Origin of the sequence: Pseudomonas thivervalensis, assembly GCF_001269655.1 — a bacterium.
Taxonomy (GTDB): Bacteria; Pseudomonadota; Gammaproteobacteria; order Pseudomonadales; family Pseudomonadaceae; genus Aquipseudomonas; species Aquipseudomonas thivervalensis.
Genome location: NZ_LHVE01000018.1, coordinates 55,939 through 113,609, shown reverse-complemented (window position 1 = coordinate 113,609; position 57,671 = coordinate 55,939). Strand labels below are relative to the sequence as shown.

The 57,671-nt window shown below is 62.0% G+C and carries 47 protein-coding genes (2 of these 47 only partly in view); 24 read left to right on the top strand and 23 right to left on the bottom strand.

Annotation, left to right across the window (positions count from 1 at the left end):
• Together AD659_RS24260 and AD659_RS24255 are read left to right on the top strand one after the other, a co-directional pair.
• Positions 1-64 carry the 3' end of an LrgB family protein gene (locus AD659_RS24260; RefSeq protein ID WP_053125679.1) on the top strand. 653 nt of this gene lie to the left of the window's left edge, so 64 of the gene's 717 nt are visible here — the last part of the coding sequence; its start codon lies beyond the left edge, outside the window; the stop codon is at positions 62-64.
• A gap of 10 nt (positions 65-74) precedes the next feature.
• A complete protein-coding gene (locus AD659_RS24255; protein ID WP_053125677.1) occupies positions 75-665 on the top strand; it encodes an LON peptidase substrate-binding domain-containing protein in 591 nt (196 codons plus the stop codon).
• Between the two features lie 145 nt (positions 666-810).
• Here AD659_RS24255 and AD659_RS24250 read toward each other — a convergent pair whose 3' ends face one another.
• Together AD659_RS24250 and AD659_RS24245 are read right to left on the bottom strand one after the other, a co-directional pair.
• Positions 811-2,127: a bifunctional DedA family/phosphatase PAP2 family protein gene (locus tag AD659_RS24250; protein WP_053125675.1), complete on the bottom strand. Its 1,317-nt coding sequence runs from the start codon at positions 2,125-2,127 to the stop codon at positions 811-813.
• Between the two features lie 211 nt (positions 2,128-2,338).
• The gene (locus AD659_RS24245) at positions 2,339-3,016 is read right to left on the bottom strand and encodes a DNA-3-methyladenine glycosylase (protein ID WP_053125673.1); all 678 of its coding nucleotides are present in this window, start codon (positions 3,014-3,016) and stop codon (positions 2,339-2,341) included.
• A gap of 404 nt (positions 3,017-3,420) precedes the next feature.
• Between AD659_RS24245 and AD659_RS24240 the strand changes: the two genes are divergently transcribed.
• The 13 genes from AD659_RS24240 to AD659_RS24180 all read left to right on the top strand — a co-directional run bounded on the left by AD659_RS24240 (position 3,421) and on the right by AD659_RS24180 (position 16,671).
• Positions 3,421-4,692 carry a glutamate-5-semialdehyde dehydrogenase gene (locus tag AD659_RS24240; RefSeq protein WP_053125671.1) on the top strand — a complete coding sequence of 424 codons (1,272 nt, stop codon included), beginning with the start codon at positions 3,421-3,423 and terminating at the stop codon, positions 4,690-4,692.
• A complete protein-coding gene (gene nadD / locus AD659_RS24235) occupies positions 4,661-5,380 on the top strand; it encodes a nicotinate-nucleotide adenylyltransferase (RefSeq protein ID WP_053125669.1) in 720 nt (239 codons plus the stop codon). The genes AD659_RS24240 and nadD overlap by 32 nt, the downstream gene beginning before the upstream one ends.
• 71 nt (positions 5,381-5,451) lie before the next feature.
• Positions 5,452-5,946, top strand: a complete 495-nt coding sequence (rsfS, locus tag AD659_RS24230; RefSeq protein WP_053125667.1) for a ribosome silencing factor — start codon at positions 5,452-5,454, stop codon at positions 5,944-5,946.
• 9 nt (positions 5,947-5,955) lie between these two features.
• Positions 5,956-6,423, top strand: coding sequence for a 23S rRNA (pseudouridine(1915)-N(3))-methyltransferase RlmH (gene rlmH, locus AD659_RS24225; RefSeq protein ID WP_047229490.1), 468 nt, complete (start codon positions 5,956-5,958; stop codon positions 6,421-6,423).
• A 9-nt stretch (positions 6,424-6,432) separates the two neighbouring features.
• The gene (mrdA, locus tag AD659_RS24220) at positions 6,433-8,328 is read left to right on the top strand and encodes a penicillin-binding protein 2 (RefSeq protein ID WP_053125665.1); all 1,896 of its coding nucleotides are present in this window, start codon (positions 6,433-6,435) and stop codon (positions 8,326-8,328) included.
• Between the two features lie 31 nt (positions 8,329-8,359).
• The gene (gene rodA, locus AD659_RS24215; RefSeq protein WP_053125746.1) at positions 8,360-9,463 is read left to right on the top strand and encodes a rod shape-determining protein RodA; all 1,104 of its coding nucleotides are present in this window, start codon (positions 8,360-8,362) and stop codon (positions 9,461-9,463) included.
• Positions 9,464-9,480: 17 nt separating this feature from the next.
• Positions 9,481-10,491, top strand: coding sequence for a lytic murein transglycosylase B (gene mltB / locus AD659_RS24210; protein ID WP_053125663.1), 1,011 nt, complete (start codon positions 9,481-9,483; stop codon positions 10,489-10,491).
• Positions 10,491-11,516: a septal ring lytic transglycosylase RlpA family protein gene (locus tag AD659_RS24205; RefSeq protein WP_053125661.1), complete on the top strand. Its 1,026-nt coding sequence runs from the start codon at positions 10,491-10,493 to the stop codon at positions 11,514-11,516. Before mltB ends, AD659_RS24205 begins: the two co-directional genes overlap by 1 nt.
• A gap of 168 nt (positions 11,517-11,684) precedes the next feature.
• Complete coding sequence (locus AD659_RS24200; RefSeq protein ID WP_053125659.1) at positions 11,685-12,842, top strand: D-alanyl-D-alanine carboxypeptidase family protein; 1,158 nt, start codon at positions 11,685-11,687, stop codon at positions 12,840-12,842.
• Between the two features lie 81 nt (positions 12,843-12,923).
• Complete coding sequence (locus AD659_RS24195) at positions 12,924-13,199, top strand: DUF493 domain-containing protein (protein ID WP_053125656.1); 276 nt, start codon at positions 12,924-12,926, stop codon at positions 13,197-13,199.
• Complete coding sequence (gene lipB, locus AD659_RS24190) at positions 13,199-13,846, top strand: lipoyl(octanoyl) transferase LipB (protein WP_053125654.1); 648 nt, start codon at positions 13,199-13,201, stop codon at positions 13,844-13,846. The genes AD659_RS24195 and lipB overlap by 1 nt, the downstream gene beginning before the upstream one ends.
• Before the next feature lies 1 nt (position 13,847).
• Positions 13,848-14,870 carry a lipoyl synthase gene (gene lipA, locus AD659_RS24185; RefSeq protein ID WP_014340371.1) on the top strand — a complete coding sequence of 341 codons (1,023 nt, stop codon included), beginning with the start codon at positions 13,848-13,850 and terminating at the stop codon, positions 14,868-14,870.
• Positions 14,871-15,738: 868 nt separating this feature from the next.
• A complete protein-coding gene (locus tag AD659_RS24180) occupies positions 15,739-16,671 on the top strand; it encodes a S66 peptidase family protein (RefSeq protein ID WP_053125652.1) in 933 nt (310 codons plus the stop codon).
• Between the two features lie 130 nt (positions 16,672-16,801).
• Here AD659_RS24180 and AD659_RS24175 read toward each other — a convergent pair whose 3' ends face one another.
• From AD659_RS24175 to leuS, 5 genes are all read right to left on the bottom strand, one after another.
• Entirely contained in the window at positions 16,802-18,124 is a 1,323-nt protein-coding gene (locus AD659_RS24175; RefSeq protein WP_053125650.1) for a lytic murein transglycosylase, read from the bottom strand.
• A 72-nt stretch (positions 18,125-18,196) separates the two neighbouring features.
• Complete coding sequence (gene arfA, locus AD659_RS24170; RefSeq protein WP_030140368.1) at positions 18,197-18,361, bottom strand: alternative ribosome rescue factor ArfA; 165 nt, start codon at positions 18,359-18,361, stop codon at positions 18,197-18,199.
• Between the two features lie 309 nt (positions 18,362-18,670).
• Complete coding sequence (holA, locus tag AD659_RS24165) at positions 18,671-19,708, bottom strand: DNA polymerase III subunit delta (protein ID WP_053125648.1); 1,038 nt, start codon at positions 19,706-19,708, stop codon at positions 18,671-18,673.
• Positions 19,709-19,748: 40 nt separating this feature from the next.
• Positions 19,749-20,354 carry an LPS-assembly lipoprotein LptE gene (locus tag AD659_RS24160; RefSeq protein WP_053125646.1) on the bottom strand — a complete coding sequence of 202 codons (606 nt, stop codon included), beginning with the start codon at positions 20,352-20,354 and terminating at the stop codon, positions 19,749-19,751.
• Between the two features lie 90 nt (positions 20,355-20,444).
• The gene (leuS, locus tag AD659_RS24155) at positions 20,445-23,051 is read right to left on the bottom strand and encodes a leucine--tRNA ligase (protein ID WP_053125644.1); all 2,607 of its coding nucleotides are present in this window, start codon (positions 23,049-23,051) and stop codon (positions 20,445-20,447) included.
• Between the two features lie 292 nt (positions 23,052-23,343).
• Here leuS and AD659_RS24150 point away from each other — a divergent pair, with 292 nt between their 5' ends.
• Together AD659_RS24150 and AD659_RS24145 are read left to right on the top strand one after the other, a co-directional pair.
• A complete protein-coding gene (locus AD659_RS24150) occupies positions 23,344-23,664 on the top strand; it encodes a hypothetical protein (RefSeq protein ID WP_053125642.1) in 321 nt (106 codons plus the stop codon).
• A 103-nt stretch (positions 23,665-23,767) separates the two neighbouring features.
• The gene (locus tag AD659_RS24145) at positions 23,768-24,529 is read left to right on the top strand and encodes a YdcF family protein (RefSeq protein ID WP_053125640.1); all 762 of its coding nucleotides are present in this window, start codon (positions 23,768-23,770) and stop codon (positions 24,527-24,529) included.
• A 183-nt stretch (positions 24,530-24,712) separates the two neighbouring features.
• On the opposite strand, the gene lnt is transcribed toward AD659_RS24145, so the two are convergent.
• The 5 genes from lnt to miaB form a co-directional block, all read right to left on the bottom strand.
• Positions 24,713-26,236, bottom strand: a complete 1,524-nt coding sequence (lnt, locus tag AD659_RS24140) for an apolipoprotein N-acyltransferase (RefSeq protein WP_053125638.1) — start codon at positions 26,234-26,236, stop codon at positions 24,713-24,715.
• 27 nt (positions 26,237-26,263) lie between these two features.
• Positions 26,264-27,103, bottom strand: coding sequence for a CorC family transporter (locus AD659_RS24135; protein WP_003205870.1), 840 nt, complete (start codon positions 27,101-27,103; stop codon positions 26,264-26,266).
• 40 nt (positions 27,104-27,143) lie between these two features.
• A complete protein-coding gene (gene ybeY, locus AD659_RS24130; RefSeq protein WP_053125636.1) occupies positions 27,144-27,602 on the bottom strand; it encodes an rRNA maturation RNase YbeY in 459 nt (152 codons plus the stop codon).
• A complete protein-coding gene (locus tag AD659_RS24125) occupies positions 27,595-28,605 on the bottom strand; it encodes a PhoH family protein (RefSeq protein ID WP_053125635.1) in 1,011 nt (336 codons plus the stop codon). Before AD659_RS24125 ends, ybeY begins: the two co-directional genes overlap by 8 nt.
• A 216-nt stretch (positions 28,606-28,821) precedes the next feature.
• Complete coding sequence (gene miaB, locus AD659_RS24120; protein ID WP_161951742.1) at positions 28,822-30,150, bottom strand: tRNA (N6-isopentenyl adenosine(37)-C2)-methylthiotransferase MiaB; 1,329 nt, start codon at positions 30,148-30,150, stop codon at positions 28,822-28,824.
• A 133-nt stretch (positions 30,151-30,283) separates the two neighbouring features.
• Here miaB and AD659_RS24115 point away from each other — a divergent pair, with 133 nt between their 5' ends.
• Entirely contained in the window at positions 30,284-30,613 is a 330-nt protein-coding gene (locus AD659_RS24115) for a DUF1820 family protein (protein ID WP_003185742.1), read from the top strand.
• Between the two features lie 153 nt (positions 30,614-30,766).
• Here AD659_RS24115 and AD659_RS24110 read toward each other — a convergent pair whose 3' ends face one another.
• The 4 genes from AD659_RS24110 to AD659_RS24095 form a co-directional block, all read right to left on the bottom strand.
• On the bottom strand, positions 30,767-31,321 hold the full coding sequence (locus tag AD659_RS24110) for a tetratricopeptide repeat protein (RefSeq protein ID WP_053125631.1): 555 nt from the start codon (positions 31,319-31,321) through the stop codon (positions 30,767-30,769).
• A gap of 217 nt (positions 31,322-31,538) precedes the next feature.
• The gene (gene hemL, locus AD659_RS24105; RefSeq protein WP_053125629.1) at positions 31,539-32,822 is read right to left on the bottom strand and encodes a glutamate-1-semialdehyde 2,1-aminomutase; all 1,284 of its coding nucleotides are present in this window, start codon (positions 32,820-32,822) and stop codon (positions 31,539-31,541) included.
• Between the two features lie 28 nt (positions 32,823-32,850).
• The gene (gene thiE / locus AD659_RS24100; RefSeq protein ID WP_053125628.1) at positions 32,851-33,477 is read right to left on the bottom strand and encodes a thiamine phosphate synthase; all 627 of its coding nucleotides are present in this window, start codon (positions 33,475-33,477) and stop codon (positions 32,851-32,853) included.
• Positions 33,478-33,494: 17 nt separating this feature from the next.
• Positions 33,495-34,292 carry a hydroxymethylpyrimidine/phosphomethylpyrimidine kinase gene (locus AD659_RS24095; RefSeq protein WP_053125627.1) on the bottom strand — a complete coding sequence of 266 codons (798 nt, stop codon included), beginning with the start codon at positions 34,290-34,292 and terminating at the stop codon, positions 33,495-33,497.
• Positions 34,293-34,698: 406 nt separating this feature from the next.
• Between AD659_RS24095 and AD659_RS24090 the strand changes: the two genes are divergently transcribed.
• Positions 34,699-37,083: a hybrid sensor histidine kinase/response regulator gene (locus AD659_RS24090; RefSeq protein WP_053125625.1), complete on the top strand. Its 2,385-nt coding sequence runs from the start codon at positions 34,699-34,701 to the stop codon at positions 37,081-37,083.
• 71 nt (positions 37,084-37,154) lie between these two features.
• On the top strand, positions 37,155-38,804 hold the full coding sequence (locus tag AD659_RS24085; protein WP_053125624.1) for an acyl-CoA dehydrogenase family protein: 1,650 nt from the start codon (positions 37,155-37,157) through the stop codon (positions 38,802-38,804).
• A 96-nt stretch (positions 38,805-38,900) separates the two neighbouring features.
• On the opposite strand, the gene AD659_RS24080 is transcribed toward AD659_RS24085, so the two are convergent.
• Complete coding sequence (locus tag AD659_RS24080) at positions 38,901-40,103, bottom strand: NHL repeat-containing protein (protein ID WP_082343606.1); 1,203 nt, start codon at positions 40,101-40,103, stop codon at positions 38,901-38,903.
• 142 nt (positions 40,104-40,245) lie between these two features.
• Between AD659_RS24080 and AD659_RS29875 the strand changes: the two genes are divergently transcribed.
• From AD659_RS29875 to AD659_RS24070, 3 genes are all read left to right on the top strand, one after another.
• Positions 40,246-40,401: a hypothetical protein gene (locus AD659_RS29875; RefSeq protein WP_156330598.1), complete on the top strand. Its 156-nt coding sequence runs from the start codon at positions 40,246-40,248 to the stop codon at positions 40,399-40,401.
• Positions 40,402-40,451: 50 nt separating this feature from the next.
• On the top strand, positions 40,452-41,951 hold the full coding sequence (gene amn, locus AD659_RS24075) for an AMP nucleosidase (protein ID WP_162277332.1): 1,500 nt from the start codon (positions 40,452-40,454) through the stop codon (positions 41,949-41,951).
• A gap of 150 nt (positions 41,952-42,101) precedes the next feature.
• The gene (locus tag AD659_RS24070) at positions 42,102-42,668 is read left to right on the top strand and encodes a pseudouridine synthase (protein WP_162277331.1); all 567 of its coding nucleotides are present in this window, start codon (positions 42,102-42,104) and stop codon (positions 42,666-42,668) included.
• On the opposite strand, the gene AD659_RS24065 is transcribed toward AD659_RS24070, so the two are convergent.
• From AD659_RS24065 to AD659_RS24045, 5 genes are all read right to left on the bottom strand, one after another.
• Positions 42,663-42,872, bottom strand: a complete 210-nt coding sequence (locus AD659_RS24065) for a DUF2788 domain-containing protein (RefSeq protein ID WP_003228500.1) — start codon at positions 42,870-42,872, stop codon at positions 42,663-42,665. The genes AD659_RS24070 and AD659_RS24065 overlap by 6 nt on opposite strands.
• A 250-nt stretch (positions 42,873-43,122) precedes the next feature.
• Positions 43,123-43,602, bottom strand: coding sequence for an Lrp/AsnC family transcriptional regulator (locus AD659_RS24060; RefSeq protein WP_003185723.1), 480 nt, complete (start codon positions 43,600-43,602; stop codon positions 43,123-43,125).
• 337 nt (positions 43,603-43,939) lie between these two features.
• Positions 43,940-44,722 carry a hypothetical protein gene (locus AD659_RS24055; protein ID WP_053125619.1) on the bottom strand — a complete coding sequence of 261 codons (783 nt, stop codon included), beginning with the start codon at positions 44,720-44,722 and terminating at the stop codon, positions 43,940-43,942.
• 20 nt (positions 44,723-44,742) lie between these two features.
• On the bottom strand, positions 44,743-54,381 hold the full coding sequence (locus tag AD659_RS24050) for a hemagglutinin repeat-containing protein (protein ID WP_053125617.1): 9,639 nt from the start codon (positions 54,379-54,381) through the stop codon (positions 44,743-44,745).
• A gap of 35 nt (positions 54,382-54,416) precedes the next feature.
• Entirely contained in the window at positions 54,417-56,108 is a 1,692-nt protein-coding gene (locus AD659_RS24045; protein WP_053125616.1) for a ShlB/FhaC/HecB family hemolysin secretion/activation protein, read from the bottom strand.
• A gap of 343 nt (positions 56,109-56,451) precedes the next feature.
• Here AD659_RS24045 and AD659_RS24040 point away from each other — a divergent pair, with 343 nt between their 5' ends.
• Complete coding sequence (locus AD659_RS24040; RefSeq protein WP_053125615.1) at positions 56,452-57,459, top strand: DUF6515 family protein; 1,008 nt, start codon at positions 56,452-56,454, stop codon at positions 57,457-57,459.
• Positions 57,460-57,597: 138 nt separating this feature from the next.
• Here AD659_RS24040 and AD659_RS24035 read toward each other — a convergent pair whose 3' ends face one another.
• Positions 57,598-57,671: the final stretch of a cation diffusion facilitator family transporter gene (locus tag AD659_RS24035; protein ID WP_053125614.1), read on the bottom strand. 820 nt of this gene lie beyond the right edge of the window; 74 of the gene's 894 nt are visible here — the last part of the coding sequence; its start codon lies off the right edge, out of view; the stop codon is at positions 57,598-57,600.

Sequence of the window (57,671 nt, the reverse complement as noted above, 5' to 3'; positions counted from 1 at the left end):
GATGAGTCTGATGGGCGTGGCCACGGCGGTGCTATTGCCGTTGGTGGTGTCGATGACGGTTTAAGGAATTGGTTATGAGCTTGCCGCTTTTCCCGTTGAACACCGTGCTGTTCCCCGGTTGCATCCTCGACTTGCAGATTTTCGAGGCGCGCTACCTCGACATGATCGGGCGCTGCATGAAAAAGGGCGAAGGCTTCGGGGTGGTGTGCATCCTCGATGGCGAGGAAGTCGGCATCGCGCCCGAAGGCTACGCGCGGGTTGGTTGTGAAGCGCTGATTACCGATTTTTCCCAGCAGGAGAACGGTCTGCTGGGGATTCGCGTACAGGGCGGCCGGCGTTTTCTGGTGCACAGCAGCAGCGCCCAGGCCGATCAACTCACCGTGGCCGAAGTCGAGTGGCTGGAAGACGAGCCGGAGCAACCGCTACAAGATGAAGATGCCGACCTGATGGCGCTGCTCAAGGCCTTGGCCGAGCACCCGATGGTCGAGGCCTTGAACATGGGCACCGAAGCCACCGGCCAGCAGTCGCTGGCCAATCAATTGGCTTACCTGCTGCCGTTTAATGAGCTGGACAAGATCGACCTGCTGCAACTCGACGACCCGCAACAGCGCCTGGACGCGATCCAGGCGCTGCTCGATGAGTTGCAGGGCGAACTCTTCGCCTGACACACTGATTTTGGTAGATCAAAGCGGACCTCTGTGGGAGCGAGCCTGCTCGCGAAAGCGGTGGGTCAGCTTGCATCAATGTTGAGTGTGCCGCCGTCTTCGCGAGCAGGCTCGCTCCCACAGGTGGAGTGCAGCGTCTCTGACATCAGTAGGCATACCGCAACATCGCATGGGGTAAGTGCCGCAGGGCGAAGAAACTGAACATCGCCACCAGCGCCGGCAGGACCAGCCACCAGACTTTCGGCGGCATGGCCGGCAGCGGGGTCTGGCGCTGGCTCAGCCACAGGGCGGCCGCACAGACGCTGGCGGCGAGCATCGCCCCGGCGACGATATCGCTTGGCCAGTGCGCGCCCAGGTAGACCCGCGACAGGGCGATGGTCAGCGCCGGTAGGCAGCCCAGCAGCAGCCAGGTCAGGCGCAGGCGTGGCGGTTGGCCGCGGCCGGCGAGGACGGCGAGGGTCAGGAACAGCGCGAAGGCCCCGGAGGAGTGGCCGCTGGGCATGCTGTAGCTGGTCAGCGGGTCGGTGAGGATTTCCGGGCGCACCCGGGCAAAGAAGTGTTTGCAGCCGGTATTGGCCAGGGCAGTGAACAGCATCGTGCCGCCGGCAAAGATCGCCTGGCGCCATTGCCGTGCCAACAGCAGCAACGCGGTCACCAGGCTGCAGACAATCAGCATGTAGCGGAATTCGCCGATCAGCGTGAAGGTCACGGCGATTTCATCCAGCGTCGCGCTGCGATGCTCCTGGACCAAGGCCATCAAGCCCTGGTCGAACGCCGTCAGGTAGCGAAACCCGATGAACAGGCCGATCAGGATCACCAGGCCGATGCCGGCGATCAGCGCCGTGGCATGGCGATGACGACGCAGGGTGCTGTTGACGCTCAGCCCGATCATCACCGCAATGCTGCCGATGACCACGCCGGCCTGCGGCCAGAAACCTTCGGGCAGCGGCAGGCGAAACGCTGCCCCGGTGGCCCAGCCCGGCAACAGGTAAGCCACGGTCCAGCCCGCCGCGGCCAACACGCTGACGGCGGCGAAGCGTGGGAACGGCATGTCGCACATCCCGGCCACCATCGGCAACATGGGCCGTAGTGGGCCAATGAATCGGCCCACCAGCAGGCTGGCGATGCCGTAGCGCTGGAAATAGCTTTCCGCCGCGCTCATCCATTCCGGGTGATGCCGCAGCCCCGGCAGGCGCCGGATGTTCTGGTGGAAATGCCGGCCGAGGAAATACGACACCAGGTCCCCCAGCAAGCCCCCGAGCAGGCCCAGCAGCAACGTCTCGCCCAACGACAACGCGCCGCTGCCGGCCAGCACGGCGATGGCAAACAACAGCACCGTACCCGGCACGATCAGGCCGGCAATGGCCAGGCACTCCACGCAGGCGACGATGAAGACCGCCACCGCCAGCCATTGCGGGTTGACGGTCAGCCAGCCGGTGATGCTATCGAGCCATGGGCCCATAAATACAACTCCATTGAATAGTGATTGGCATGCACCGAACCCCCAGTGGGATTCTGTTGTGAACACAAAACCTGTGGCCACTGAAGATCAACTGTGGGAGCGAGCTTGCTCGCGATTACGGTATGTCAGTCAGCCCCCATTCTGCTGACCGGACGCCATCGCGAGCAAGCTCGCTCCCACAGGGATCCACAGGATTCATTCAGTGTTGTGTTCATGAAAGTAAAAAGTAATCACGGCCTTCGACCTGTCCGCGCCGCAACGGGTTGCGGGTACACCAGGGGGCGTAGGCGGCGTCGACAAAGCGGTAGGGCAGGTGCTCGTCCCGTCCCAGGGGAATGCCCAGGCGGGTGGTCTGGATCGCATTGACCGTTGGCACGCCGACATCCTCCACCAGCAAGCGCTCGGGGTCGAAGCGCTTGGCGTCCCAGTCCGGCACTTTCAGCCCCAAAGCTTTGCACAACAGGGTCTGGCCGGCACAGAGTTTTTGCGGTGTGCGTGGTCGGCCTTGGGCGTCGGGGTTGTTCAACAACATCTGCGCCAGGCTCGCCGGCCCGGACAGGGCATCGACCCACGGGTAGGCCGATTTGATCAACACTGCATTGCCGGGGCCCTGGGCGCTGAAGTTCAGGGAATCGCCGCCCCGGGCGTAATACATATAGATGTGCCCGCCATCCAGAAACAAAGCCTTACGTTTTTCCGTGTAGCCCAGGGAGGCGTGGCTGCCTTTTTCGGCGAAGTAATACGCCTCGGTCTCGATGATTCGCGCGCTGAGCCACAGGTCGCCAACCTTGTGGCGGATGACTTTGCCCAGCAGGTCCTTGGCAAGCACCTGGGCGTCGCGGTCGAAAAAGGCGTGGGGCAGGGCGTTGGGCGATGGCAAATCGGTCATGGCGATAGACGAAGTGGGGCCAAAGGAAGCGCGATGATAGCAACGGAAAGCTTAATCACCGCTGAACACACGTTTCAACCGTAATGCCGTTCACTTAGGAAAAATGATGACCCTGTGGCGAGGGAGCTTGCTCCCGCTCGGCTGCGAAGCAGTCGTAAACCGGCGGGTGCGGTGTGTCTGATACGCCGCAATTGGCAGGTTTTGGGGCCGCTTCGCGGCCCAGCGGGAGCAAGCTCCCTCGCCACGGGTTTGTCGATTGCCTTAAGTGAACAGCATTGCGTTTCAACGGGCTGTTTATGGCTGTTTTGCTTCTCCGCCGGTCACCACTGCGAGTCCATGCTGTTAGTCGAGGGTTACGACAGCTATAATCTGCCGCTTTCCCCATCGCCAAGACCACACAGACCATGACTGAGTCCGTTCTTGACTACATGACCCGCCTGGGTCGCGCCGCTCGTGAAGCGTCGCGCATCATCGGCCGGGCCAGCACCGCGCAGAAAAACCGCGCGCTGCAGGCCGCCGCGAATGCGCTGGACGCTGCGCGCGCCGAGTTGTCCGCCGCCAACGAGCTGGACCTGGCCGCCGGCCGCGCCAACGGTCTGGAGCCGGCCATGCTCGAGCGCCTGGCGCTGACCCCGGCCCGCATCGACGGCATGATCGTCGGTCTGCGCCAGGTCGCGGCCCTGCCGGACCCGGTCGGGGCGATTCGCGACATGAGCTACCGCCCGTCGGGCATCCAGGTTGGCAAGATGCGCGTGCCCCTGGGCGTGGTCGGGATCATCTACGAGTCGCGGCCGAACGTGACCATTGACGCCGCGAGCCTGTGCCTGAAGTCGGGTAACGCGACCATCCTGCGGGGCGGCTCCGAGGCCATCCATTCCAACCGCGCCATTGCCGCCTGCATCCAGCGCGGCCTGGCCGAGGCCGACCTGCCGGCGGCCGTGGTGCAAGTGGTGGAAACCACCGATCGCGCCGCGGTCGGCGCGCTGATCACCATGCCCGAGTTCGTCGATGTCATCGTGCCCCGTGGCGGCAAGGGCCTGATCGAACGGGTCAGCCGCGACGCCCGCGTGCCGGTGATCAAGCACCTGGACGGCATCTGCCACGTCTACGTCAGTGCCCACGCCGAGTTGCCGAAGGCCCAGCGCATCGCCTTCAACGCCAAGACCTACCGCTACGGGATCTGTGGCGCGATGGAAACCCTGCTGGTAGACCAGGCCGTTGCCCAGGGCTTCCTGCCGTCGATGGCCGCCCAGTTCCGCGAAAAAGGCGTCGAGCTGCGCGGTTGCGAGCGTACCCGGGGAATCATCGAGGCCGTTGTTGCCACCGAAGAAGACTGGGACACCGAATACCTGGCGCCGATTTTGTCGATCCGCGTGGTCGACGGGCTGGACCAGGCCATCGAACACATCAACCGCCACGGCTCGCACCACACCGATTCCATCGTCAGTGAGCACCAGGGCGAAACCCGGCGTTTCGTGGCCGAAGTGGATTCGGCGTCGGTGATGATCAACACCCCGACCTGCTTTGCCGATGGCTTTGAATACGGATTGGGTGCCGAGATCGGCATTTCTACTGATAAGCTGCACGCCCGCGGCCCGGTGGGCCTCGAAGGCCTGACCTGCGAGAAGTACATCGTGGTCGGTGATGGCCAGTTGCGCGGACAGGAGCCGGTCTGACTTGGGCGACCTTGAACCGCCGGCCACTGTGACGACGACAACCCCGCCCCGGCGCATCGGTATCCTGGGCGGCACGTTCGACCCGGTGCACATCGGCCATTTGCGCGGTGCGCTGGAAGTCGCCGACGCCCTGGCCCTCGATGAGCTACGCCTGACGCCCAGCGCCCGGCCGCCTCACCGGGATACGCCGCAGGTGTCGGCGCAGGACCGCCTGGCGATGGTCGAGTGCGCGGTGGCCGGTGTGGCACCGCTGGTGGTGGATGCCCGCGAATTGCAGCGGGACAAACCGTCCTACACCATTGATACCCTGGAGCTGATGCGCGCCGAGCTGGCCGTTGATGCCCAGGTTTTCCTGCTTCTGGGCTGGGACGCATTTTGCGGCCTGCCCACTTGGCATCGCTGGGAAGAGTTGCTCCAGCATTGCCACATCCTGGTGTTGCAACGCCCGGATGCCGACAGCGAGCCGCCGGATGCCTTGCGCAACCTGCTGGCGGCCCGCTCGGTGAGCGACCCGCTGGCCCTGAAAGGGCCGAGCGGACAGATTGCATTCGTCTGGCAGACGCCGCTCGCGGTATCCGCCACCCAGATCCGTCAACTGCTGGCCAGCGGTAAGTCGGTACGTTTCCTGGTGCCCGACGCGGTCCTGGCCTACATCGATGCGCACGGGCTTTACCGTGCGTCGAACTGAAAAAGGCGCGCTTCAAGGCACGTGAATGCGTGTAGCGAAGCGCCCGAACATACGAGCAAAACGAGTTTTATATGACTGACAAAGACGTAAACAAAGTAAAGCGCAAGGGCACGTTCAAGAGCGCCCCGCTGCCTGTAGAGGCCCACACCGGCGTGGCGCTGGTTGGCGAAGAGCTGGTCAAGGTGGCCGTGGCGGCCCTGGAAGACGTCAAGGCCCAGGACATCCAGGTGATCGACGTTCGTGACAAGCAGAGCATCACGGACTACATGATCATCGCCACCGGTACCTCCAACCGCCAGATCGGCGCGATGCTGGACAAGGTCCGCGAAGCGGTCAAGGCCCAGGGCGTCAAGCCGCTGGGTGAAGAAGGCAAGGGCGACAGCGACTGGGTGTTGCTGGACATGGACGATGTCATCGTGCACATGATGACCGCCTCGGCGCGCCAGTTCTACGACCTGGAGCGCCTGTGGGCCGGTGCCGAGCAGAGCCGTTCGGCCAGCGCCGCGCACCACAGCCCGGAAAATCCCCATGAGCACTTCACCAAGCTCAACAAAGACCAGCAATAAGGGACCGCTGTGCGACTGCGCCTGATCGCCGTCGGTTCTCGCATGCCCAAGTGGGTGGAAGAAGGCTGGCATGAATATGCCAAGCGTCTTCCGTCCGAGCTGGCCCTGGAACTGGTGGAAATTCCGCTCAACACCCGTGGCAAGAACGCCGACGTGGCGCGCTTCATCCGCCAGGAAGGCGAAGCCATGCTGGCCAAGGTCGGGCCGAACGAGCGCATCGTCACCCTCGAAGTCCACGGCAAGCCCTGGAGCACCGAGCAACTGGCGGTGGAACTCGATCGCTGGCGGCTGGACGCGCGCACGGTCAATTTCATGGTCGGTGGCCCGGAAGGGCTGGCGCCGGAAGTCTGTGCCCGGGCCGACCAGCGCTGGTCGTTGTCACCGTTGACGTTGCCGCACCCGCTGGTGCGGATCCTGATCGGCGAACAGCTGTATCGTGCCTGGACAGTCCTGTCCGGGCACCCTTACCACAAGTAATCCTGCCCCATGCCTCAGCCGATCCGCATCAAGGACCACGAAAAAGACGCCCGCCTGGTGCGGGGTCGCGTCGTGTTCGGCGCTATTGCGGTGGTGACGCTGATCGGCGTGCTGATCGCACGGTTGTATTTCCTCCAGGTGATCCAGTACGAGTACCACTCGACCTTGTCGGAGAGTAACCGGGTACACGTACAGCCGATTCCGCCGACTCGCGGGCTGATTTTCGACCGCAATGGCGTGGTGGTGGCGGATAACCGGCCCAGCTTCAGCCTGAGCATGACCCGCGAGCGTTCCGGCGACTGGCAGAAAGTCCTCGACGTGATCGTCGAAGTGCTGCAGTTGACACCCGAGGACCGGGCGATCTTCGAGAAACGCATGCGCCAGGGGCGGCGTCCCTTCGAACCGGTGCCGATCATGTTCGAGCTGACCGAAGAGCAGATCGCCCTGATCGCGGTGAACCAGTTCCGCCTGCCGGGCGTCGAGGTGGTGGCGCAACTGGTGCGGCATTATCCCCAGGGGCCGCATTTTGCCCACTCGGTCGGCTACATGGGGCGGATCAACGAGAAGGAGCTCAAGACCCTCGACCCGGTCAACTACAGCGGCACCCACCACATCGGCAAGACCGGCATCGAGCGTTTCTACGAGGCCGAATTGCATGGCCAGGTGGGTTACGAGGAAGTCGAGACCAATGCCCGCGGCCGCGTGTTGCGAGTGCTCAAGCGCACCGACCCGATTCCCGGCAAGGACATTGTCCTGAGCCTGGACATCAAGTTGCAGGAAGCCGCCGAAGCCGCGCTCGGCGGCCGGCGTGGCGCGGTGGTGGCGCTGGACCCGAACACCGGTGAAGTACTGGCGATGGTCAGCCAGCCGAGTTTCGACCCGAACCTGTTCGTCACCGGTATCAGCTTCAAGGCCTACGCCGAGCTGCGCGATTCCATCGACCGGCCGCTGTTCAACCGCGTGTTGCGCGGCCTCTATCCGCCGGGCTCGACCATCAAGCCGGCCGTGGCGATTGCCGGGTTGGATGCTGGCGTGGTCACCGCGTCGAGCCGGGTCTACGACCCGGGCTATTACCAGTTGCCGAACTACGACCACAAGTACCGTAACTGGAACCGCACCGGTGACGGCTACGTGGACCTGGAAACGGCGATCATGCGTTCCAACGACACCTATTTCTACGACTTGGCCCATAAGCTGGGGATTGATCGGTTGTCGTCCTACATGAACAAGTTTGGCCTCGGTCAGAAAGTCTCCCTGGACATGTTCGAAGAATCCCCTGGCCTGATGCCGTCCCGGGAGTGGAAGCGAGCGACCCGGCGCCAGGCGTGGTTCCCTGGCGAAACCCTGATCCTGGGGATCGGCCAGGGCTACATGCAGGCCACGCCCCTGCAACTGGCCCAGGCCACGGCACTGGTGGCGAGCAAGGGCAAGTGGTATCGCCCGCACCTGGCCAAGACCATCGAAGGCCAGAAGCCGGTGGACCCGGACCCGATGCCGGACATCATCCTGCGCAACCCGTCGGACTGGCAAAAGGTCAATATCGGCATGCAGCAGGTCATGCACGGCGCCCGGGGTACCGCGCGCAAGGCGGCCCTCGGCGCGCAATACCGTATTGCCGGCAAGAGCGGTACCGCCCAGGTGGTGGCGATCAAGCAAGGTGAGAAGTACGACCGCTCCAAGGTCCAGGAGCGCCACCGTGACCACGCCTTGTTCGTCGGTTTTGCGCCGGCCGAGAACCCGAAGATTGTCGTGTCGGTGATGGTCGAGAACGGTGAGTCCGGTTCCGGCGTCGCCGCGCCGGTGGTGCGCCAGATCATGGACGCCTGGCTGCTGGATGAGCACGGCCAGCTCAAGCCTGAATACGCAAGCCCCATCACTGCGGAGGCTACGGCCCGTGAAGAATAATTTCGACCGGATCCTGTCCAGCGAAGACGTGATGCGCCGCCGTGCCACCTTGTTGCAGCGCATGCACATCGACGGCCCGTTGCTGATCCTGTTGCTGACCCTGGCCGCCGGCAGCCTGTTCGTGCTGTATTCGGCCAGCGGCAAGAGCTGGGACTTGCTGGCCAAACAGGCCACCTCGTTCGGCATCGGCCTGGTGTCGATGATCGTCATCGCCCAGCTCGAGCCGCGGTTCATGGCGCGCTGGGTGCCGGTGGCCTACATCGTCGGCGTCGGTTTGCTGGTGGTGGTGGACATCATGGGCCACAACGCCATGGGCGCCACCCGCTGGATCAACATTCCCGGGGTGATCCGCTTCCAGCCTTCGGAATTCCTCAAGATCATCATGCCGGCGACCATTGCCTGGTACCTGTCCAAGCGCTCCTTGCCGCCACAGCTCAAGCATGTGTGCATCAGCCTGTTGCTGATCGGCATCCCGTTCATCCTGATCGTGCGCCAGCCGGACCTCGGCACTTCGCTGCTGATCCTGGCCGGTGGTGCCTTCGTGCTGTTCATGGGCGGGTTGCGCTGGCGCTGGATCCTCAGCGTGATCGCCGCCGCCGTGCCGGTGTCGGTGGCCATGTGGTATTTCGTGATGCACGACTACCAGAAGCAGCGCGTCCTGACGTTCCTCGACCCGGAGAGCGATCCGCTGGGCACCGGCTGGAACATCATCCAGTCCAAGGCCGCCATCGGTTCCGGCGGGGTGTTCGGCAAGGGCTGGCTGATGGGCACCCAGTCGCACCTGGACTTTTTGCCGGAAAGCCACACCGACTTCATCATCGCCGTGATGGGCGAAGAGTTCGGCCTGGTGGGCATCTGCGTGCTGCTGCTGATCTATTTATTGCTGATCGGCCGGGGGCTGGTGATCACCGCCCAGGCCCAGACGTTGTTCGGCAAGTTGCTCGCGGGCAGCCTGACCATGACGTTTTTTGTTTATGTTTTCGTCAACATAGGTATGGTCAGTGGCCTGTTGCCGGTGGTGGGGGTGCCGTTGCCTTTCATTAGCTACGGAGGAACTTCGCTGGTGACACTACTGTCAGCGTTTGGGGTTTTGATGTCGATTCATACGCATCGCAAGTGGATCGCGCAGGTTTGAATAAGGTGAAGAGTTCAATGCAAGCAATGCGTGGCTGGTCGACGCGATATGCGCCGTGGATCGGCCTGGTCGGCTTCCTGGGCAGTGCGTCGCAGGCCTTGGCCGGTGAATACGAAGGCTCGCCACAGGTGGCCGAATTCGTCGGCGAGATGACCCGTGACTACGGTTTCGCCGGTGAACAACTGATGGGCGTGTTTCGCGAGGCCGAGCGCAAGCAGTCGATCCTCGACGCGATCTCCCGGCCCGCCGAGCGGGTCAAGCAATGGAGCGAGTACCGGCCGATGTTCATCACCGAGGCGCGTATCGCCCGGGGCGTGGATTTCTGGCGCCAGCACGAGGCGGCCCTGGCCCGTGCCGAGCAGGAGTACGGCGTACCAGCCCAGTTCATTGTGTCGATCATTGGCGTCGAGACCTTCTTTGGCCGCAACACCGGGAATTTCCGGGTGATCGACGCGCTGTCGACCCTGGGCTTCGATTACCCGCCGCGTGCCGAGTTCTTCCGCAAGGAGCTGCGCGAGTTCCTGCTGCTGGCCCGCGAAGAGCAGGTCGATCCGCTGACCCTCAAGGGCTCCTACGCCGGAGCCATGGGGCTGCCGCAATTCATGCCCAGCAGTTTCCGCGCCTACGCGGTGGACTTCGACGGCGACGGCCACATCAATATCTGGACCAACCCGACCGATGCCATCGGCAGTGTTGCGAGCTATTTCAAGCGCCACGGCTGGGAAGCCGGCCAGCCGGTGGTCAGCCGTGCCGACGTGCGTGGCGAGCAAGTGGACGAGGGCCTGACCGAGGGCATCGAGCCGACGAAAACCGTCGGGGAGTTGCGGGCGTTGGGCTGGTCGAGTCATGATGCGCTGCGTGACGACATGCCGGTCACCGCGATGCGCCTGGAAGGCGAACAAGGTCCCGAATACTGGATGGGCCTGAAGAATTTCTACGCGATTACGCGTTATAACCGCAGCGTGATGTACGCCATGGCCGTATATCAACTGTCTGAAGAGCTGGTCAAAGCACGGGGCGTCAAATAATGCGGGCATTGCCTACCCATCTACCCCTGAAGGCCAAACCCCTCAAGCTCGTGGCGTTGGCTGCGCTGTCGCTGTTGGTCGTCAGTTGTTCGACCAGCCGCGCGCCGGCCCAGAAAAACACTTCCGCCGTGCGCGCGACGCCCGGCCTGGATATCAACCGGGCCCACAAGGACGGCGCGCCGTGGTGGGACGTGGATGTCTCGCGTATTCCCGACGCCACGCCGACCCTGCACACCGGCCCCTACAAGGCCAACCCCTATACGGTGCTGGGCAAGACCTATTTCCCGATGGCCGATTCCAAGCGCTACGTGGCCTCGGGCACGGCGTCCTGGTACGGCACCAAGTTCCACGGCCAGAACACCGCCAACGGCGAAGTGTACGACCTGTATGGCATGAGCGCGGCCCACAAGACCTTGCCGCTGCCCAGCTATGTGCGGGTGACCAACCTGGACAATAACAAGACGGTAATCCTGCGGGTCAATGACCGTGGGCCGTTCTATTCCGACCGTATCATCGACCTGTCGTATGCGGCGGCGAAAAAACTCGGTTACGCTGAAACCGGCACCGCCCGGGTCAAGGTCGAGGGCATCGACCCGCAGGAATGGTGGGCCCAACGCGGCCGTCCGGCGCCTTTGATGCTCAACGAGCCGAAAGTGGCGCAAAATGCCGCGCCCACCGTGACGGCGTCCACCGGTACGGTCGAGCAGTGGACACCACCGCCGCAGCAACACGCCGCGGCCGTGCTGCCGGTGCAGATCGGTGCAAAAAAAAACGCTTCTGCAACAGCGTCTGGCCAGTTTCTGCAAGTGGGCGCGTTCGCCAACCCGGACGCTGCCGAGCTGCTGAGGTCGAAGCTCAGTTCGATGGTGAGCGCCCCGGTGTTCATCAGCTCGATCGTGCGCAACCAGCAGACACTGCATCGGGTGCGCCTGGGGCCGATCGGTTCTCCGGGTGAAGTCCAGCAGGTGCAGAACAGTGTGCGCCTGGCCAATCTCGGCTCGCCGAGCCTGGTCACCGCTGAATAATTGAATGAGGCCCGCTTGCGGTTGGAGCGGGTCAGGTTGTTGGCTCCATGAATAATAAAAGCCCGGCAAGGGCAGTGAGTGAGCAACTTAAATACGCGGCGACCCGTTAGAAGGTTGCCTGTTTTAGTTTTGCCTTCGGGCAGTCCCATTAGCGATTTCGAGAGACGGATGAACATCACCACCTTTGCCAAACGCCTTTGCCTGCTAGTCCCGCTGCTTCTCTCACCGACCGCGTTCGCGGTCGAGATGATGCCGGCGCCCCCTCAATTGGCCGCCAAATCCTTTGTGCTGATGGATGCCAGCAGCGGCGAGGTGCTGGTAGAGAACAACGGTGACCAGCGCCTGCCACCGGCCAGCCTGACCAAGCTGATGACCGCCTACATCGCTACGCTGGAAATCCGTCGTGGCCAGATCGGTGAAAACGATCCGGTGACCGTCAGCGAAAACGCCTGGCGCACCGGCGGTTCGCGGATGTTCATCAAGGTCGGTTCGCAAGTGACCGTCAGCGACCTGCTGCACGGCATCATCATCCAGTCCGGCAACGACGCCAGCGTCGCCCTGGCCGAGCACATCGCCGGCAGCGAAGATGCGTTCGCCGACATGATGAACAAAACCGTGGCCGACCTGCGCATGACCAACAGCCACTTCATGAACCCCACCGGCCTGCCGAACCCTGAGCATTATTCGTCGGCTCACGACATGGCGCTGCTGGCCCGGGCGATCATTCACGAAGACCCGGCGCACTACGCCATCTACTCCCAGAAGGAGTTCTTCTGGAACGGCATCAAGCAGCCTAACCGCAACCTGCTGCTGTGGCGCGACAAGACCGTCGATGGCCTGAAGACCGGTCACACCGACGAAGCCGGCTACTGCATGGTGTCTTCGGCCGTACGTGACGGCATGCGCCTGATCGCCGTCGTCTTCGGCACCAGCAGTGAAGTGGCCCGTGCCGCCGAGACCCAGAAACTGCTGACCTACGGCTTCCGTTTCTTCGAAACCCAGACCTTCTACCAGAAGGGCACCGAACTGGCCCAGGCCCAGGTCTGGAAAGGTTCGACCAACCAGGTCAAGGCCGGCCTGGCCCAAGACCTGACCATGACCCTGCCTAAAGGCCAGCTCAAGAAGCTCGCTGCCAGCATGACCATGAACCCGCAACTGACCGCTCCCATCGCCAAGGGCGACGTGATCGGTAAAGTCGAAGTCAAACTGGACGACAAAGTGGTGCACAGCGCTGACCTGATCGCTCTGGACGCGGTCGAGGAAGGTGGTATCTTCCGCCGCATCTGGGATAGCATCCGTCTATTCTTCTACGGCTTGTTCAACTGATTGAAGTGTTGACCTGCATGGCCTCGTTCCTCTCCGGAGCGGGGCCATGTGCGTTACCACGGCTTACGAGGCCGTTACGCCATGACAGACTCCGAAGTAAAGGCGCCAAAAATCGAATTTCCCTGCGCGGATTACCCCATCAAGGTAATCGGCGACACCGGCGTGGGTTTCAAGGACAAGATCATCGCGATCCTTGAAAAACATGCCACCGTTGACCACAAGACCCTGGCCGAGCGCCAGAGCACCAACGGCAAGTACACGACGATCCAGTTGCACATCATCGCCACCGGTCAGGAACAGCTCTACGACATCAACAGTGAGCTGCGGGCGACCGGTTTCGTGCACATGGTGTTGTGATGCCGGGCACGCTAGGCTTTCGCGAACTGGGCACGATGGCTTACGAGCCGGTCTGGCATGCCATGCAACGCTTCACCAACGAACGGGGCACCAGCGCCGACGATGAAGTCTGGCTGGTGGAACACCCGCAGGTATTCACCCAGGGCCAGGCCGGCAAGGCCGAGCACCTGTTGCTGCCGGGGGATATTCCGGTGGTGAAGGTCGACCGGGGCGGGCAGGTGACCTACCATGGCCCTGGTCAACTGGTCGCCTATTTGTTGCTGGATGTGCGCAAGCTGGGGTTTGGCGTGCGCGAACTGGTCACCCGCATGGAGACGTGCCTCATCGAGCTGCTGGCCAGCTACGGTGTGACGGCGGCGGCCAAGCCGGATGCGCCGGGTGTCTACGTCGATGGGGCGAAAATCGCGTCCCTGGGGTTGCGGATCCGCCACGGCTGTTCGTTTCATGGCCTGGCGTTGAACGTGGACATGGACCTGGCGCCATTCCGACGGATTAATCCCTGTGGCTACGCGGGACTGGCGATGACCCAGTTGAGCGAGCACGCAGGAACGATTGAATTTGCCGAGGTAAGTGCCCGGCTGCGCGCGCAGCTCGTCAAACACCTCGACTATGCTGAGCAGACGACCCTCACGGGCGGAATCGACTGATATGACTACTGATGCAGTGCAAACCATGATCCCGACGCTGGACGTCACCGAGCGTCCGGCCCCGCGTGCCAAGGTAGAGGCCGGCGTCAAGCTGCGCGGCGCCGAGAAGGTTGCACGCATCCCGGTCAAGATCATCCCCACCACCGAACTGCCGAAGAAACCTGACTGGATCCGCGTGCGCATCCCGGTTTCCCCGGAAGTCGACCGCATCAAGGCCCTGCTGCGCAAGCACAAGCTGCACAGCGTCTGCGAAGAGGCCTCCTGCCCGAACCTGGGTGAATGCTTCTCCGGCGGCACCGCCACGTTCATGATCATGGGCGACATCTGCACCCGTCGTTGCCCGTTCTGCGACGTTGGTCACGGCCGTCCGAAGCCCTTGGACACCAACGAGCCGGAAAGCCTGGCCATCGCCATCGCCGACCTGAAGCTCAAGTACGTGGTGATCACCTCGGTGGACCGTGACGACCTGCGTGACGGCGGTGCCCAGCACTTTGCCGACTGCATCCGCGAGATCCGCAAGCTGTCGCCGAACGTCCAGTTGGAAACCCTGGTGCCCGATTACCGTGGCCGCATGGACATCGCCCTGGAAATCACCGCCGCCGAGCCGCCGGATGTGTTCAACCACAACCTGGAAACCGTGCCGCGCCTGTACAAGGCCGCGCGCCCGGGTTCGGACTACCAGTGGTCGTTGACCTTGCTGCAGCGCTTCAAGCAGATGATGCCGCACATTCCGACCAAGTCTGGCTTGATGCTGGGCCTGGGTGAGACTGATGAGGAAGTCATCGAGGTCATGAAGCGCATGCGTGAGCATGACATCGATATGCTGACCTTGGGCCAGTACCTGCAGCCTTCGCGTAGTCACCTGCCGGTGCAGCGTTTTGTGCACCCGGATACCTTTGCCTGGTTTGCCGAGGAAGGGTACAAGATGGGATTCAAGAACGTGGCTTCGGGGCCGTTGGTGCGGTCTTCGTATCATGCGGATGAGCAGGCTAAGTTGGTCAAGGCTGAGCTTCTGGGTTCCTGAGTTTTTGGGTGGTGTGTATATCCGTTTCTTCGGTAACGGCGACTTAAGGTTCCGCCCTTACGGCGGGTCACTTTTGGAAGAGCGCCAAAAGTAACCAAAAGCGCTTTGCCCCACCACTCGGTGCCTCGCCTAGGCTCGGCATGCCTGAACGAAGGCATCGCTCCGTGGGCCGCCGCGAAGGGCCATCCATGGCCCAGCGCGGCTAACCCGGCATCCATGCCGGGTTGCCCACTGCGCAATACCTTCGTTCAGCCAGCGTGGTTAACGGGGCGCCCCAGATCAAGATCAAAAGCCAAGCGAGGCGGCCTTATAGCCGACCTGGCTCTGGCAGTCGTACTTCGATTCAATTGTGGGAGCGAGCCTGCTCGCGATGGCGGTGGGACAGTTTGCGGTGATGTTGGATGTGCTGGCCCCTTCGCGAGCAGGCTCGCTCCCACAGGTTTTTGCGGTGTATATGGATTTTGTGTCTGCTGCAGCTCCAATGTGGGAGCGAGCTTGCTCGCGATAGCAGTGGTGCAGCCACATAAATGCCAGCTCCGACCGCTTTTGCTTTTGCTTTTGCTTTTGCTTTTGATCTTGATCTGAGACGCCCCGTTAAACCACGCTGGCCGAACGCAGGCATTGCGCAGTGGGCATCCCGGCATGGATGCCGGGATAGCCGCGCTGGGCCATGGATGGCCCTTCGCGGCGGGCCCACGGAGCAATGCCGGAGTGAGGGCACACCGAGCCTAGGCGAGGTGCCGAGTGGTGGGGCAAGAGCGTTTTGGTTACTTTTGCGCTTTTCAAAAGTGACCCGCTGTAAGAGCGGAACCCTAAGCCGCCGTTACACAAAAAACGGATATACACACGATCAAAAGCCGGGAACCCCATGGCCCTAACCCCACACCACCCCGTCCCAGCACTCCCAAAAGAAGGCCTGATCGGACTAATCGCCCCCGCCGGCCCCGCCCCCCTGGACACGGAAAAAGCCATCCAATGGATGCGCGCAAGGGGCCATGAGCTGCGAATATTCCCAGGCGTCTACGAAAAGGACACCTACCTGGCCGGCAGCGACGAAGTACGCCTGAACGACCTCCACGCCGCCTTCGCCGACCCCGAAATCAAAGCCATCATCTGCCTACGCGGCGGCTACGGCACCCCCAGGCTGCTGGACCGCATCGACTTCGACCTCCTGAAACGCAACCCCAAACCATTCGTCGGCTACAGCGACATCACCGCCCTGCACCTGGCCATCAGCCGCTACGCAGGCTTCGTGACCTTCCATGGCCCGCTGCTCAACGCCGACCTCCTGGGCGACAAGGAGCCCCCAACCGTCACCTCGTTCTTCAGCCTGCTACGTGGGCAAGTAAAGGCCGGCAGCGCGCTGAACCATCCCGCGGCCTACCCATTGACCACCGTCGAGCCAGGCATCGCCCACGGACGTCTGCTGGGTGGCAACCTGTCGATCATCGCCGCGACCATGGGCACGCCTTATCAGATCGACCCCGAAGGGGTGATCCTGTTCATCGAAGACATCAACGAACCGCTGTATCGCATCGATCGACTGCTGACTCAGCTTCGGTTGGCCGGCACGTTGCACAAACTAGGCGGCGTGTTGGTGGGCGATGTGGCCGGGGTCGATGTCGAGGCGTTGAACCGATTGCTCGAACAGACCTTCGCGCCGTTGCGTATCCCGGTGTTGTCCGGCTGGCGCAGCGGGCATTGCGATCCGAACCTGACCTTGCCCATGGGCGCATTGGTGACGCTGGATGCGGGGGAGAAGCGGTTGGTGTTGGAGCAGGATGTGGTGATCAGCCGCTAAAATAGTTGTCGCTTGGAAGTTAGCCATCGCGAGCAGGCTCGCTCCCACAATTCGACCGTGTTTCCCTGACGGAACTCGGCCACTGTGGGAGCGAGCCTGCTCGCGAAAGCGGTAGTAGCCATACCGCAATTCAGCGGTTGCGCAACGCCTCAAGCAACTGGTGCGTCGGATACCCGTCGGCCGGCCAGCCAAACGACTGCTGGGCGCTGCGGATCGCCTTGCGGGTGTTGGCGCCGATGATGCCGTCGGGGTTGCCCGCGTCGTAGTTGTGCTTGCCCAGCAGGGTTTGCAGTTCCATGCGTTCGCTGCGGCTCAGGGGCAGGTCTTCCTTTGGCCATTGACCGTAGACCAACCCTGCACCGGTGAAGCGCTTCGACAACAACCCAACCGCCAAGGCATAGGACGAGGAGTTGTTGTACTTGAGGATGGCGCGGAAGTTATCGAATATCAGGAACGCCGGGCCACGATGGCCGGCGGGCAGGAGCAGGGACGCCGAGAGCTGTTTGTCATCCGGAGTGATCGGCAGGCCACCATATTCTGAAACACCCAGTCGCTCCCATTCAGCGACAGGCTTGCGGATCGTGCCATCGGCCAATGTGTAGTCGAAGCCCTCATTGAGCGAGACCTCGAACCCCCACGGCTGGCCGCGCTGCCAGCCGGAGCTTTGCAGGTAATGCGCAGTCGAGGCCAGGGCGTCGGTGGAGCTGCCCCAGATGTCGCGGCGGCCTTCGCCGTCGAAGTCCACCGCATGGGTGTTGTACGTGGTGGGAATGAACTGGGTCTGGCCCATGGCGCCGGCCCAGGAACCGAGCATTTTTTCCGGTGTGATATCGCCCTGTTGCAGGATTTGCAGCGCAGCGATCAATTGCGCGTGGGCAAAGCCCGGACGCCGTCCTTCGTAGGCCAGGGTCGCCAGGGAGTTGATCACTGACTTGCTGCCCTGGAACTGGCCGAAGTTGCTCTCCATGCCCCACACCGCCACCAGCGCCTCGCGATCGACGCCGTAGCGCTGCTCGATGCTTTGCAGGACCTGGGCGTTCTGCTGGATCAGGCTCTTGCCTTTGTTGACCCGCAGCGGCGACAACGCGCCATCGAGGTATTCCCACACGGGGCGAGTGAATTCCGGCTGGCTGCGGTCGGCCTTGATCACGCTCATGTCCGGGCTGACACCGATAAACGCGCGGTCGAACAAATCGGCACGGATCCCGGCGGCCAAGGCCTCTTTGCGAAACCCGGCCTGCCATTCAGCAAAGGTCTGGGTCGGCGCAATGGCCAGGTCATCACCGGCGGGCACCACAGGCGGCACGATGGCCGGCGCGGTCACGGCGGGAACGGTCTGGAGCGGTTGGGCGTCGGCGGCGGTAGGTTTTTCGGCGCAGGCGACAAGCAGGACAACGCTGGCGGCAACAATCATTTGGCGCAGTGGCCAACGATGGGAAAGACAGAAGGGCATGCACGGGTCCAGAAATACAAATCAGGTGCTGACCTTAACATGCGAAAGGGGCGTAGGGCTTGTCCGAGTGTTTCAAGCAGCCAGAAAGCAAGAAGCCTCCCAGTTGTCAGACTGGAAGGCTTCGCGGCGGTAGCTGCCTTTGCCCTTGGCGGGTCGTTCCTGGCGGCTGCGGAACAGGGGCTGGGCGACGATGGACTTGGCTTTGTTGGGGCCATGCCTGGATGGCTTTTTGCTCATGATGGGATCTCTCGTGGGGGTGGTTTTGCGGGGCAAATCATGGGACAGAGTGGGATGGTTGTCCAGTCCCTGCATTGCGCAGGAAGTTTCAAGGATGGTAAGGGACATTGTGGCTGGAGCGCTTTTGTGGCGAGGGAGCTTGCTCCCGCTGGGCTGCGCCTGTAGGAGCGTAGGAGCTGTCGAGTGCAACGAGGCTGCGACCTTGTCCCAGGCAATTGAGTCGCAAGCGAAAAATCAAGATCAAAAGATCGCAGCCTTCGGCAGCTCCTACCCCCAGCGGGAGCAAGCTCCCTCGCCACAGATATTGTGTTATTCAGCGGGCAAAGGGAGTCGCTGCCCAGCCATCAACAACGACAACCGACTGAGGCTCATCCACGGCGAGCCGGCGGCCTGGCCCTTGATCTGCGCATCGATGCGCTGGGCTTCGAGCAGCAATTGCGCCCAGCGCGATGCGGAATAACGTTGCAGGGCCTTGCTCATCAGGGGTTTGCGTTTATCCCAGACGGGCGGGCGGGCCTGGCTGAAGGCTTTGTCCAGCGGGACGCCCTGGCTGTACTGCAGGGACAGGTTAGCCAACAAGCGCAGTTCCCGAGCCAGGGCCCAGAGGATCACCGGCGGCTCGACGCCTTCGCCCCGCAGGCCCTCGAGCATGCGCAAGGCGTGGGCGGCTTCACCGTTGAGGATCGCATCGGTCAGCCCGAAGACATCGAAGCGCGCACTGTCGGCCACGGCGGCCTGCACCGTTTCCACGGTGATCTGTCCGCCCTCGGCCATCAGCTTGAGCTTTTCGATTTCCTGGGCCGCGGCCAGCAGGTTGCCTTCGACTCGGGCGGCAATCAGCTCCACCGCGTCCTGGCTGGCCGAGAGACCGGCCTGGGACAGGCGCTGGCGGATCCAGCTGGGCAACTGGCTGACGTCCACTGGCCAGATCTGCACGAACTGGGTCTGCTGACCTTCGACCAGGGCCTTGCCCCATTTGGTCTTCTGCGCGCTGCCGTCGAGTTTCGGCAGGCTGATGAGCAGTACGGTGTCCTCGGCCGGCCGCGAGCAATATTCGATCAGGGCCGCAGCGCCCTTGTCACCGGGTTTGCCGGACGGCAAACGCAGTTCCAGCAGGCGTTTTTCAGCGAACAGCGACATGCTCGCCCCAGCCTGCAGCAGGGTACCCCAGTCGAAACTGGCGTCGGCGGCGAAGACCTGGCGTTCGTCGAAGCCCTGCTGGCGGGCAGCAGAGCGGATGGCGTCGGCGGCTTCCTGGCACAGCAGCGGGTCATCGCCGCTGATGATATAGACCGGCGCGAGGGCGCCTTGCAGGTGTTTGCCGAGTTGGGCGGGAGCGAGCTTCATAAAGAGAAGGCGAGCGGGGCGCCGGAGCGCCCCGCAAGGCTTATTCGGCCGGGATCTGCATCGGCGACTGTTGCGGCGTTTCCGCTTCAGCCTTGCGCGCTGCTTCCAGGGCTTCGGCTTCCGCTTTGGCGCGGGCGTCGGCGGTCTGTTGCAACTGTTCCAGTTGGGCCGGGTTCAGCTGTTGCAGACGCAGTATCATGCGCTGTACGAGTTCACGACGCATTTCGTTGCGTACTTCGATGGACTCCTGGTCGGAGCCGGCGATGTTGTTGCCGTCGTGCAGGTAGACCTTTTGCACTTGCAGCTTGTCGTCCAGCAGCGACAGGTCGTTGTGGCCACGGATCTCATAGCTCAGCACGTTGGTCAGCTCGTATTCGGCCGAACGACCGGCACCGGCATAGCTCAGGCTGCGCTGGCTTTGTTGTTCACCGGCCAGCACCAGCTTGTACGGCGCGCCGCTGTAGACCTTGACGCCGCTGTTTTCCAGGGTCTGGCGCAGCATTTTCACGGTTTCGCCATAGGCGTCCCGTGCGCTGAGGTCCAGTTCCTTGATCGCCAGCTCGGTGGTGCCGGTGCCGCGCAGTTGGAAGCCGCAGGCGCTCAACAGGACCGCCAGGCCCACTACCAGCAGATTACGTTTGATCATCTTGTTGCTCCCCTTGAACCCTATGGGGGTCGACCATGCGACCCCGCAGGTTGTATTCGGCGCCAGGCTTGAGCCTGGCGCCCGATCCAATTAGCTTGCGACGATGTTGACCAGTTTGCCGGGCACGACGATCACTTTGCGAATCGTCAGGCCATCGACAAAGCGCAGCACGTTTTCATTGGCCCGCGCCGCGGCTTCGACTTCTTCGCGTGTGGCGGCGGCCGGCATCTCGATCTGGCCGCGCAGCTTGCCATTGACCTGGATGACCAGGGTCAGGCTGTCCTGCACCAGTGCGGTTTCATCCACCAGCGGCCAGCGGGCGTCGATCACCGGGTCAGCGTGACCCAGTTGATTCCATAGCTCGTGGCTGATGTGCGGTGTGATCGGTGCCAGCAACAACGTCACGGCTTCCAGGCCTTCGTGAACCAGAGCGCGATCCTGCTCGGTGCCTTGGGCGGCTTTTTCCAGCACGTTCATCAGCGTCATCACCTGAGCGATGGCGGTGTTGAATTTGTGGTTCTGGCCGACGTCATGGCTGGCCTGCTTGATGGCCAGGTGGATCGAACGACGAACGGCTTTCTGCTCGTCGTTCAGGCTGGCGACGTCCAGTTTGCCCGGCAGGCCCTGGGTGACGTGCGCCTGCGCCAAGCGCCAGACGCGCTTGAGGAAGCGGTGCGAGCCTTCGACGCCCGAGTCGGACCATTCCGCGCTCATGTCGGGTGGCGAGGCGAACATCATGAACAGGCGGCAGGTGTCCGCGCCGAACTGGTCGATCATCGACTGCGGGTCGACGCCGTTGTTCTTCGACTTGGCCATTTTCTCGGTGCCGCCGATTTCCACCGGCAGGCCGTCGGCGATCAGCTTGGCGCTGATGACCTTGGCCTTGCTGTCGCGCTCGAGCTCGACGTCGCTCGGGTTGAACCAGGTGTAGGCACCGTTGGCTTCGCGACGATAGTAAGTCTCGGCGATCACCATGCCTTGGGTCAGCAGGTTCTTGAACGGCTCGTTGGAGCTCACCAGGCCTTCGTCGCGCATCAGCTTGTGGAAGAAACGCGCATAGAGCAGGTGGAGGATGGCGTGTTCGATGCCACCGATGTACTGGTCCACCGGCAACCAGTGGTCAGCCGCGGATTTTTCCACCAGGCCGCCTTCATAGTGCGGCGAGGCGTAGCGGGCGTAGTACCAGGAGGACTCGACGAAGGTGTCCATGGTGTCGGTTTCACGCTTGGCCGGTGCGCCGCATTTCGGGCAGCTGCACTCGTAGAACTCGGGCATGCGCGCCAGGGGCGAGCCGGCGCCGTCGGGTACGACGTCTTCCGGCAGGACCACGGGCAGTTGATCTTCCGGCACCGGTACGTCACCGCAGGTGTCGCAGTGCACGATCGGGATCGGGCAGCCCCAGTAGCGCTGGCGGCTGATGCCCCAGTCGCGCAGGCGGAACTGGGTGCGCGAGGCACCGAGGTTCTTCTTGATCAGGGCGACTTCGATGGCATCGAACGCACCGACGAAATCCAGGCCGTTGAACTCGCCGGAGTTGATCAGCTCGCCGTGCTCGCCATAGGCGTCAAGCCAAGGTGCCGGGGTCTGGTCGCCGGCGCTGGTGCGCACGACTGGTTTGACCGGCAGGTTGTACTTGTGGGCGAATTCGAAATCACGCTCGTCGTGGGCCGGGACGGCCATGACCGCGCCGTCGCCGTAGTGCATCAGCACGTAGTTGGCGACCCACACCGGCAGTTTCTCGCCGGTGAGCGGGTGCTCGACGAACAACGACGTCGGCAGGCCTTTCTTCTCTTGGGTGGCGACGTCGGCTTCGGCAACGCTGCCGCCCTTGCATTCGGCGATGAACGCCTGCAGCTCGGGGTTGTTCTGTGCCGCCAGGGTGGCCAGCGGATGCTCGGCGGCCACGGCCACGTAGGTGGCGCCCATCAGGGTGTCCGGACGGGTGGTGAAGACTTTCAGCGTGCCGGCTTCGCCAATGGAGGCGACGTCATACGGGAACTGCACTTCCATGCCCCGGGACTTGCCGATCCAGTTGCGCTGCATGGTCTTGACCTGCTCGGGCCAGCCGGTCAGCTCGTCGAGACTCTCCAGGAGCTCATCCGCGTAGGCAGTGATCTTGAAGTAGTACATCGGGATCTCGCGCTTTTCGATCAGCGCGCCGGAGCGCCAGCCGCGACCGTCGATCACTTGCTCGTTGGCCAGTACGGTCTGGTCCACCGGGTCCCAGTTCACGGTGCCGTTCTTGCGGTAGATCACGCCTTTTTCGAACAGGCGGGTGAACAGCCATTGTTCCCAGCGGTAGTAGTCGGGCTTGCAGGTGGTCACTTCGCGGGACCAGTCCACCGCCAGGCCCAGGCTGCGCAGCTGGGTCTTCATGTAGGCGATGTTTTCGTAGGTCCACTTGGCGGGCGCCACGTTGTTCTTCATCGCGGCGTTTTCCGCCGGCATGCCGAAGGCGTCCCAACCCATGGGTTGCAGGACGTTCTTGCCTTGCATGCGCTGGTAGCGGGAGATCACGTCGCCGATGGTGTAGTTGCGCACATGCCCCATGTGTAGCTTGCCGCTGGGGTAAGGGAACATCGACAGGCAGTAGTAAGTTTCCTTGCCTGGCTGTTCACTGACTTCAAAGGACTTTTGCTCGTCCCAGAACGACTGGGCGGCGGCTTCGATTTCACGGGGCTGGTAGTGTTCGTGCATGGCTACTTTTGTACTGAATGGGGTGGCCCAATCCTCTTCGTGGCGATGCTGGACGCAGACGACGCCGAATGCGGCGTTTTCGATGCCCAGCCAAGCTGGAAGTGGAGTTACAGGAAGCGCCGTAGCATACATGACCGCGCTCTACCGAGGGAAACCCTGATTGCGTGCTGGCCATCGACGACCGCTGGCGAGGACCCGTGTTCAGGGCCGTTGGTCGCGGCGCCCTGCCGGTTTGCCCAGCGAAGCTAAGCTTCTCAATGGGGAGTGAGTCTTATCTTCAATGAGGTGAGGGATGGTTGAATCACAACGAAAAGTCGCTACACCTGAGTTGTATGAAAAACTGATCGATCGTCTCGGGGTGGCCCTGGACGCTGCAAGAACCGCCGGTCGCTTGCGTGATGAACGTCCGGCAGAGCTGGAACTGCGCGGCTTGAGCCCCGCAGAGTTCGAACTGGTCAAGGCTTACCTCGAGCAGGTCGGACATCAACCCCCCACCAGTGGGGCCCAGGTACTCAAGCGTCTCGATGCGCCCCGTTCGGCCAAGGTTGTATGGCTCAAGGACCGGACGCCCGACAAGGATGCTGTAAAGGTCCGGTCACTGCAGTTCAAGTAACGCCGGATTCACGCGTGTCGCTTTTTTCGATTCAAGGTTTTTTCGAATCTGTTGTCGCTTTGCGTCAACCCACCTAGGCTTCGGGCATCTATGGAGATGCCCGATGCCGTTTCGCTATTTCATCAAACAACTTTTATTGCCGCCCGGCATTCTCTTGCTGCTGTTGGCGCTCGCCTGGTGGTGGCGCAACTCACGGCCGCGCCTGGCCCGCTTGTGTTTCGCCGTGGGCCTGGGCGGCTTCTGGCTGATGAGCCTGCCGGTGGTGGTGCAGTGGAGCGCCAAGGCCTTGGAACGCGAACCGCCGTTGCTGCGCAATGAATGGGCGACCCTGGCCCAGCGTGCCGACGCCATCGTGATATTGGGTTCCGGTCGCGAGCGCGGCGACCCGGCCTGGGGCGCCGACCAGCCCACCGGTGTCGGTCTCGAACGCCAGCGTTATGCGGCGCGACTGGCCAAGGCTTCGGGCTTGCCCGTGCTGACAACCGGCGGCTTGCACTACGGCACCCCGCCCAGCGAGGCCATGCTGATGGCCGACTCGATGCGTGAGGATTTCGGTGTCGATGTGCGCTGGCAGGAGGGGCGTAGCCGCACGACCTGGGAAAACGCTCAAATGAGCGCCGAGATCCTGTTGCCGGAAGGTATCAAGCGAGTCGTGGTGGTCACCCAGGCCTGGCACATGCCGCGGGCGGTCTGGAGTTTCGAACGCTCGGGGTTTGAAGTGGTGCCGGCGCCGGTCGGTTTCCTGGGGCAGGACAATGCCCGGCCACTGGGCGGCTGGATGCCGGAGTTCAAGGCGATCTGGCAGTCCGGGCAGTTGATGAACGAGGCGGTGGGGTTGGTGGGGTATTGGTTGTTCTACCGCTGAGTGGTATTGCGGCAAGTGCAATTATCCCGCGGGAACGCACCTGTAGGAGCTGTCGAGCGGAGCGAGGCTGCGATCTTGTCCCAGACAATTGAGTCGGGAGTGAAAGATCAAGATCAAGATCAAAAGATCGCAGCCTTCGGCAGCTCCTACAGAGTCCAGCAGGAGCAAGGATTATCGAAAACCTTAAAGGGTCTTGGCCATCCGTCCTGCCATCAACGCCCAGCCCAGCAGCAACACGCACAAAATGATCAACGGCCACGAGCGCCATTGCAGGTATGGGGTCAGCTCGTGCATCGGCACCACTTCGCCGTACAGGATGCCGCGCTCGAATTGCGGGATCTGTGCGGTGATCTGGCCGAAGGGGTTGATCAGGCCGGTCACGCCGTTGTTGGTGGCGCGGATCATCCAGCGGCCGGCTTCCAGGGCGCGCATCTGGGCCATTTGCAGGTGTTGCAGCGGGCCGATCGAGGTGCCGAACCAGGTGTCGTTGCTGATGGTCAACAGCAGGTCGCTGCGCGCCGACAGGCTGGCGGCAAATTCCGGGTAGACCACTTCATAGCAGATGAACGGCGCGATCTGGTAACCCTTGGCTTGCAGCAGCGGCTGGTCGGCCGGGCCCCGGGCGAAGTCCGACATCGGCAGGTCGAAGAAGGCGATCAGGCCGCGCAGGAGGTCCTGTAGCGGCACGTATTCGCCAAACGGCACGAGTTTCTGCTTGAGGTAGGTACCGTCACCTTCGCCGGTCACGGTGATGCCGTTGTAGTAACGCTTCTCGTGACGCACCAGTTGCCGGATCGGCACGCCTGTGATCAACGCCGACTGCCGCTCGGCGGCGAAGCTGCCCATCATGTCCAGGTAGCCCTGGGCGGAATCCTTGAGCACTGGCACCGCGGTTTCCGGCCAGATCAGCAGGTCGACGCGCTTGGAAGCAAAACTCATGTCGCGGTATAGCGCCAGTTGCGCGTTGAGCTGCTCGGGGTCCCACTTCATGCTCTGTTCGATGTTGCCCTGGATCGCCGCGACGCTCAGCGGGTCGCCCGAAGGGCTGGTCCAGGCGTGGCCCTTGAGTGCCATGCCGGCCACCCATGGGCCGATCAACAGCAACACGCCTGCGGCAATGAAGCCTTTGCGGGCGCCGCGGATCATCCGGGGCGCGTTGTACAGCAGCGCGGCGGTCAGGGCCAGGGTGAAGGAAATCAGCCACATCCCGCCCAGCGGCGCGAGACCGGCCAGGGGGCCGTCGAGCTGGCTGTAACCGGAATACAGCCATGGGAACCCGGTGAGGAACCAGCCACGAAACGCTTCCTGGCCCAACCACAGTGCAGCGAACGCCAGGGCATCGGCCAGTGGCGCCTCGTTGCGGCGCAACCAGCGCGCCCACAGCCAGGCGGGCAGGGCGAAGAACCAGGCGATGGCGGCGATAAACAGCAGCATCAACAACCCGGCGAGCAGCACCGAGGCGCCGCCGAAGTTATGGATGCTGACGTAGATCCAACTGGTGCCGGCGCCAAACAGGCCAAAACCGAAACACCAGCCGCGGCCCAGGGCCTGGCGCGGCGAGAGTTCGCGCAGCCCGGCATAGAACAAGCCGACCGCCAGCAATGCCAGCGGCCAGAGGTCGAACGGCGCCAGGGCCAGGGTGGTGATCGCACCGGCCACCACGGCCAGCAGGTTACCGGGCCAGCCGGGGCGGGTTATCCAGCGCATTTTTGTCCTTAGCGGGTCTTGAAAGGGTTATCGGCCAATGGGTGACAGGCGCAGCAGGTGAATCCGGCGGCTGTCGGCATTCAGGATGCGGAAGCGCCAGGAGCCGATTTCCGTGGTTTCGTTGCGCTTGGGCAGGTGCCCGAAAGCACTCATCACCAGGCCGCCGACGGTGTCGAACTCATCGTCGGAGAATTGGCTGTCGAAGAATTCGTTGAAGTTCTCGATCGGCGTCAGGGCCTTGATCAGGAAATCGCCGCTGGGCAGTGGCTTGATGTAGCTGTCTTCCTCGACGTCGTGCTCGTCCTCGATGTCGCCGACGATCTGCTCGAGCACGTCTTCGATGGTGACCAGGCCGGCCACGCCGCCGTATTCGTCGATGACGATGGCCATGTGGTTGTGGTTGGCGCGGAATTCACGCAGCAGCACGTTCAGGCGCTTGGACTCGGGCACGAAGGTGGCCGGGCGCAGCAGGTCTTTGATGTTGAAGCTGTCGCCGTTCTCCTGGAGGATCAACGGCAGCAGGTCCTTGGCCAGCAGCACGCCCATGACGTCATCATGGCTCTCGCCAACAACCGGATAGCGCGAGTGAGCGGAGTCGACCACGGCGGGCAGGAATTCACGCGGGGTCTGGGTCGCCTTGATGCTGACCATTTGCGAGCGCGGGACCATGATGTCCCGGACTTGCAGGTCAGCGACCTGGATGGCGCCCTCGACGATGGCCAGCGCTTCGCTGTCCAGCAGTTTGTTCTGGTGTGCATCGCGCAGCAGCTCCAGCAGCTCCTGGCGGTTTTTCGGCTCATGGGCAAAAGCCTGGGTGAGCTTGCCCAGCCATGACTTCTGCCCGTTGCTCGATCGATCTTCGCTCATAGCGATTACTCTGAATCCTTTATCGTTACAGGTTGATGTATCAGTGTTCGTCGCCGGCGTAGGGGTCGGGATGACCCAGCTCTGCAAGCAACGTTCGTTCCAGAGCTTCCATTTCTTCGGCTTCGTCATCTTCTATATGGTCGTAACCCAGCAGATGCAAGCAGCCGTGAATCACCAGATGAGCCCAGTGGGCTTCAGGGGGCTTGTCTTGTTCCGCCGCTTCACGCTCCACCACCGGGACGCAGATCACCAGGTCGCCCAGCAGCGGGATGTCGAGCAGTTCGTCGGGAACGTCGGCGGGGAACGACAGCACGTTGGTGGCGTAGTCTTTCTGCCGCCAGGTGTGGTTCAGTTCGCGGCCTTCGGGCTCATCCACCAGGCGGATCGTCAGCTCCGAGTCGGCGCTGCGCTGGCGCAGGGCCAGTTCGCACCATTGGCGGAACTGGGCTTCGCTGGGGGCGGCGTGTTCACAGGCCACTTGCAGGTCGAGTTCAAGCATTGCGGCCAGTGCCTTTGCTGTCGGCCGATGCTTCCTCGGTGCGATTCTCGAAACGCTCGTAGGCTTCGACAATGCGCTGTACCAATGGATGGCGCACGACGTCCTTGGGCATGAAGTGCGTGAAGCTGATGCCCGGCACGTCCTTGAGGACCTGGATCACGTGGTTCAGCCCGGACTTGGTGCCACGGGGCAGGTCGACCTGGGTGATGTCCCCGGTGATGACGGCGGTGGAGCCGAAGCCGATCCGGGTCAGGAACATTTTCATTTGCTCGACCGTGGTGTTCTGGCTTTCGTCGAGAATGATGAAGCTGTTGTTCAAGGTCCGGCCGCGCATGTAGGCCAGCGGTGCGACCTCGATGACCTGGCGCTCGATCAGCTTGGCGACGTATTCGAAGCCGAGCATTTCATACAGCGCGTCATAGAGCGGACGCAGGTACGGGTCGATCTTCTGGGCCAGGTCGCCGGGCAGGAAGCCGAGTTTTTCACCCGCTTCGACCGCCGGTCGCACCAGCAGGATGCGCCGCACCTGTTCGCGTTCCAGCGCATCGACGGCGCAGGCCACGGCCAGGTAGGTCTTGCCGGTACCGGCCGGGCCGATGCCGAAGTTGATGTCGTTGCCGAGGATTTCCTTCACGTAGCGCTGCTGATTCAAGCCGCGCGGGCGAATCATGCCTTTTTTCGTGCGCAGGGCCACGGCAGGTTCCGACGGGGCGTGGTTGTCGAGTTCTTCGACAGCCGACTCCTGGAGGAACAGGTGGACCGTATCCGGCGACAGCTCGCTCCCCTTGGTTTCCCGGTAGAGACGGCGCAGCAGGTTTTCCGCGGAGGTGGTGTGCTTGGGTTCGCCGATCAGTTCGAACTGGTTTCCGCGGTTGCGGATCTCGATGGCCAGGCGCTGTTCGATCAAGCGCAGATGCTCGTCGAATTGCCCGCACAGATTGGCGAAGCGGCGAGCCTCAAAGGGCTCGAGAATAAAGCGATGTGGTTCGATGGGTGCGTTCAAGGTCGTTTTTAGCCGCCCAGGGGCAATTAAGGTGAAATCAAGGATAACGCCAGTAGGCTGGGTGCGAAAGCTCTTAAACAGGCGAATCTGATCACAGGGCTTGGCACGGCCACTGTGGGAGCGAGCTTGTCGCGATGGGGGCCCCACATTCAACATAAGTATTGACTGTCATGCCGCTATCGCGAGCAAGCTCGCTCCCACAGGGGGGTTGTGTAGCTATTGGATCAGCGAACCACGCAGGGAGTGCGGTTGCGCGGCGTCGATGTGCACGTCGGCGAACTGGCCGATCAGGGCCGGGGTGTCGCAGCGGAAGTTGACGATGCGGTTGTTTTCGGTACGCCCTTGCAGCTCGCCCGGGTCTTTTTTCGAATAATCGGTCACCAGAATCCGCTGCACGGAGCCGACCATTTGTCGGCTGATTTCGAAACCTTGCTGGTTGAGACGGTGTTGCAAGGCGTTGAGCCGTTCTTTTTTCAGTTCTTCCGGGGTGTCGTCCGCCAGGTCGGCCGCCGGGGTGCCAGGGCGCTGGCTGTAGACGAAGGAATAGGAAAAGTCGAAGCCCACGTCTTCGATCAGCTTCATGGTCTGCTGGAAGTCTTTCTCGGTTTCGCCAGGGAAGCCGACGATAAAGTCCGAGCTGATGCAGATGCCCGGCACTGCCGCGCGCAACTTGCGCAGCTTGGATTTGTACTCCAGCGCCGTGTGGTTGCGCTTCATGGCCGCGAGGATCCGGTCGGAGCCCGACTGCACCGGCAGGTGCAGGTGCTTGACCAGCTCGGGAACCTCGGCGTGGGCCTGGATCAGGCTGTCGGAGAACTCCAGCGGATGGGAGGTGGTGTAGCGGATGCGGTCGATGCCGTCCACCGCCGCCACCACACGGATGAGTTCGGCGAGGTCCGCCAGGCGCCCGTCATGGGTCAGGCCGCGATAGCCGTTGACGTTCTGCCCCAGCAGGGTCACTTCGCGCACGCCGTTTTCCGCCAGGTGGATGATTTCGGCGATCACGTCGTCGAACGGCCGGCTGACTTCTTCGCCGCGGGTATAGGGCACCACGCAGAACGTGCAGTACTTGCTACAGCCCTCCATCACCGACACGTAGGCGCTGGGGCCGTCGATGCGCGGTTCGGGCAGGTGGTCGAATTTTTCGATTTCCGGGAACGAGACGTCCACTTGCGGCAATTTGGTGCTGCGGGCGGCGTCGATCATCTCTGGCAGGCGGTGCAAGGTCTGCGGGCCGAAGACCACGTCCACGTACGGTGCGCGATCACGAATGGCCGCGCCTTCCTGGCTGGCCACGCAACCGCCCACGGCGATGACCATTTCCGGGTTGGCCAGCTTCAGCTCGCGCCAGCGGCCGAGCTGGGAGTACACCCGGTCCTGGGCGCGTTCGCGAATCGAGCAGGTGTTGAGCAGGATCACGTCCGCGTCTTCGGCGCGGGCGGTGACTTCCAGGGCCTGGTGTTCACCCAGCAGGTCGACCATGCGCGAGCTGTCGTACTCGTTCATCTGGCAACCGTGGGTTTCGATGTAAAGCTTCTTGGCCATGGACAGAGTCATCACGTGATTCAAAGAACCGCGCATTATAGGGAACAAGTCCCCCGGTTCCTACCGCTGCGCGAGCAGTGGCTATGCTATAGTTCGCGCCCTCATTTTTACCCGCCGATGTGTTTCGCCAGCCATGACCAAACGTGAAGCTCCAATCTACAAGGTGATTTTCCTCAACCAGGGCCAGGTGTTCGAAATGTACGCCAAGCAGATCTATCAAAGTGATCTGTGGGGCTTCCTGGAAGTGGAAGAGTTCGTCTTTGGCGAGCGCACGCAAGTGGTCGTCGATCCGAGCGAAGAAAAGCTCAAGGCGCAGTTCGAAGGCGTGGTGCGCAGCTTCGTGCCGATGCACTCGATCGTGCGCATCGACGAAGTCGAACGCCTGGGCACCCCGAAAATCAGCGAAGCCCGCGGCGCGGTCGGCAATGTAATGCCGTTTCCGATGCCGATGCCTGAGAAGTAAGACTGTCGATAAGTTGAGCGCAGTCTTTTGTGGCGAGGGAGCTTGCTCCCGCTGGGCTGCGCAGCGGCCCCAAGATCTTGCGGTCGCTGCGCAACCGAGCGGGAGCAAGCTCCCTCGCCACAATAAGCTCCCAGCCACAAGGCTGCGGTGGATTCAGGGCAGTGGCGAAAAAGGCGTACGCCCATCGGCGTTCTGCAATTCCATCAGGTATTTGCGAAAGATCTGACCCAGCACCTGGGTGGCCACTTCCAACTCGTCGCGGGGCATCTGCTCGGCGACTTCGTCGGCAGTGTCCAGGGCTTCTTCGGCGCCGTTGACCGCGGCCATCTTCAGGACGATGTAGGCCTGGACGTTGTTGGCCGGCACGCCTTCGCCGTGGAAGAACATGCCACCCAGCTTGAATTGCGCCTGGGCATGGCCTTGCAGCGAGGCTTTTTCGAAGTAGCTGAGGGCTTGCTTGAGGTCGCGCGGTGCAGCCTTGCCTTCGTAGTAGAACTCGCCCAACTCGTATTGCGCTTGTGCATCACCTGCGTCCGCCGCTTTTTGACAGGCGTCGAGTGCCGGTGCGAGATCTTGTGGCTGGGTGTTGAGCGTGCAACGGCCCAGCGCCGGGATCAACAACGAGTTGCCGCCTGCCTGTGCATTCGCCAGCAGGGGCTGAAGGAGCAACAGGCAGCCCAAGGCAAGGGTGCGGCCGGTGCGGTTCATGGGAATCGACTTACCTCTGAGGGGCGCGCGGACCCTACGGGGGATCCAATAAGCGCGCATTATGAAATAAGCGGGGCCATCCTTACAAAGTCTTTACTCGTTTTTCTGCTGCGAGGGAATGCTAATAGCAGCTTCGGGCATAAATACGTAGGAAAAGGGCGGGAGGTTGTCAGCAATCACTGACGCCGGCTTCAGCCAGCGTCAGTTATCCACAGGCTTACTTCAGCGCCGCGAAGGCCCGCTCGGCTGCGTCGAGGGTGATCTTCAGCTCGGTCTCGCCATGGGCGATGGAGGTGAAGCCCGCTTCGAACGCACTCGGAGCCAGGTATACGCCGCCGTCGAGCATCAGGTGGAAGAAGCGCTTGAACCGATCGGCATCGCTGGCCATGACGTCTTCGAAGGTGACGATGTCATCGGCGCCGCTGAAATACAGGCCGAACATGCCGCCGGCCTGGGTGGTCACGAAGGGAATGCCAGCCGCGTCGGCGCGGATCTGCAGGCCGTCGAGCAGGCGGGTGGTGTAGTCGGTCAGCTCGGCGTGGAAGCCCGGGCGGCTGATCAGGCGCAGGGTGGTCAGGCCGGCGGCCATGGCCAACGGGTTGCCCGACAGCGTGCCAGCCTGGTAGACCGGGCCCAGCGGTGCGATGCACTCCATGATCTTGCGCTTGCCGCCGAAGCAGCCCACCGGCATGCCGCCGCCGATGATCTTGCCGAAGGTGCTCAGGTCCGGGGTGACGCCGTAATGGGCCTGGGCGCCGCCGAGGGCCACGCGGAAACCGGTCATCACTTCGTCGAAAATCAACACCACGCCATGCTGGTCGCACAGGCTGCGCAGGCCTTCGAGGAAACCCGGCGCCGGCGGCACGCAGTTCATGTTGCCAGCCACCGGCTCGACGATGATGCACGCCACTTCCTGGCCGACTTCACCGAGCATCTTCTCGACTTCTTCGAGGTCGTTGAACGGCAGGGTCAGGGTGTGCTTGGCGAATGCCGCCGGTACGCCGGCCGAACTCGGCACGCCTTGGGTCAGCGCGCCGGAGCCGGCCTTGACCAGCAGGCTGTCGGAGTGGCCGTGGTAGCAGCCTTCGAACTTGATGATGCTGTCGCGACCCGTGAAACCCCGCGCCAGGCGGATGGCACTCATGGTCGCCTCGGTGCCGGAGCTGACCATGCGCACCATTTCCATCGACGGCACGATCGAGCAGACCAGGTCGGCCATCTCGGTTTCCATCGCGGTCGGGGCGCCGTAGGACAGGCCGTGGACCAATTGCTTGCGCACCGCATCCAGTACGTCCGGATGGCTGTGGCCGAGGATCATCGGGCCCCAGGAGCCGACGTAATCCACGTAGCGCTTGTCGTCTTCGTCAGTGACGTACGCGCCTTCGGCGTGCTTGAAGAACAGCGGGGTGCCGCCGACGCTCTTGAACGCACGAACGGGCGAGTTCACGCCGCCGGGGATGTGTTTCTGGGCGTTGGCAAACAAGGTTTCGGAACGGGACATGATTGGGCTCTCGAAAACGGAAAAAGGACTATTTGATCTGCAGCAACTCATTGAAGGCGCGGGCGCGGCGCGTCACTTCAGCACTGCTGTCGGCGCCGAACAGGCCGTGGACCACGGCCAGCAGGTCGACCCCGTGGGCCACCAGCGGGGCGGCGTTCTCCAGGGTGATGCCGCCAATGGCGCAGACCGGGATATGCAGTTTGATGTGCGCCTGTTCGAGCAGTTCAAGGTTTGCGCTGGGGGCGCCGGGCTTGGTGTTGGAATTGAAGAAGCGCCCGAATGCGACATAAGTGGCGCCTTCGCTGGCGGCCTGTTCGGCCAGTGCCAGGCTGGCGTGGCAGGTGGCGCCGACGATTGCCTTGTGCCCGAGCAATGCCCGTACCGGCGCCAACGGACCGTCGGTCTGGCCCAGGTGCACGCCGACGCCCAGGCGTGCCGCCAGTTCGGCGTCGTCGTTGATGATCAACTGGGTCTTGTAGCGTTCGCACAGGTTGCGCAGGGCTTCGGCTTCCCGCAGACGGCGGGCCTCGTCGCTGCTTTTGTCGCGGTATTGCAGCAGGGTCACGCCGCCTTCCAGCGCCGCTTCCACATAGGCGAGGAACTTGCCGGCCAGCAATTGGCTATCGGTGATGGCGTAAAGGCCACGTAATTTCATTCCACAGGCCTCCGGTGCTACGAGCAGAAATCCAGCGGCAGGCGACGCGGGACGAACTGGCCTTTGCCCAGTTGTTCGGCATCGCGCAAGGTGCGCCAGGTGTAGTCCAGCGCCGTCTTGACGGCGCTGGCGAGCTGTTCGCCCTGGGCCAGTCGGCCGGCCAGGGCGCTGGCCAGGGTGCAGCCGGAACCGTGGTAGCTGCCAGGCAAGCGTTGACAGGTAAAGGTTTCGCGGCGGCCATCGCGGCTGTACAGGCGATTATGGACTTCATGTTCGTCGCCGTGGCCACCGGTGATCAACAGGTGCTTGACGAAGGGCAGCAGTTTTTCCGCGCACGCGTCGGCGCTGCCTTCGGGCAGTTCGGCGAGGATGCGCGCTTCAGGCAGGTTGGGGGTGGCGATGATTGCCAGGGGCAGGAGGCGTTCGCGCATGGCGTAGCCGACCTCATCCTTGCCCAGGCGCCCACCACCGCCGGCGCGCAGCACCGGGTCGCAGACCATCGGCAGGTGCGGGTGCGCCTGGAGCAGTTCGACCACCGTGTCGACCATTTCCAGGGAGCCGAGCATCCCCAGCTTGACCGCCGCCACCTGGGCATCGTTGAGCACGGCATTGGCTTGCGCCAACACCCACTCGCGGTCGAGCACACGGAAATCGCTGACGTTGACGGTGTCTTGCACGGTCAATGCGGTAACGGCCGGGGCGGCGTGACAACCCTGGGCGAGCAGGGCTTCGATATCTGCCTGCAAGCCGGCGCCACCACTGGGATCGTGGCCGGAGAGACAGAGGACAACGGGGCGAGAGCTGTAGATATTCATGGTGCGCGAGCTTACCACCAAACCTGTTTTATCGGTGCTCGGACGCTGAGGGTTTTGTATTGAGTGGCTTGCTGGTGGGGGCTTTTGTGGCGAGGGAGCTTGCTCCCGCTGGGCTGCGAAGCGGCCCCGGTTTTTGGGAGCGCTGCGCACTCCAGCGGGAGCAAGCTCCCTCGCCACTATTGGTCCGCCGGTTATCGACCTGACCAATGCAACAGCTCTATCTCAATGCTTTGCTCTGAAACGCCCGTTCTAGAGCCCTCTATGGGAAAAATTTCAATGGTGCAAATTGGCCATCAACGGCTATGCTAGAGATGGATCCAACACATAACAGGTAATGCCGGTTTTACGTCTACTCAGGGAATGGGGGGCTTCCTGACTCAACCGGACAGGCCACGCTGGGGCTTAAATGCGCTATTTGCTGATGTTGCTGCTGTGCTTGCCCTCGCTGGCAAGTGCCCTCGAATTCGATGAATTCACCCAAAGCCTGCCCTTGGGCCACGCCCTGCAGGTGTTCGAAGATGCGCGCGGCACAGCCACCATGGATGATGTCCTGGCCCAGTCCGCCGCGGGTGCTTTCAAGCCCCACGACAAAGCCACGCTGAACGCCGGTTACTCGCGATCAGCCTTCTGGTTGAAAATCGACCTGCACTATCGCCCCCGCAATCCGGACGCCCAGCGCACCTGGCTGCTGGAGTTGGCGTACCCGCCGCTGGACCACCTCGATTTGTACCTGCCCGACGCGGCGGGGGCGTATCGCCTGGTTCGCCAGACCGGTGACGCGTTGCCATTCGCCCGACGTGAGGTCCGCCAGAACAATTATCTGTTCAGCCTGGCCTTCAAGCCCGAACAACAGCAGACCGTCTACCTGCGCCTGCAAAGCCAGGGTTCGATCCAGGCGCCGTTGACGCTGTGGTCAAGCACCGCGTACCTCGAGCAACAGCCGGTGCGCCTGTATGTGCTGGGCATCATCTATGGCGTGCTGCTGGGGATGCTGGTGTACAACCTGTTCATCTACCTGAGCGTGCGCGATACCAGCTACCTCTATTACATCTTTTATATCGCTTCGTTTGGCCTGTACCAGTTGTCGGTCAACGGCGCTGCCGTGGAATATTTCTGGCCGGACAATCCGTGGTGGGCCAACGCTGCGACGCCGTTCTTCATCGGTTGTGCGGGCTTGTTTGGCAGTCAGTTCGCCCGCAGCTTCCTGCAAACCGCTCAGCATGGCCGCTGGATGGACCGCTTGCTGCTGGCCCTGATCGCCTACAGCGCCGTGGTCATCGGCTTGTCGCTGATGACCAGCTATGCCCTGGCGCTGCGCCTGGCCACGGCGTTGGCGCTGGTGTTCACGGTGGCGATCTTTGCCGCCGGGTTGTTCGCCTGGTGGCGTGGTCTGCGGGTGGCGCGTTATTTCATCATTGCCTGGTCGGCGTTTCTGCTGGGGGGCATCATCAATACCTTGATGGTGCTGGGTTACTTGCCGAACGTCTTCCTGACCATGTACGCCAGCCAGATCGGCTCGGCCATCGAAGTGGCGCTGTTGTCCCTGGCCCTGGCCGATCGCATCAATGCCATGCGCGAACAGCAGGCCCAGACCCTGTTGGACGCCGGACAGAAGCTTGAGGTGCTCAACCAGCAATTGGCCCACGGCAACAAGCTCAAGGATGAATTCCTCGCCACCCTGACCCATGAATTGCGCACGCCCATGAATGGGGTGATCGGTTCCCTGGAGTTGATGGAAACCGTCGAGATGGACGAGGAGTTGACCCAGTATCAACAGACCGCCGCCGGTTCGGCGCGGGACATGATGCGCATGGTCAATGGCATTCTCACTCTCACCGAGTTGCAGGCCGGCAAGCTCAAGGTCTATCCGGCGCCGTTCAGCTTGCGCGGGGTGGTCGATGCGCTGCAGGTGCAATTCGGTGCCAATGCCGCAGCCAAGGGGCTGGATTTCAAGGTCGACGTGTCCCCGGGCCTGGCGGACCGCTTGCTTGGCGACAGCGGCAAACTGGCTCAATGCCTGGAATGCCTGTTGGACAACGCCATCAAGTTCACTCGGGTGGGCGGCCTGGCCCTGCGCGTCACTGGCAGGCCGACGACACTCGATCGGCTGGTGCTGTCCTTTGCTGTCATCGACACCGGGATCGGTTTCACCGACCTGGGGGAAGCGACTTTGTACCAGCGTTTCTTCCAGCTCGACGGCTCGATGACCCGCGAATATGGCGGCCTCGGCGTGGGCCTGGCGATCTGTCGGCAACTCGTGGAGCTGTTGGGCGGGCGCCTGACCCACACCTCCGAGCCCGGTCGCGGCAGCCGTTTCCAGTTGGACGTGGAGTTTGACGTCGCCTTGCCGGCGGCGGTCCCGATGCCGTTTTCCTTCGGGGGCCGCCAGGGCTCGCGCCAGCCCCAGGACTGCACGGTGCTGCTGGCAGATGACAACACCATCGATCAGTTGGTCATGCGCGGCATGTTGCTCAAGCTCGGTTATCGGGTGCGTACTGCCGACAGCGGCCGTGCCGCGCTGGATCTGCTGCACGGCGAGCGCTTCGATGCGGTGCTGCTCGATTGCCAGTCGTCGCCGCTGGACGGTGTGTCGGTCTGCTGCCAGATCCGCTCATTGTCCGGCTGCGAAGAGTTGCCGGTACTGGTGGTCAGCCCGAACTTGGCGCAGGAGTGCTGTCCGTCGGGCGCGTTGATCGACTACCTGAGCAAACCGGTGAAGTTCGAAGCGTTGCAGGCGACGCTCCAGCGCCGGGTGCTTTGTCCGGAGCAGGGTGAAAGCGCCGATATTTAGGCGCATATGACACTTTGTTCGGCCTGGAGGCGGTGCTTAACTGAATCCCTGGCCGATCGAGGAGCCCCGTCATGAACCTGCACCAGTTCGCTGAAACCCACGACGTCACCAACCAGCCGCCGTCCCTGGATGGCGCCAACCTGTACCGCATCGACTTGCCGCTGCAACAGTGGTCACAGCGCTTTGGGGCGGGCTGGGCGCAGGCGCGGATCGATGCGTACGGGGCGTTGGCTGGCGGGCCGTTGATGGAAGCGGGCTTCCTCGCCAATCAGAACAAACCGGTTTTCTCCAGTCATGACCGTTACGGCCATCGCATCGACCTGGTGGAATTCCATCCCGCTTATCATCAGTTGATGCGCACCGCCGTCGAGCATGGCCTGCCCAGTTTGCCCTGGGCCCAGCCACAGCCCGGCGCGCATGTCGCCCGTGCCTCGATGACCTACCTGCACAGCCAGGCCGAAGCCGGCACCGGTTGCCCGCTGACCATGACCTTCGCCAGCGTGCCGGCGCTGCGCCTGCAACCGGATCTGGCCGAGCGTTGGGTGCCGAAGGTGCTCGCCACCGAATACGACCCGCGCAACGTCGGCATGGCCCACAAGGCCGGGGTGACCCTGGGCATGGCGATGACCGAAAAACAGGGCGGCACCGATGTGCGGGCCAACACCACCAAGGCCTATCCGGTGGGCGCCAGCGGCCCGGGCCAGGCCTATGAGCTGGTGGGGCACAAATGGTTCTGTTCGGCGCCGATGTGCGACGCTTTCCTCACTTTGGCCCAGACCGACAAGGGCCTGACCTGTTTCCTGCTGCCACGCCATCGCCCCGATGACACGCGCAATCAGTTCTACATCCAGCGCTTGAAGAACAAACTGGGTAATTGTTCCAACGCCTCCAGCGAAGTCGAGTTCCGTGGCGCCCTGGCCTGGATGGTCGGTGAAGAAGGCCGAGGTGTGCCGACGATCATCGAGATGGTCGCCATGACCCGCTTCGATTGCATGGTCGGCTCCAGCGCCCTGATGCGCCAAGCGCTGACCCAGGCCAGTCATCACTGCGCGCACCGCAAGGTCGGTGGCAAGCTGTTGAGCGAACAGCCGCTGATGCAGAACGTCCTGGCTGACCTGGCGTTGGAAAGCGAGTCCGCCCTGGCCCTGAGCCTGCGCATGGGCCGGGCGCTGGATCACTTGAACGACGAGCACGAGGCCAAGTTCGCCCGGCTGGTGACGGCGGTGGGCAAGTACTGGATCTGCAAGCGCGCCCCCGCGATGATCAACGAAGCCGCCGAATGCATGGGCGGCGCCGGCTACGTCGAAGACAGCATCCTGCCGCGCCTGTACCGCGAAGCCCCGGTCAACTCAACGTGGGAAGGCTCTGGCAACGTGCAATGCCTCGATGTATTGCGCGCCTTGTCCAAGGAGCCCGGTGTCCTGGAAGTCTTGTTCAGCGAATTGGGCGACGGCCACGGCGACAAGCGCCTGGCCGGGCACATCCAGCAATTGCACGCAGCTTTCAAGGACACCGACGACATCCAGTACCGCGCCCGGCAACTGACCGAAGACATCGCCGTGGGCCTGCAAGCCAAGCTGTTGCTCGAAGCGGGGAACAGCGAGGTCAGCGACGGTTTTATTGCCAGTCGATTGGAGGGAGGAGGTCGGGTCTACGGCACCTTGCCCCGTGGGGTTGACGTGGAGGCGATTGTGGGGCGTTCAACACCGCAGGGGTTCTGACAGCCGATTATCCCGATCTGCCTCAGAGGGTTGGAGTTTGAACCTTGACGTGACGAGGGAGATTGATAACTCCCTCTTCACCGTGATTGGTTTCGATTAACCTAGCAGACGGACAATGGCGCCGATGCCGTTGTTCGAGCCGGAAACCAATATTTTCTCGTCAGGTTGTATCTGGATGACAGGGCTTGGTCTGTAAGCCATTAGTTGGAGTTCAGGGGCGGTGAAGTTGGCGTCCGGAGAGCCATCCTTCAGGTACCTTAGTAATGCGGTTGTACTGGATTTTTGGCACAGTACTATAAGTTTTTCGTCAGGTTGTGCCGTTGTATGCAAGGCTTGCCATCCGTAGGCTGAGTCGTCGAATATTTCCAGGGCCTTTCCGTCGTTAAACGTATTGTCTTGCGTGCCGTCTTCGTTAACGCGTGACAGAAGGGGTAACGTTCCCAGCAAGTTGCCCATGGTCCCTTTGAAAATATAGCCTGCAGCCAATGTCTTTCCGTCAAGTTGCTGTGCCAGGTGGATGAGTTCTACATGAGAGCCTCCTGTGCCATCAATCAAAACATATCCCTGATTGAAGCCGCCGTAACTCAAGTCAAGCTCGCCCTGGTTGGTATAGCGGGCAATGAGCCCGCCTTTTTGGTAGATGCCGCTGACCAGTACCTTGTCTGCCTGGACGGCGATGGATTGAAAACTGGCGCCCGGCATTGAGTACACCACGCCGTTGTTGCCGAAAGTCTCATCAGGCTTGCCCGCTGCATTGAGGCCAAAAATCACACCGTCACGCCCGGCGCCAGTGTCTCTGGTTTCCGTTGCTGCAAAAATGCTTCCATTCTCTCTAGCGGCTATTCCCGCTCTATGACGAGTCGCCAGCTCTGTATTGAAGGTAGTGACTCCACCTGTGCCAAACATAAGATCCAGACGGCCATCGGGAAGCAGGCGAGCGAATAGCGCCTCACCGAAAAAATCGAAGGGTCCACCACCCAGGCCTCCAAATACAACAATTTTTCCGTTTTCCAGTACTACAAAGTTTAATAGCGTCAAACCATCGTTCATTGGAAGTCGAGTATTAACCACACCCCCATCGCCAAACGTGGTGTCCAGAACGCCCTCCGTCGTGTGTTTCATAATAGCCAGGGTGTTAAATTGCTCGGTCATCGAAATTGATAGTATTTTTCCATCCGGCAGTAGCCTGGATGTACCCTCAAATGGCCCGGACGGGAGTTGAATTCGAGCAATACCTTGATCTCCGAAGCTGTTATCAAAACTACCCGGAGCGGTGCTTTGTTTGGTTGAGATGTTCATTGGAATAGACCTTGGTTGCTTGGTAGAGGGCCTCTACAACTCGATCCACTGGAATTCGATACGCCTCAATGAACGGCAATATCCACAAGAACAGAATTCACGTAAATTGCCTGTCTGTATACTGTCAAGGATGACAGCTATTATGAGTGTTGCATTGATAGCGCCATACAATGGCTGGCGTGTTGTTCTCGATTTATTTCTCGAAGGTGAAGAGCGCAAACCTGATCAATCTGTATCAGGCCGGTACCAGGCCGCCATCGCGAGCAGGCTCGCTCCCACAGGGATTGTCGGTGAATGATCGAGCGCGCCAATACGCCACTGTTCCCGTCGGGCGGCGATGCAGGCAAGATGAAGGCCTGCAAGTCAGAACACAGGAAGCTGATCGTGACCGAAGCGTTTATTGTCGTTCAAACCGCCGAACAAGCCGTGGATCGTCTGGCGGCCCTGCACGAGCGTGCGACCACCGCGCTGAACCAGGCGCTGATGCGTTATCTCAAGGACCGCATCGAGCCGGATGCCGAGCAGCGTGCGTTGTTTCGCTATCCCGCCCTGCGCCTGACCTATCACTGCCATGGCGAAGTCCCGCAAACCACACGGGCTTATGCCAAGGTCCAGTTGCCCGGCACCTACAGCGTCACCGTCACCCATCCCGCCGCGTTCCGTAAATACCTGCTGGAACAGCTGGTTCCACTGATGCACGACTTTACCGTCACCGTGGAAGTGGGTGTCAGCGAACAGAACATTCCGTACCCGTATGTGGTGGAGCAGGGCGACGAACTGGCCGGCTCCGGCGTGACCGCCGCGGTGCTGGCGCGGGTATTCCCCAGCACCGACCTGTCGGCCGCCACCGATGGCATCGCCGACGGCCTCTATGACTGGGAGAACACCGACCCGCTGCCCCTGGCGCTGTTCGATGCCGCGCGGGTGGACTTTTCCCTGCGTCGGCTGGTGCATTACACCGGCAGCGACTGGCGCCATGTGCAGCCGTGGATCCTGCTGACCAACTACCACCGTTATGTCGACCAGTTCATCGTCCATGGCCTGGAGCAACTGCGCAGCGACCCGCGCTTTGTGCGCATGGTCCTGCCGGGCAACGTGATCATCGACAAGAACATGGAACACGGCGAAGCGTCGGCCATCGCTGCCGGCGTGGTCTGGCACCGCTACCAGATGCCGGCCTATCACCTGCAGGCCAGTGACGGCCATGGCGTGACCTTGGTGAACATCGGCGTCGGCCCGTCCAACGCCAAGAACATCACCGACCACCTGGCCGTGCTGCGCCCGCATTGCTGGCTGATGATCGGCCACTGCGGCGGGCTGCGGCAGTCCCAGACCATCGGTGACTACGTGCTGGCCCACGCCTACATGCGCCGCGACGGGATCCTCGACCGGGTGGTACCGCCGAATATTCCGATTCCAGCCCTGGCCGAAGTGCAGATGGCGCTTCAGCAGGCGGCGGCGAACATCACCGGCGAGAAGGGCGACGAGCTGAAAAAACGCCTGCGCACCGGCACCGTGCTGACTTACGACGATCGCAACTGGGAACTGCGCTGGGCCCAGGAACGGCCGCTGATCAATCTGTCCCGCGCCGTGGCGGTGGACATGGAAAGCGGCACTATCGCCGCCCAGGGTTATCGCCTGCGGGTGCCTTATGGCACGTTGCTGTGCGTCTCGGACAAGCCGTTGCACAGTGAGATCAAGCTGCCGGGCTCGGCCAACGCGTTTTATGAACGTGCGGTCAATCAGCACTTGAAGATCGGTATCGCGGCCCTGGACCTGTTGCGTACCGAGCTCAACTCGTTGCACTCGCGCAAGCTGCGCAGCTTCGACGAGCCGCCGTTTCGCTGATGCTCCGTTGAAGGGAAGGGTGGTTATTTAACGGTCGGGCCACTAGCATGGTCGGCCCGAACGTTAAATGTTGTATCCGCCATGCCCCGTCCTCCACGTCCCGCTTCCCGTCGTCCTGGCGCGAAGCCTGCTGCCACCGCGCCGCGCCGTGTGGCCAAGGCCCCGCCGGCCGAGCCGAAGCTGATCCTGTTCAACAAACCCTTCGATGTGCTGACGCAATTCAGCGACGGTGAAGGGCGGGCGACGCTCAAGGATTTTATCGACGTACCGGGCATCTACCCGGCCGGACGGCTGGATCGCGACAGCGAAGGCTTGCTGTTGCTGACTAACGATGGGCAGTTGCAGGCGCGTATCGCCGACCCCAAACACAAGTTGGCCAAGACCTATTGGGTGCAAGTCGAGGGTGAGCCGAGCGCCGAGCAGTTGCAGCGTTTGCGCGATGGCGTGGAATTGAACGACGGCATGACGTTGCCGGCCGAGGCGCGCCAACTGGACGACCCGCAATTATGGCCGCGCAACCCGCCGGTGCGTTTTCGTAAGAGCGTGCCGACGAGCTGGCTGGAGCTGGTGATCCGCGAAGGGCGCAATCGCCAGGTGCGACGCATGACTGCCGCGGTGGGCTTGCCGACCTTGCGTCTGGTGCGGGTCAGGATTGGTGACTGGACGCTCGAAGGGCTCGACCAGGGCCAGTGGAAAGAAGTCCCGGCGCGCTTATAAGGCGCCGGATTCGATCAGGCCGATCACCACACTCTTGATGATGAACGCCGCCACGCCGAGACCTAGCACGAAAAACAGGATGAACGAGCCAAAACGCCCGGCCTTGGATTTCTTCGCCAGGTCCCAGACAATGAAACCCATGAAAATGATCAGGATGCTGACCAGGCCGGTCATCATCCACTCTTCGAAAACAGCAGGATCCATCAGGACACTCCGGCGTGGGCGGGATTGAAAAGGCGCGGCGAGTATAAGGCATGGGGGGCGGGTGGGGGATTGGCCTGCGGCGGTGTGTCGCAGCTATTCATCGCCTGGGCTGACGCTATGTTGATCGTTCCCACGCTCTGCGTGGGCATGCAGCCCGGGACGCTCTGCGTCCCCTCCAAGAGCCGAACGCAGAGCGTCCGCAGAGGCGTTCCCACGCAGAGCGTGGGAACGATCAATGCCACAAAAGCGGTCAGCTGCGCAGATGCGTCAACGGCAGTTCGGTGCTGTTGAGCACCTGGTTCAGCACAAAGCTCGAGCGCACGCTGGTGACGCCATCGATCCGGGTGAGGTGCCCCAGCAGCAGTTTCTGGTAATGGTCCATGTCCGGCACCACGACCTTGAGCTGGTAGTCGGCGTCCATGCCGGTGACCAGGCTGCACTCCAGCACTTGCGGCAGGTTGCGGATGGCGGCTTCGAAGTTCTCGAAGCGCTCGGGTGTGTGGCGGTCCATGCCGATCAGCACATAAGCCGTCAGGCTCAGGCCCAGCAGCTTGCGGTCGAGCAGGGCGACCTGGCGGGTGATGTAGCCGTCATCTTCCAACTGCTTGACCCGGCGTGAGCAGGGGGAGGGCGACAGGCCGATGCGTTCGGCCAGTTCCTGGTTGGAGATGCGCGCATCGCGCTGCAATTCCGCCAGAATGCTCAGGTCGTAACGGTCGAGTTTGCTCATCGGTCGGGCCTTTATCTTGATAATTGCGGCAGATTATCTATCCGGGGTTAAAAATTGCGCAAGTGATGTTTATTTCCGCAATCTTCGCAATCATCCGTCGGCACCCCAGGCTTATGCTTATCACCAAGATCACTGCTCGGACAAACAGTCCAGTGCAGCCCGCCCAAGCAGGCCGGCTGCGGCCGCAGTACCCACCGGTACTGGCAGGCCCCCGAGCTGCACACTGTCCAGAAGACGGCGTGAGGTGAGCCGACGTCATAAGCGTCGAGCACGGACGAAATTCTCAAGGGGAGGCCGACGGGTCTCCCTTTTTTATTGGGCGCAGATTCTGCTTTGGCTAGGGCGCGTCATATCCGCAAGAACGCAGGCGTTGGCGGGTCAGGCGCTTGTCCGGGTAGTCGCTGCCCCAATTCAGATGCTGGTCATAACGAGATTTGACGTGGGCGCAGGCAGCCTTGATTTTTGCGTCAGCCCCCGCCAGGGCGGTATCGGACAGGCGATTGATTTTCAGGCTTTGGAAAAAGGGCAGGATAAACGCCTGATCCAGGTCGTAGCCTTGGCTACCTTCGGGCAAGCGTTGTCCAGCGCTGACGGAGAATGGCTGTTTCAAGCCGCTCTGGTTTTCCCAGCACCAGTAGGTGACGTCCTCTTCCCAGGCATTCGTCGGGCTATGCCAAATGTCATAGAAGCGCAAGCACTGCATGCCTTGCCGCGTGACCCAATCGATTCCTTCGGGGCGTGCCTTGCTTGGGGTAAGGTCCATCAGGGCGAGTTTGTTTTGCAGGAACTGCTCGGGAGAATAGAGCGTCCCTTCGTCCTTGCCGTCAAGCAGGCTTTCGACGGTTATCCAGCGTGATGAGGCCAGTACGACGAGGTCATCGGAGCGAAAGCCGCCGGCAGCACTCGCCGACTGAATGTCGCGCACCTTGTCATAGTTGAAGCCGCTTTTGATCGTGCCGCACGGCGTGTGCCGCAATGGCCCTGGCAGGTCGTAGGAGAAGCGTGGGCTCAGGGTCACCCGTTGCTCCCCCACTTCACACAGCATTCGGCTCAGCCGCTTATCATCTTCGTGTACCAGCGGTGTGCGCCCGCAACCCCACAGGGCCACGGGCAGCAGCATCAGGGCGACCAGTCCAGGCCTCAACGTGAGGCGCCGAAGTCGTTACCATCCTTGTCGATAAAGGTTGGCACGATATAAGTCTTTTTCGTCGTCCCGTCTTTGTTTGTCGTCGTGCCGTTCTTGAAATCTTGTTGTACTTGGTTAGTGCCTGTCTGGCACATGGATTTCACTTGGCACAAGTAGTTGGAATGCGGACTGTCTTTACCCAGCAGGCCGGGGACTGTGAATACAGCCCCCAGGTACCGCATGATCCAATCGTTGGAGTTAAGGGCATTGTGACCCAACAAGTCGGACACGGTGTCTGTCTTGGGCAGCGTGCCAAAGAACACTTGGCTGTCCGGACGGTTGACCTGGAAAACTGCGTTGTTGCCGTCGGTATTGAAGCCCGCCTCTTGGGCGGCGTCGAAGAAGTGTTGTGCGTACACCGGGGCGCCAGACAGTTGAATGCCGCCTGCACTGTTGCCGAATTGCAGTCCATCAAGCCCTCGATAGGTGAGCAACGCGCCCTGGCTGTGGCCCACCAAGTCCAGCTTGAACCCCTGGTCAATACCCGCCTGGTAGAACTCACTCACCTGTTGCGCGTTACCGGATCGTTTGACGCTACCCAAGGCCACGTCCCATAGGGACTCCACCAGGTCACCCAGGAGGCCGTGCTCCGGGTTGTAGCCTTGCATGAAGCTGTCCTTGCCGCCTTGCATGCTGCCATTCACCGCTGCATCTTGCAGCGAGTTCTGAATGCCGTTGATGGCAATCACCCCCTCGGCGTCAGGACGCACAATCAAGTCGAAGTCGACCTTCTTCACCTGCGGTTTGCCGGTCTTCGGGTCCATGATGATCTTGCCCGTGGCGTCTTTCTTGTAATCCACTGTAGTGCGGTAAAAACTCATATCACCGCTGAGCAGCACCGGCAGTTGCGTCGCTGCGCCGCCGTGGCTGATCACGCCCGGCATCAAGCCCAGGGTCCCGTATGAGGTTTTATCCAAAGCAGCTTGCAGCACGCCCGGAATCCACGCCAAAGGCGCCAGGCCCGGATTTTCCGCCAGCGCTTTTTCGGTGAGGTCGGTCATGTCGCCATAGGGTTTGAACAGGTCGGAACTGCTCTTGCCATAGTTCTGCAGCCCTTTTTTCCACCGATCCAAGGTTTGCGACGGGTTGCCCACCGAGTTCAACGACGACTCGCTCACATAGAGGTCGGTACGCTTTTCCTTGTCCCGGGTGATGTCGTAGGCCTTGGACGGATCGCGGTTGAGGCCGCCGGTGGAGGTTTGCCCGGTCACCGCATCGTTGCGCACGATGATATTGCCCGCGCCGACGGTGGCGCGCACGTCCTGCTCGCGCTCCTTGCGATAGTCGTAGCCGCTCACGCTCCAGCCATTGAAACCTTCCTTGGGGGCACCGCTCAGGCTCTTGTCGCCAGTGAAGGCCACGTCCTTGCCGCCGGTGGCCTTGGCGCCGTTACCCGCGTCCGCGCCCCAACCAAAGGCACCGCCAACGTTGACGTAGTAGCTGTGCTCCTTGTCTACGCCATTGATGTCACGGAAGCCCAGGGTGTTGGTGTCAAGCTTGAGCTTGCCATTGTCGGCGGCGATCAGCGCGCCGTCGATCTGGGTGTGTTTCTCGGTACGGATATCCACGCCGTTTTTACCGGTGATGCTGGTTTGCTGCTCGACCCAACGGGTCTTGCCGGTGGTCTTGCCCGCGCCCACCGAGCCGCTGACCCCACCACCACCGGCCAGGCCGATGCTGACGGTAACGCTGGCATCGAACTGCTTGCCGCTGACTTTGCCGGTGTCCGGCACCGACGACACCAGCAGGTCGCCGCCAACGCGGCCGACTACTTCGTCGGCGCGCAGGTTGGCGCCGGCGATGGTGGTGTCGTTGCCGCTGTTGAAGCGCAACTGGTTTCCAGCATAGAGGTAGGCGGTCTGCTGTTTCTCTGTCTCGCGCTCCAGCTTGCCCTTGCCCATGTCGACGCTGGCGTAGACCGCGATGAAGTCTTTACCGCCCACGGCGATGCCGACCTCGCCACCACCGCTGCGACGGGTGGACTCACTGCTGGAGTCGTTCTGCGCGGCGCGGATGTTCAGGTCCTTGCCGGCACGCAGGTCGATGTCGTGGCCGGCGATCACCTGGGTTCCGACCATGTTCAGGTTCTCGCTCGCCTCGATGTTGGTGTCCCGCCCGGAAAGCAGGACGCTCGGGTTGTTGGTGCCCTGGGTCATTTCTTCGCTGGCCACGCCATTGCTGCCGCCAATCCCGGCGCGGCCACTGCCACCGCCGCTCTGGCCGTTGATGCCGCCCTGGCTGCGGGTGGTCTGGCTCTCCTCGTTGATCTCGCCACGGGCCACGTCGAGGTTGACGTTCTTGCCCACCAGGGTGATGTCGCGCCCGGCCTCGAACTGGCTGCCGCGCACATTGAGGTTGTTACCGGCCACGGCGTTGATGTCTCGCCCGGCGCTTAAAGTGGACGGGACGTTGTCACGAATTTCCGAACGCGAGCTGGTGCCCTGGCTGGCCGAGCCGAAATGGGTAGCGCTGGTTGGCCCGGAGGTGAAGGAGTTGATGGCGTCCACGGTGCTGAGCACGCTGGAGGCTTTGCTGACGTTGTCTTCACCTTTGCCGGTGCCGCTGATGGCGTCCTTGGTATTGCCATAGTTGTGGCTGATATTGGCGGTCAGGCCGTTGCGGTCGCGGGTCTTGCTGCGTTCCTGGATGAAGGTTTCATCGGCGGCGTCGACATTGAGGTCGCGCGTGGCCTGGAGACTGATGTCGCGTCCGGCGTCGAGGCCCGCCCCTTCGAGGGTCAGGTCGCGTCCGGCCTGGACGGTCATGTCCTGGCCCGCCACCAGTTGGCTGCCGGCAGCGGTCTGCTGGGCGTCGCGGGACTTTTGCCTGGTCGCTTCGCGTCCGGCAAATGCAGTGAAACCGTTGCGGTCGCTTTCCAGGGAGAGGCCGCTCTGCTTCGTGGATTTCCAGTTGCTCTGGTCCTGGCTGTTGCTACCGGCCAACACGTTGACGTCGCGCCCAGCACCCACTTGCAGGTTACGCCCTGCCTCGGCGGTGCTGCCGATCATGTTCACGTCACGGATGCTTTGAAGGGTGACATCGCGGCCGGCGTTGACCTGGCTGCCAACGCTTTGGGTTTGCAGGTTTTCCTGCCCGGACTTCTTCGCCGAAGCGATGGAAATGAAGTTGCCGGAGGTGCTGAAGCCCACTTTGCTTTTGTACTTCTCGCTCTGGCTGGTGGACTCGTTGGCCGCGTCCATCAGGTTGACGTCGCCGGTCTTGTCGATCATCCCGGCGCGCAACTGCGCATCGCGCTTGGCATCGACCCGACTGGCGGACAGGTTGACGTTACCGCCAGCGACCACCACGGCATCGTTCCCGGCGTTCAGCTCGCTGCCCACTTGGGTGATGCTGCTGGAACTGCGGCTATTGCCGCTTTTACTCAGGCCAAAGCTGCCTTTTTTCTTCACGCTGTAGCTGCTGTCGGTCTGCTCTTGCGCCGACATCAGGTTCACGTCGCCGGCACCACCGACCAACACGTCATTGCCGGCCTTGAGCTGGCTGCCGATCACGCTCACGTCGTGGCCGCCATTGAGGCCGATGCGACCGTCCTTGTCCTGGGTGACGTTGACGGTCAGGTCATGTCCGGCCTCGATCTGCGAAGCCACATTGGTGGTCGCCGAGTCCGCGCTCTGGGTGGTTTTGCTTTTGCCCCAGGAACCTTTTTTCTTCTGGTAGAAGGTCGAGGACTGTTCGTCCTGGGCCGAGATAATGGCCATGTCATTGCCGGCATTGAGGGCCAGGTCGTGACCGGCCTTGGCCTGGCTTGCCACGATCGCCATATCGCGTCCGGCGTTCACTTCCAGGTTGCCGCCAGTGGTCACGCTGGAGCCAAGGGTCTTGACCGTATTGTTGGTCACCAGGCCACGGCGGATCGCACTCTGGGTGAAGGTGTGATCCTGCACCGCGAGCAATTCCACATCACGACCGGCATTGAGGGTGGCATTGCCGTCGCTATTGATCTGGCCTTTGTTGGTCAGGTCGCGTCCGGCGCTGACATTCAATTGCTGGCGGGCACTGATCAGGCTGCCCTGGTCCAGGTTGGTCCGCGAGCCGGAACCGTAGAGCACTTCCATGGCGGCGCGTTCGTTGACGACGTCGCCTTTGACGGCGGTGAGGTCGACCTGATTGCCGCGTACTTCGCCGCCCAAGGCGTTGCGAATACTGTTCTGGGCCATCAGGCTCACACGCTCGCTGGCTTGCGCCAGACCGCCCTGATAGAGATTGTTCCCCGCCTCGGCCGTCAGGTTGCTGCTGGCTCGCAGGGTACCGACGTTGGTGAGATCGTTGCCGGCCATCAGGTTAATGTCACGGGCCTGCACCAGGCTGCCGCCGCGCAGGTTGCGCGACTCGGCCTGGGCCAGGTAGAGCACCGGCACCAGCACTTGCTGGCCCTGCACCTGACGAGCTTCCATCCAGACGATGTCGTGGGTCAATGCCGCCACTTGCTGGGCGGTCAAGGCTACGCCGACGCTCAGGCGCAACGCGTCCTTGGAGGCGATGGCGTTATCCATCAGGTATTGGTATTGCTCGTAGTCGCTGGTCAAGCTGGCGGCGAGGAAGCGCTGGCCGGTCTGAGCCAGCACCGCTTCGCGGATCAGGCGGGTTTCGTATAGGCCATCACCCAGGCGACGCCAGCTACGGTCGTCGTTGTAGCCCAATAGGCCGAACAGGTAGTCGGAACTCATGAACCGCGAGAGGTTGGTCAGGTTCGGGTTGGTCTCGATCAGGTAGCGGCTGTCCGGATTCTGGCTGCGCACGAATAGGCCATAATCACCTTCCGGCAGGCGATAGGTGGCGAGCGCAGTGGGGTCGACCGTGACAAAAGGCACGCCGGCAAAGTCCACTGGCACGAAGCTGACCTGGGTGCTGCCGTCGGCAGTGACGCGCTCGACGCGTCGTACATCCGCCGCGACCTGGGTGCTGCCGCCGCTGCCCAAGGCATTGACGGTGATGGTCTGGCCGCCGACCAGGCCAACGGTATCGGTCAGGCTCTGGCCAGACAGCTGGGCGCTGGCCTGTTGAGTCAAGGTGCCGTTTTCAAGGTCGCCGGTGACGACGAGGTTCAATTGGCGACCGGACTGCAAAGTCGATGCGTAACCCGCCTGGGTGCCGTTGTGTACGACGCTGCTCTGGCCGATGAGTGGGTACTGGGTGATCGCCCCCGGAATGGGTTGCTGCTGGTCGGGAGCGCTGCCGGCATTGGCCGCGTTCCAGGCATGGGCGTTTGCTTCCGCCCAACGGAAGTCGCCTTGCTTCACCCCGTGCAGGAAGTAAGTGGTGCTTTCAACACGCTGGTCGAGGGTTGCCCCTCGGTTGTAGAAGTTTGTCGCGTTGACGAACGCGTCGCGGTTGGCGGCGAGCAGGCTTTGTTTGTTTTCCACGGTACCGGCATTGATCAGCAGGTCGCGCCCGGCAATCAGGCGTGCGGACGGGGAGTCCTGGATGATTTTACCCAGGTAGGTGCTGTTGACGATGAACGTCGCGGTGTGGTGATCGCCGGAACAGTCGGTGCAGTTGATGTCGATACGGCGGCTGACCAGGGATTCGCCGATCTCGAATTCGTCCTTGGTGTTTTCCAGTCGGGCGACATTGAGGCTCATGTCGCCTTCGCTTTCGATGTTCGCCGAACGGTTGCTCAGGCTCTGTGCCTGGCCATTGTCCAGGGCGGCGAAGCTCAGGTTGCCCCGGCTGTAGATATCGCCGTAGAGGTTGCTCAGGGTGGCGCCGCGCAGGTTCATGTCGGCGCCGCTGTAGATCAGGGTATTGGCTGAGGTGCTGATGCCGTTGCCCGCGAAGATGTCCAACTGGCCCATGGCACCGAGGGTTCCGCGGTTGCTGACTTGTGCGGCATGGATCTTGAGATTCTGGCTGGCGATCAGGCGCCCGAGGTTGTCCAGGTTACCGCGCAGGTTGAGGGTGGTATCGCCGGCGCTGGCGATGCGTCCGCCATTTTGGGTCAGGTTACCCGCCGAGATGCTGACGGCCTTGGCCGCTGACAGCAGGCCGTTATTGTTCAGGTCGCCGGTGAGCGTCAGGCCCAGGTCACCGTCGCTGAGTACTTCGCCGCTGTTGTTCAGGGTCGTGGCACTTAGCGCCAGGCCGCTGGCGCTGGCGATGCGGTCGCCGGCCAGCAGGTTGAGGTTGTCGTTTACGGCCACATCCAGTGCACCATTGAACTGCAGGCGCCCGGTGCCATTGATCGAGCTGATGTCCACGTCGGCGCTACCCAGGCCAGTGATGCTGCCCTGGTTGCCGGTCAGGCTGGCAAGGTCGATCTTGAACAAACCCGCTCCGGTGTGCTCGACGCTGCCAGCAAGGTTATTCATCGCGCCAGCTTGGAGGTTGAGCGCCTGGCCAGTGACACCGATGGAGCCGTCCTGGTTATTCAGGGCGCCCGTGAGCAGAATCTGGCTCAGGTCGCCGCCAATGGCGCGGATGCGGCCAGTACTGTTATTCAGGTTGCTGCCGGTCAGCAGCAGGTTACCGCCCGATTCGATCAGGCCGGTCTGGTTATAAGTGTTCAAGGCGTTGAGGTTCAGGGTCCTGGCGCTTATTTCACCGCCCGCGCGGTTGTCCAGGATCTGGCCCTGGCTGCTGAGCAGCCCTTGGGCATAAAGGCGGCCTGCCTGGTTGGTCAGGTTGTCGACCACCAGTTTCAAATCGCCGACTTGGGCGTTGATGATCCCGGCCTTGTCGGCCAGTGCGCTGTTGTCCACAGCGGCGGCTTTCACTTCGACACTATCGCCTTGCAACGCTCCGCCCTGATTGTTCAGCGTGCCTTGATCAAGCTGTAGATTGGCGTGACCACCGCGTGCCAGCACAAGTCCTTCGCTGTTATTCACGGTGGTTGCGGTGACTTTCAAACCCTCGGTGCCGGATAGGAGCTGGCCCTTGCGGTTGTCCACCACCGTAGCCTGTACGTCCAGGCGTTTGCCGGTGAGGGTGCCGCCCTGATTGTCGAGCTGGGTGGCCTGGGTCACGCGAACCGTTGACGCGCTGCCATCGATCAGGCCCAGGGCGTTGTTCAATACGCCTGAGACCGCCAGTTCGATGGCCCCGGCAGTGGCAATCGTGGAGCCTTGTGCGCTGTTGTCCAGGCTGGAGACATTGGCCCCGACGCTGCTGCCCAGCAGCACGCCGCCGTGGTTGTCGATGTCGCTGCCATTGATCTGCAAATGGCCGTCGCTCTGCACGCGCCCCTGATTGTTGAGCAATTGCCCCCGCGTCAGGCCCTGATCCTTGAGCGTCAGCAGCGCACCACCGGTCCCGGCCAGCAGCAAGCCGCCGGCGCGGTTGTCGATGCGCCCGGCGCCAACGGTCAGTTGATCGCCCACCACACGGCCGCCGCGGTTATCCAGCAAACCGCTTTGAGTCAACAGCAGTTGCTTACCGACGATCACGCCTTGCTGGTTGTTCAACGTGGCTGCGCTGACGTCGAGATCACCGACTTTGGATTGGAGATGACCGGCGCTGTTGTTCAGTTGTTGGGTCACGACCATGGTCAGCTTGCCGGTTTCGGCGCTGAGCACGCCTTGGGCGTTCTGGCTGAGGCTGTCCAGGCCCGTGCTGAGCTGGCCGCCGTTGACGTTGCCCTTGAGGTTGTTCAGGTCACGGGCGGTCAGGGAGGCGCTGCTTGTGCCTTGCAGCAAGCCTTCGGTGTTGTCCACGTCCAGGGCGGTGACGGCCAGTTGATCGGCGCTGATCTTGCCTTGCCGGTTGTTCAGGTTACCTTGGCTGACCAAGGTCAACTGTTGGCCCACCAGCGTGCCGCCCACATTGTCCAGGCTCCCGGCCTTGATGCTCAATGCGGAAGCTGCCTGGATCCGGCCGCCCTGATTGGCCAGGTCTTGTGTAACGGTCAATACGTTGTTGCCAAGCTCGGCACTGATCAAGCCATTGGCGCTGTTGTTCAGACGCTGGGCAGTGAGCTTGAGGTGATCAGCGACAAGTTTCCCGCCTTGGTTCAGTACCTCGGCGGCGCTGACATCCAACAGGCTTTGGGCTTGCAGCACGCCGTCGGTGTTGTCGAGTTGGCCGCTGACGTTGAGGATGGACTGGCCGACGCTGGACGCGATCAGGCCACCTTGATTGTCCAGGCGCTCGGCGGTCACTTGCAGTTGGTCGGCGATCACTGAGCCGCGCAGATTGGTCAGTTGCTTGACATTGAGAGCGAGGCTGCCGCCAGCCAGTTCGAGGTGGCCGTCGGTGTTGTCCAGCGTGTCGAGATCGAGGGTGGCGGATTGGCCGTCGCCGAAGCGGATCAAACCGCCCAGGTTGATGATGGCCGGCGTCAACAGAGACAGCGTGTTGACCCCCAAGACCCGCGCCGTTGTGCCTTGGTTGACCAGGCGAGCGCTGGTCAGGCCAACGTTGGCGCCCTGGATGATGCCGTTCTGATTGTCGATCACCTCGCTGGCACCCACCTGGAGGTTGCGGCTGGCCACGACGTTACCGGTGTTGCTCAGTTGCCTGGCGGTGATGGCTACGTCACCAGCCTGGTTGCGGGTATTGTCCGGATTCACCCCGGCTTCGACGATGCCGTTGTTGATGACCTTGCCGGCGCTGGTGACGGTGACTTTGTCGCGAGCGGCGATGCTCTTGCCGACTGTCACATTACCGCTTGTGTTTATGTTGACTTGGGAGCCCGCGTAGACCTTGCCTTGCACATCCAGGCTCTGTCCATTGACGGTGACGGCCTGGTTGGCGCTGGCGTTGGTCATGCTGACCTTGCCGCTGGCATCGATCTGGACGTCGCCCACGCTGGCGGCCATGTCGCCCGCCAGGCGCACACCCACGCCTTTTTCGGTGCCCACCAGACGAATCGCCCCAGCGTACATGCCGCCCAGGGCCGAGCTGTCGATGGCCAACTCCGGTTTTTCGCTGCCGTCGTCGGCGCGGGCAGTGGCGCTCAGGCTGTCGGCGTTGACGTCGTTGCGGCCGGTGACCACATTGAGGTTCTTCGCATAGATATTGGCGTTGAGCTTGGCGCTGCGGGTAATCAGGTCGAACTGGTCGACGTCACTGGCGTCCAGGCCCGCCCCCTCGATACTGATGTCGCCACCGTCGACCTGGAAGCGGTCCAGGCGCTGGCCGTCCATGATGGGTTTGCCGGTGGTCAGGGTGGCGCGCGGTGTGTTGATAAAGCCGCAACCGCTGCAGGTGATGCCATTGGGGTTGGCGACGATGACGCGTGCCGCTTGCCCGGCGACTTCGGTGTAGCCGGCCATCTGGCTGCGATTGCCGCTGGTGATTTCGTTGAGGATGACTTGCGCGGCCTGACCCTTGAGATTGTCGTTGCCAAGGATGATTCCGCCTAGCTGAGTGTTCTGCGTCTTGCCGGTGGCGTTGTTGAGGATCACGCCGTTCTTGCCGACGTTGTAGTCGGTGAACTTGTTATGGGACAGCCCGCTGCCGTTGGTGCCGTTGATGTTGATCACCGGCACGCCATTACCCGCCGCCCCAATGGTCGTCTTGCCCCCTGCTGCCGCATCGACCGCAAGACCGGCCGCCGCGGCGACGATGGGATTGAGGAACACAATCGAGGCCAAAGCCAGGGCAATACCTTGAGACAGGGGGCTGCGCACGTCCATGTGAAAGTCTTCCATTTACAAGAGCGAGTCGGGTGTCAGAAAAACAGATCGACGCGGAAATACACCGGACGTTCACGTTTTTCGATAATCCCCGGGCGTTCCAGTGAGCGGGCAAAACTCACGGAAGTTGCGAGGTTCTTGCCCCTGGCGTTGAACTCCAGGGCGTTGCCGGTGACGCGGCCACGTTCGTCGGGGTTCGAGGAACGGCCCTCGATGACCCCGACATCGTAGGCAAACGCCACGCCGTATTCCTGCAACACCGGTTGCAGAGGCTGCCAGGTCACAGCCCGACGCCAACGCAACTGGTTGCGCCAGTAACCGCCGCTGTCACCGGTCAAGGTCTGGTCTTGCAGGCCGCGTACTGAACTGACACCGCCCAGGCTGATTCGTTGCGGGCTGTAGAGTTCATCTTCGCTGCGCTGACCCGTCGCAAGGCTGTCGAAGCTGAAGTTTTCGCCCCATAAACGGAACGGCTGCAGATAGCTTAAGGTCAGGCTGTATTTGTTGTAGCGCGATTGCGGCCCTTGGTGAGCGCTGTCCCGTTGGGCATCCAGCATGCCAATCCCTTGTTGCCAGCCGGCATCCAGGTTGATGAATGCCGAGCCGATGCGCCGACCATGGTTAAGGCTCAATTGGGTCTCGGTGATGGTCACGCTCGAGGTGTCGATGAAGTTATCGTCCACGTAGTTGCGTGTGCGCAGTTGGCTGAGGCCGAAACTGATACCGGTCTTGCTCACGTTGTCGCGATGCAGCACGCGCTCGGCGCGCAATGCATGGTTCTTGCTGGTGCCGTCATAACCGAATTTGTAGCCTTGGGCGTTGCCGCTGGCGCGGTAGAAACTCTGGCTGTAGGCGTAATTGAAGGTCCACCAGCCGTAGGGCACGCTGTAATACAGGCTCTGATTGTCGGAATGACGCCAGTGGTCGCTGACAGCGTCCTGATTGGCGCGCAGGCTTAATTGGTCGGCTAGGCCTAGAGGGCTATCCCAGTCCAGACCCAGGCCCATTTGTTGTTGACCCGTGCTGCGGTCACCGTCGTTGTTACGCGTGGCCGATACGTGCCAGGGTTTTTCACGCTCGCCTTTGAGGCCAATGCGGCTGCCGCCGACCTGCTCGCCAGGCATCAACTCGACCTGGGCCTGACGCGATGGCAAGCGACTGAGCTGATCCACCAGTTGCTCCAGTTCCCGCAGGTTCAGCGGCTCACCGGTCTGGCCGGGGAACGTCATTGCCAATTCGCGAGGGCTGGCCAGGGCGGAACTGTCGAAGCCTTCAAGTCGCCCTTCGACGACCACTATCTTTAACACGCCGCCCGACAGGTCCTGCTGTGGCAGGTAGGCTCGAGTGGTGACGAAACCGCGCTCAAGATAGTGATGGGTCAAGGCCTTGAGCAAGGTATTGATCTGTCCGACCGACAAGCATTGGTTCTGATAGGGCTTGATCAACTGCTCGCGCATGCCGGCGTCAAGGTGGGTAGCGCCCTCAAGCTCAATGGTCTTGATGTTGAAGCAACGCTGGTCGTCGGGGTTGGCGGGTGCAGGGGCAGGCAAGGTCTTGCCTGGTAGTTGCTGAAGTTCGTCGAGGCGTTTTTGTTGTTCTTGCAGCAATTGCTGCTGACGATCGCGAATCAGGTCACGATCACCAGGTGTCTGGATGGGGGCGGCATGAGCCAGGGATGTGAACATCGCACAAAAAGCTAAAACGTGCGTAACGCCAAAATGTGACATGCCTTCATTCCCTTGAATGGCTAACTGCGGCTGATGCCGGCGATCGTTTCAGGCAAATGGAAGTCCCTGTCGCCTAGCTAAAACGGTGGGCATCTTAAGTGGTAACACTTCTTGTCATGAAAATTTATCTTAAAATCAGACGAGCGGTAGTTGCTATGTTTTTTTGAATGGTGGCGTTTTAATATTGGGCGAGGCAGGTCCGCACGTTACGGTATCAGTCGAGCCGGAGAGGGCGGCGTGGTAAATATCAGCGAATTAAAGTTGATGGCTGATAATCTGTCGCAGAACCGGCCTGGGCTTTTCCAGTCTTATCATCAGGCCTTGAACCGTTGTGAGGAAATTCATGAAGTCGCGCATCTGGCGTTTGGCAGGTGTTGGTCTGTTGTGGGCAAGTGTCAGTGCGCAGGGAATGGCCGACGATCAGCAAAACCGTGGCGGCCCGGACGGCGGTCGCGGGCAGGACGGGCGCGGCGGCAACGGCCAGGGCTACTCGGGCCAGCCACGGCCGCAGAGCAACGAAATCATTCGGGGCGACAACAGTCGCCAGTTCGAGGTCAAGCCGCAGGACCCAGGTAGGCAGCACTACGATCGTCCACCCCAGGACCCTAACGTTCACGGTCGTCCGCCGCAGCCGCAACCTGGCAACAACCTGCCGATCCAGGGCCGGCCCGACAGCGTGACCCAGACCCGTGAACCGCAACCGGGTTACTACCGTGACATCCCTCGTCGCAATGATGGTTATCCAAACTCAGGTCCACGTCCTGACCATGACGGCCGTCCCGACCGGCCTTGGCCCGGTCGTCCGGGCGGGCATGGCAACGGTTGGGGACCCGGGCCGCAATACCGTCCGGGTTATGTGATCGACCGTTTCCCGGATCGCAACTACCGTGTGCCCTATCGCGGCCAAGACTATTTCTATTCGGGCGGCTACTGGTATCGCCCTCAAGGGCCGCGTTATGTCGTGGTCGCGCCACCGCGGGGCATTCGTACCCGTTACCTGCCCGATTACGCCAGGGAAGTGTGGATCGGCAGCTCGTTGTTCTTTCTCGCGGCCGGCGCCTATTACATCTACGAAGCCAACACTCAGGATTACGTCGTGGTCGATGCGCCGGTTGCCAACCCGCAGCCGCAACCCCAAGGCAACAGTTTTGATGTGGTGGCCTATCCGGCCAACGGCCAGTCTCCCGAGCAGGTCAATCAGGATGGCTACGACTGCTATCGCTGGGCGGTGCAGCAGAGTGGTTTCGACCCGCGCAACTACACCTACCCGCCGGCACCGGAAGTGGTGCAGACCTATCGCCAGGCCCAGGGCAGTTGCTTGGGCAGTCGTGGGTATCAGGTGACGTACTGAGTTCTGGCGGGAGGCAGGGTGCCGCTCTTGTGGCGAGGGAGCTTGCTCCCGCTCGGTTGCGCAGCGACCGCAAAATCTTGGGGCCGCTTCGCAGCCCAGCGGGAGCAAGCTCCCTCGCCACGAGTTCTGTGTTCGGCATTATGCGCTGGTGCGCTTCACCACTTCCGATGGATCGGCATGCACCAATACCTCAGCCTTCGGATAAGCACGAT

Coding starts and splice junctions, on each gene's coding strand:
- AD659_RS24255 (WP_053125677.1), top strand. CDS start 75: ATGAGCTTGCCGCTTTTCCCGTTGAACACCGTGCTGTTCCCCGGTTGC.
- AD659_RS24250 (WP_053125675.1), bottom strand. CDS start 2,127: ATGGGCCCATGGCTCGATAGCATCACCGGCTGGCTGACCGTCAACCCG.
- AD659_RS24245 (WP_053125673.1), bottom strand. CDS start 3,016: ATGACCGATTTGCCATCGCCCAACGCCCTGCCCCACGCCTTTTTCGAC.
- AD659_RS24240 (WP_053125671.1), top strand. CDS start 3,421: ATGACTGAGTCCGTTCTTGACTACATGACCCGCCTGGGTCGCGCCGCT.
- nadD (WP_053125669.1), top strand. CDS start 4,661: ATGGCCAGTTGCGCGGACAGGAGCCGGTCTGACTTGGGCGACCTTGAA.
- rsfS (WP_053125667.1), top strand. CDS start 5,452: ATGACTGACAAAGACGTAAACAAAGTAAAGCGCAAGGGCACGTTCAAG.
- mrdA (WP_053125665.1), top strand. CDS start 6,433: ATGCCTCAGCCGATCCGCATCAAGGACCACGAAAAAGACGCCCGCCTG.
- rodA (WP_053125746.1), top strand. CDS start 8,360: ATGCGCCGCCGTGCCACCTTGTTGCAGCGCATGCACATCGACGGCCCG.
- mltB (WP_053125663.1), top strand. CDS start 9,481: ATGCAAGCAATGCGTGGCTGGTCGACGCGATATGCGCCGTGGATCGGC.
- AD659_RS24205 (WP_053125661.1), top strand. CDS start 10,491: ATGCGGGCATTGCCTACCCATCTACCCCTGAAGGCCAAACCCCTCAAG.
- AD659_RS24200 (WP_053125659.1), top strand. CDS start 11,685: ATGAACATCACCACCTTTGCCAAACGCCTTTGCCTGCTAGTCCCGCTG.
- AD659_RS24195 (WP_053125656.1), top strand. CDS start 12,924: ATGACAGACTCCGAAGTAAAGGCGCCAAAAATCGAATTTCCCTGCGCG.
- lipB (WP_053125654.1), top strand. CDS start 13,199: ATGCCGGGCACGCTAGGCTTTCGCGAACTGGGCACGATGGCTTACGAG.
- lipA (WP_014340371.1), top strand. CDS start 13,848: ATGACTACTGATGCAGTGCAAACCATGATCCCGACGCTGGACGTCACC.
- AD659_RS24180 (WP_053125652.1), top strand. CDS start 15,739: ATGGCCCTAACCCCACACCACCCCGTCCCAGCACTCCCAAAAGAAGGC.
- AD659_RS24175 (WP_053125650.1), bottom strand. CDS start 18,124: ATGCCCTTCTGTCTTTCCCATCGTTGGCCACTGCGCCAAATGATTGTT.
- arfA (WP_030140368.1), bottom strand. CDS start 18,361: ATGAGCAAAAAGCCATCCAGGCATGGCCCCAACAAAGCCAAGTCCATC.
- holA (WP_053125648.1), bottom strand. CDS start 19,708: ATGAAGCTCGCTCCCGCCCAACTCGGCAAACACCTGCAAGGCGCCCTC.
- AD659_RS24160 (WP_053125646.1), bottom strand. CDS start 20,354: ATGATCAAACGTAATCTGCTGGTAGTGGGCCTGGCGGTCCTGTTGAGC.
- leuS (WP_053125644.1), bottom strand. CDS start 23,051: ATGCACGAACACTACCAGCCCCGTGAAATCGAAGCCGCCGCCCAGTCG.
- AD659_RS24150 (WP_053125642.1), top strand. CDS start 23,344: ATGGTTGAATCACAACGAAAAGTCGCTACACCTGAGTTGTATGAAAAA.
- AD659_RS24145 (WP_053125640.1), top strand. CDS start 23,768: ATGCCGTTTCGCTATTTCATCAAACAACTTTTATTGCCGCCCGGCATT.
- lnt (WP_053125638.1), bottom strand. CDS start 26,236: ATGCGCTGGATAACCCGCCCCGGCTGGCCCGGTAACCTGCTGGCCGTG.
- AD659_RS24135 (WP_003205870.1), bottom strand. CDS start 27,103: ATGAGCGAAGATCGATCGAGCAACGGGCAGAAGTCATGGCTGGGCAAG.
- ybeY (WP_053125636.1), bottom strand. CDS start 27,602: ATGCTTGAACTCGACCTGCAAGTGGCCTGTGAACACGCCGCCCCCAGC.
- miaB (WP_161951742.1), bottom strand. CDS start 30,150: ATGGCCAAGAAGCTTTACATCGAAACCCACGGTTGCCAGATGAACGAG.
- AD659_RS24115 (WP_003185742.1), top strand. CDS start 30,284: ATGACCAAACGTGAAGCTCCAATCTACAAGGTGATTTTCCTCAACCAG.
- AD659_RS24110 (WP_053125631.1), bottom strand. CDS start 31,321: ATGAACCGCACCGGCCGCACCCTTGCCTTGGGCTGCCTGTTGCTCCTT.
- hemL (WP_053125629.1), bottom strand. CDS start 32,822: ATGTCCCGTTCCGAAACCTTGTTTGCCAACGCCCAGAAACACATCCCC.
- thiE (WP_053125628.1), bottom strand. CDS start 33,477: ATGAAATTACGTGGCCTTTACGCCATCACCGATAGCCAATTGCTGGCC.
- AD659_RS24095 (WP_053125627.1), bottom strand. CDS start 34,292: ATGAATATCTACAGCTCTCGCCCCGTTGTCCTCTGTCTCTCCGGCCAC.
- AD659_RS24090 (WP_053125625.1), top strand. CDS start 34,699: ATGCGCTATTTGCTGATGTTGCTGCTGTGCTTGCCCTCGCTGGCAAGT.
- AD659_RS24085 (WP_053125624.1), top strand. CDS start 37,155: ATGAACCTGCACCAGTTCGCTGAAACCCACGACGTCACCAACCAGCCG.
- AD659_RS24080 (WP_082343606.1), bottom strand. CDS start 40,103: ATGAACATCTCAACCAAACAAAGCACCGCTCCGGGTAGTTTTGATAAC.
- AD659_RS29875 (WP_156330598.1), top strand. CDS start 40,246: ATGAGTGTTGCATTGATAGCGCCATACAATGGCTGGCGTGTTGTTCTC.
- amn (WP_162277332.1), top strand. CDS start 40,452: ATGAAGGCCTGCAAGTCAGAACACAGGAAGCTGATCGTGACCGAAGCG.
- AD659_RS24065 (WP_003228500.1), bottom strand. CDS start 42,872: ATGGATCCTGCTGTTTTCGAAGAGTGGATGATGACCGGCCTGGTCAGC.
- AD659_RS24060 (WP_003185723.1), bottom strand. CDS start 43,602: ATGAGCAAACTCGACCGTTACGACCTGAGCATTCTGGCGGAATTGCAG.
- AD659_RS24055 (WP_053125619.1), bottom strand. CDS start 44,722: ATGCTGCTGCCCGTGGCCCTGTGGGGTTGCGGGCGCACACCGCTGGTA.
- AD659_RS24050 (WP_053125617.1), bottom strand. CDS start 54,381: ATGGACGTGCGCAGCCCCCTGTCTCAAGGTATTGCCCTGGCTTTGGCC.
- AD659_RS24045 (WP_053125616.1), bottom strand. CDS start 56,108: ATGTCACATTTTGGCGTTACGCACGTTTTAGCTTTTTGTGCGATGTTC.
- AD659_RS24040 (WP_053125615.1), top strand. CDS start 56,452: ATGAAGTCGCGCATCTGGCGTTTGGCAGGTGTTGGTCTGTTGTGGGCA.